Raw genomic sequence first — 49,907 nt, forward strand, 5'->3', positions numbered from 1 at the left:
TCAACGGCCGCCCACGCAAATGCCTGGGCTGGAAGACCGCACACGAGGCCTTCACGGACGAAGTGTTGCGCTTAATTTGACAAACCGTCCGTAAAAAATAAATCAGTAATTTCTTGGGCAGCAGAAAAAAAATATATCAAGGGAATCCTAATAAGGTAATAAAATACCATCATCCTTCTTCAGATTTTAAAGATGTTTTAAAATTATATGGAGAGTTTAAGTTGTTTGAGAACGATAAGAGATCAATCAGAGTTGATCAAAAATTGTATTATCTAAATAATCCAAGGTATTTATCTTTTTTATACTGTGCTGAAGATAATAGTATTGAATTAGATTCAAATAACTTATTGTTTCTTTCTGATGCCGGAATGAAAAAGATTGAAAAATCTTATAAACTTTTTAATCGTACTTTCCAAGATGATTTATTTGAAAGACATATAAAGGAGAACTATGAGAAGGACGAAGAGGTGAAAAAATATTTTATTTTAAGGTTGTTAGAAAAGATATACATTAAATATGTTTTTGACATACATAATTCTAATAAAATTAGTAAAGAAAATAAGTTTAAAGTTATTGAAAAAATCTTAAATTACAGTAAAATGTCACGAAAAACACTTAGTGTGACTAATGAAAACTTCTTAGATTTAGAAGAACGTATTGAGTTTGTATTAACAATAATTAAGATTATAGAAGGAATGAGTTTCACCAAAAATATCTTAAGAATAAGTAACATAGATCACTTGTATGGCACTTTAGAAACTCTTCCGGAAAGATACTTTAAAAACAAGAACCATATGATGATTCGTGGTGAAGATTTAGAATTCACGAGTGAAATCAGTGTGTTACAAGATGTGTATTCAAATTTATTTTCTTTAAAGTTTATGAATTTCAGTGATGGTGAACTTATTTATTTGAATGTTTTTTCTGCAATAGCAATAGCTATTTCCGACTCGAAAGAAAAAGATTGTATTTTATTATTAGACGAGCCGGACATTAATTTGCATCCTGAATGGTCAAGGCGTTTAATGTTTGACATGTTTAGATTAATTAAACAATACAAGCAATCTGGAAATGTACAAATAATTTTAACTAGTCATTCTCCGTTCATTGTTACAGATTTTCCGAAAGAAAATATTTATTCGTTTAGAAAGGATAAAAACAAATATGAAATAACTACCCCCGACTTTGGATTTGCTGCAAATATATACGATGTTATTGCTGACGCATTTTTTATGGAAGCGCCCATTGGGGAATTTGCAATTAATCAAATAAAAATTGCAAAAGATAATCCAAAAAATCTTAGATCTATACAAATAATTGATAGTATTGACGATTCTATTCTAAAGAAAATTTTAAAAAAGGGTTAAAAGACTATGATATTAATTAATTCCGAAAATTTAAATAGCCGCTCTTATTCAAAAATAAGAAGTGAAATTTACGTTAACATAGTTCGATCAATTTATAGTAAAACGAATTATGAAGAAGTAAAGCATGAATTAAATAAAATTCAAAACAAAGATTATCCTGTCACTATATTAATAAAAAAAATATTATTCCATAATTTTAAAGAAGATGAAACTTATGAAGACTTTAATTTTAGATCATATTTTCAAGCGATTTCATTTTACAATAATGCACAAAAACTTTATAAAAAAGGAAACAAAAAAGCTAGAAAAAGTTTTATAGGTGACTTAATTGGCTTCACCCAAATAGAAAGCAATAAACAGATAGAAAAATTTATATGTTGTATTGACAAGATAAGCGATTATGAATTTATTGATGGAAGAATTAAAACTCAATCATCTTTTGAAGATTTTGCAGAGAATGAAATGTTCATCAGTTTAAAAAAGTTTAATAGAGTATGCAAAGAGGTGTTCGATTATGAAACATTTATCACACCACTGCGTGCATCATTAATTGACTCAATAGGAATTAAATTTTGTCCCTATTGTAATGAACAATCTATGTACTCTGAAAAAGATGGAACTAGAGTACTCGCAGATTTAGATCATTATTTACCCAAGTCTGAATTTCCCTTATTCGAATCTAATTTTTTTAACTTAATTCCAAGTTGCCCGTCTTGTAATCGAACTTTGAAAGGGCAATCTAAGCGTCGAATCGTCAATCCTCTCATAGAAGGTTTTGAAGATTACGCGGTATTCAAAATGGTAGACTATCCATTGAAATTGGCTAATGAACACTTTGACATAACAATTTTGAAAAAAAATACTGAAAATCATATTATAATTGAGAAAATAGATAATACAATTTCCCTTTTTAAATTAAAGGGAAGATATAATCAAAATCATATAAAAGAAACTGCTCGAAGAATTTATTTAAACACAAGGCTGCTAACACCAAATGCGCTTTCCCATTACTCCGAGAGTTTAGAAATCCCGACTTTAACTACAAAGCAATTATATAAACATTTATTTGAGATAGATTTTGAAAAGATAAATCTTTCAAATGAGTACTTGGGGAAATTAAAATTAGACATTTTAATAGATTTAGATGTGGAGTTACCTTGATATTTATGTGATTTTAATGAATCGATTGCTCAAGACTGAGTATTGCGGATACAGAGAGCCACTAGTGCGGACTTGTGAGCCACCGAATGCGGACAACTGAGCCACCAAATGCGGATACTGAGCCAGTCAATATGAAGAAAAAGGCCATCGACTCATCGATGGCCAAGATCTTAGCATATCCCTAGCCCATGGCGTTCCCTCATTGAGGTTTCGCCATCGACCAGGATTTTATAGGAGTCGTGTACGATCCTGTCGAGAATTGCGTCCGCGATCTGGGCCTGTCCTAGCTTCGAATGCCACCCCTCGGGTGCGAATTGGGAACAGAAAATGGTCGAGGAACGCTTCAGCCGTGCCTCAACGATTTCCAACAGATGCATCACATGCTCCTGTGGGAGCTCGGTGAGGAGCCATTCGTCAAGGATCAGGAGGTCAATCGTCCGATACTTGTGGATTAGCTTCCTGAAGCTGCCGTCCGCCTCGTATTTCGCCACCGCGAGCTCGTCCAATAGTTCAGGCAGACGGATATACTTCACCTTGTGGAATTGGCGACAGGCCTGGACGGCCAAAGCGTTCACCAACCATGTTTTTCCGTTGCCTGATGCCCCCATCAGGATGACGTTATGATGATTCTTGATGTAGTTGCCCGAGGCGAGCTCTAGGATCAGTTTTTTGTCCAACCTCCGGTCCGGATGGTATTCAATATGTTCGATTGACGCGGACGGGTCGGACAAAGTCGCCTGCTTGATGAGCCGATCGAGCTTGTTTGACCGGCGTCTTGAGTATTCCTGGTCGACCAACAGGTTGAAACGATCATCAAAATCCAACTCGGCGTACTCTTTCATCTCATGCTGTAGTTCATATTGCTCTGCCATCCCGGTCATTTTCATCTCGGTCAACTTTCTTAACGTCTCCGGGTTGATCATGTTCTATCGCCTCCGAAATATTTTGCTCCACGCGTGAATCCGTGGTCTTCTTTTGATTGACTCGGTCGTTCGGTGACGACCGAAGCTCGTGCCGCCTTTTTCTTTTGTCGGTCCAAGATACCTTTATAGACGCTGATGGTAGGCTGCGACGCGACTTCAAGTAAGCTTTTGGCGGCCGCCTCCATCTGATCGTTCGAGTGTTTCTTGTTCAGGTTCCGAATGACCGCCAGGAAGCCAAGCGCCTTTTTCTCAACGTTGTTCTCAAGAATATACGTCACGAACTTCTCCATGCTGGTACCTACGGTACGCGCCCATTCCCGGTTGTTATCCGGGTTGTGGTCGAGATAGAGGCGATGGTTGTCGGGCATATGGTCGGTGTTCGTCGCATACTGTCCGATTGCGCCCTTCAGGCGCGTATGGGAGGCGATTCTGACGTCCTTGAAATAGACCTCGATTAAGTTCGCCGTCAGGCGCACATCGACGTCTTCGCGGGTATAATCATAAGGGACGGAATAAAACATGCGTTCAACTTGGATGTGGTAGTTCAGTTGTACTTTCGCGGTTCGCCATTCCGTCATCTTGAAGCGTGTTTTCGGTAGGAGGCGCAAGGTCGCGCTCTCCTCTTCCGTGAACACGCTTTTTCTTGAACCGCTTCTTTTTTGGAACTCCTGGGTGTTCATCTCCTCGAGCCTCGAATGGATTTCCTTGTTCAGATCCTCGATGTGGAAGCACTGGTAATTCCGTAACGCCGCGATGATCTGACGTGAAAGGAAGCCGACCGCACCCTCGACGCTCGGCTTGTCTTTCGGTTTGCGGATGCGACTAGGCACAACGACCGTCCGATAATGGTCAGCCAGCTCACGGTAAGCCTCATTCACCTGTGAGTCGCCTCGGCGATGCTTCGTGATTCCGGTCTTGAGGTTGTCCGGGACCAGCGTCTCGGTGCGCCGCCGAAGTATTCAAAGGCGTGCACGTGCGCAGTCAGCCACGATTGCGACTTCATGTCGAGGAAGGCCTCGGCGTAGAAATATTGGCTGTACGGAAGCGCGGCGACAAAGACATAGGCCTCAATCTCCTCGCCGGCGGCACTGTCCATGATTTTCAGCGTCGCTCCGGCCCAGTCGACCTCTAAGACTTCGCCCGGCTTACGACGGATGGGCATGGTCAGCTTGTACTTCTTTGCGTATGATCCATATTTCTCTGTGAAGGAGCGATAGGCATACGGGATTCTACCTGCGTCTCTCGCCGTGCTGCAGTATTCGTGGTGAAGCAGCTTCAATGTCACGTTCTTCTTCTGTAGCTCCTTGTGAATCATCTCGAAATCGACAGGGTGGTAACCCTTTTCCATCGGTTCACGCTCAGGGAACAAGAACTCATACAGCCATTTCTTTGTCATCCTGTCTTCTAAGCTGTCGATGCCACGTTCAGTGGCCCGTTGAATCACATCGCTCACCGTGTTTCTCGAATGTCCGGTGCTCGCACTTATCGTGCGTTGACTGATCCCATCAAAATGAAGTTCCAGTATCTTGCGACCATCAATCAAAAACAAAACCCCCATACTTCAATGTCATGCCGACGGCATGCATCTCAAGTATAGGGGAGAAAAGGCATCAAGCGTATAAGTGGTATAGTGTCCGCACTGAGTGGCTCAGTTGTCCACACTCGGTGGCTCAGAAGGATGCACAAGTGGCTCATTTTAAATGCAATAATCATCAAGACACCTCAATAGAATGGAATATCTATTGTCGAGGCATTATTTTTTATTATTTGTAAGTACTCGTTAGTTGTACTAATAGATTTATGACCTACCACTTGCATAACTTCAATCAGTGGATTTCCATTAGCCAGGAGTTTCGTAATATAAGCACGACGGAACCAGTGTGGGGGATTGGTGTTCTCTGCTGCAACGAACTCCACAGCTTTATGCGTCATTAAGCGAATTGCTTCATACGTCATTGGGTTTCCTGACTTCTTTGTGCTGAAAGCGATGTATGGAGAATCTACTTCTTCAATCATCAGGAGTGTCTGCAATCGATTAATCAGATGACTCGCTTTTTCGGTGAGTGGAATTCGACGCCATTTATCACGTTTCCCTTTCACCTCAATGTAAAATGTATGCTGATTTCGCTTCACGTCGGTGAACTTTATTGATAACAGTTCTGCCGCCCGCATGCCAGTCGTCAACAACAAATAACCAATCGTCTCGTTCCGGAGCTCAATGAGCTCCTTTTTTTGTGCCCGTTTGACGGTATGGCGGAACGACTCGGCAATCCGCTCAATCTCGTCGAAGTCGACCTCACGCCGGAGCATCTCCGGACGCTGTTGGTTCTTCACATGGAAGGCCAGATTATGTAAATGATACTGGTTGACGTGAAGGTAGGTCAGGAGACGCTTCAACATGTTGTTTTTCCGCTGCGCCGTGCGTGGGGCATACTGTTCGTTCACCTCGAATAGATAGCGATGGATGTCGAGCACGGTCAGGTGTTTTAATCCGCCTGTCTTCGTCATCACAAAACTTATGACGAACTCGAGATCCAGTTTGTACGCGCGTCGTGTGTGCGGGCTCTTGTCCGCATAGATCGGGAACAGTTCCGTCGCCCAGAACAATTCGATGACCTCGACATCATTCAAGGTCTCGAAATCGATATAGTCCTTCTTTAATGCTTCGGCCAATTTCGGATTCGCCCCGGTCAGTTCTCTCAACGCTACTTCAAACGCCTGCTGTTTTTTCTCAATCTCCATGCTTCTCCCTCTTTTCGCTCCTGATTTTTGAATTAAGTTTTCGTGAATTTCGAAATACATATTAAATCATTGTAATACATATGTATTTAATTTAAGAATACGTGTGTAATCGATAATATATACTAGATAAAATCGTATTACGTACTTAAAAATATATTGAATTAAATAATTAATACTTGTGATAATCTTATATTATCACAAGTTTTTAAACAAAGGATCGAACCTAAATTTCGACCCTTTTACTGACTTTTATTTCTTAATCATTAGTATGGAACGCTATATATTCATCTCGAAAAGTAAAGATTGCTGCTGCTGTTTTTTCATTATTCTCATTTGAATCTTTAATCATAATTAGTGCCTGTTCACTTAAGTTATTGGCTAAGTCATATAACCTAAATTGCGTTGGGGCTCCTTTCAATTTATTTTCTGATTTAAAAGAATTTTTAATTTCATCCAGAAGTGTTTTACTGAGTCTAAAATTAATTGGAGGATTGTGAATTCCCTTCATCAGTTCTAGCTTGACGTTATAGTGTTCATCACATTCGTCACAGTAAAAGTTTTCTAATTCATTTTCGTTTAGATAATGATAATGACCTTGGGGGCACGTGTATACATACTCTAAATAAATGATTTCTTTATCACTAAAGTTAGCAAGTAAAAATAATAATGATATAGATAAAGTATCACTGATATCTAATTTCTTAGCGAATGTATAAGGATTTATATAGTTACTCGATGAATTAACTAGTGTGACCAAATATTCTTCTGTTTTTTTGAAAACTATATTAAGTGGAGGATATTCTTTCGCTAATTCCGGATTGTTCATTAATAAATTCGTTAATTCGGTCTTTAAAGTGCTCACTGATGTCCCTCCTTGATTTTGAAATATATCTCGCTTTAGTATCTTCATCTGATATATGTTTCTTCTGTAAATAATCAAAAAATAGTATATTATTTTTTGCTGAAATAGTGAATTTTTGCATACTTCTTTGCTTTAGTATTCCGATTATTTCAAAATGAAAAGATAGTTCAGTAATTAATTTGACGCGTTTCACTATATTCAGTAAATACCAGTAAGGTTCGTTTACATAAATAGGTTCTTTCTTATCATTTTTAGTCCTTGAAGAAGTGTAATTGACAATGTCTCTTAAAGTGAAGCTATAAATGTAACTATTGGATGCCAAAAAGTCTATAGATGTTGCTTTCTTTGATAAATTTAGGTTTTCAATGAATTGAACCGATTCTTCTATTTCTGCTTCTTGGAAATCTTGTTGAGGTCCAAAAAAGTCAATAAGCTGTTTTTTTAATTCAGAAAAATTCAAATTAGAATCTGATTCAGCTTTAATTTTTGTTAACACATTGTTATGGTCCTCAATAAATAAGTGAAATAGTATAGCCTCAAGAGGAGATTTTTTAACTGCATCAACAATATTTTTCGCTCTAAAATTCGATAAATCATTTGTCTGAGAATTTGCTTCTTTAGAACTAAAAATAGTTTCATCTGAAAAACTTAATTTAAACCATTTTTCTAAATTATTCTGAAGATAATCAATTAGTTTAAAGTCATTAATTACCCCTTCAGGATTCATACTGCGATTGTGCTGAGTCAAGTTTTTTATGCTCGACTTGTTCCATTGAAATTCTAAAAACCCTCTTTTAAAATCTATGATATACTTCACAAAAATCGAATTTTCTTTTTTTGTTTTAGGATCTTTTAAAACGGTTATTCTTTCTAAAATTTCAATGCTGTTATCGAAAAATTCAAATGAAATGAATTTATCATCAAAGTTTTTGACTTCTGTAATCTGTCTATTGATATAGGGACTTAAATCAGTATTATTTTCAATAATTACCTTATACTTTTCAATAAGATCTTTTCTTTGAATATCGTCCTTGATTTGTTGATCTGTAGTAAATAGAGTGTTTTTGTTCAGGATTTTTATAACTCTTACTGAAAAGTAATGTTCGAGATAAAAGCTAAAAGAAGTATTGATCTCCGTTACAGCTTTATCCCGAATCTCTGGAAAACTAAAAAAGAATTTATGTACTAACCTTTTTTCTTTATCTAGAGTTCCCCCGTCTTTACCCACCGAAGCGTAGAAAAATTTTAAAAACTGACCCGCCAATTCTGTATTTGATATATCTTCTAATTCCTTAATAGGATATTTTGTTTGATAGAAATTAAGATTCGACTTAATGATTCTTTTAAAAATTTCACTTCGATCAGTAGCTGGAATGTGCCTAAAAATACTTTGACTGTAGTTGTTCATAAGTTTTCTTTTCTCCTTACAATAAATTCGCTGTTTAATACTGCAGAAATATGCGAGTTAGTATAATCTTTCTCACTTTGAATCATTTTTAAAAGTATCTTTAAATCCTTTTTGTGGAGATCATACTCATTTAAGAGATTTAAAGTTTCTTTATCAGACGTGTCTTTCATTTTCTGAAAATTTCTAATCATTTTTTTGGTTAGGTCAGTGATGTCTTTTAAATTTTGTAATGGAAGGCTCTCTTGCTCTAAGTAAACTTTTAATGACTGTAACTGACCTAAATAAAAAATACTGTCAACTAGATTTTCATCGTTTTTACTTATAGTCTGCACAGGATTATCAGAATCAGACTGTTGAAGTTGTTGAATATCGTTAATATGCTTTAAGAAAACCGTATGGAATTTAGCGATAGAATTATCTAGTTGGTCAAGACATAACAAATAGTCATTCAATTTGTTTAAAATAATCTCAACATAAATTCTTTTCTTTTCGAGCTCGTTTTGCGAATAAATTTCATCAAGCATTAATTTTTGTTGGTATCGAATTTGAAAATATGTAGCATACGATAAACCGATTAATCCAATAATATTTCCAAGATAACTTCCCCAAAAACCAATCCAACTTTCAACCTCTCCTCTTGCAAGGGAAAATAAGGGAAATTCTAATAGTAAGGTCACTATGAGAGGGAGACATAAGATTCCACTTATCAAGAGAATAATGTGCTTTTTGTTCATACAACACCTCCTCCATCCTCATAATATCAAATTTATGCTATATATTGTAATTTCAAATTACAGTAAGAAGAATAATGTTTAAAATCGCTCGTTGTTAAAAAACTGATTTAAGCTAATGTTTAAGCCATTGCAAAATTTTTGAATCGTACTTACCTTCGGATGTTTTGTACGTCCACTCATTAGTTCCGAAATTGTTGCCTGGTTCAAACCTCCCTTTTGAATCACTTGATGTATTGTCATATTATGTTCCGCTGCGAGCTCCTTCATCCGCTCGATGATTGCCTCGTTTAATTCCACTTGCTCACCCCACGATCTAAGTACTCTCTTATCTCCTTATTCTTTACGAAACCTTCTATTCCTCTACCCTACCACAATCTCTTGAAATCAAAATATTTGTAATTATTTTCTATAATTAAATCGTTATTTTTTTACAGTTGTGCTACAAAACCAAAAATATTGAGTTACTGTTGGTCTTAATCCCTTATATAGAGCGGATTCGACAAGAATCGTCAATTGTAAAATTTCTGACATATCAGAAAACTGATGATTTTTAAATCTAATCCTGTTATATTGGAACCAACAAAAGGAAACATCTGTTTGGTCGCCGCTCTGGTTTACAGAAAGGGGAAGGCTTATGTATCGATTCGGGGAGTGGTTGAAGGAGAACCGCCGGCTCTCGGGCTGGTCACAGGTCGAACTATCTGAGAAGACATTTGGAGAAATCTCACAGCCCGCCATCAGTCAATATGAACAGAACCGCTCGGTACCGTCGATCGCGGACATTGATCACCTGGCCCGCGCGTTCGGACATACGCTCGCAACGGTCCCATGGGATGCCATCGACTTCGGATACGGGGCGAAGCGGTCCGTCACCAAGCTCGAGCGTCGTCGGTTCGACCTGAAGGAACTGCCACAGGCCGACTCGGTCCGCACGTTCGACGGGAAAACGTACGAACTACACGGTTTCATCGGCATCGAGAAGGTGAGCGGTGAGGCCGTGCAACTGACTCAGCTCTACTATCGGATTCGGACGGTCGTCTGTGACGCCCACGTGCTCGCCAAACGCAAAAATCCGGATGACGAGCTTATCCACGTCAAGAAGCGAAGAAGAGTCCGACAGTAATCGACATCGATGCAGCAGCACATCCTTAAGGATGGTCTAAGCCAATCACATACCGGCGTGTCCCTCACCAGTGACCGGGTGGGCGGGATCTACGCACAGATGGTTCGGCGAGAGTCGCCTAAAACTCGCCACAAGGTCACCGCATCGTTCAGGGTCATCGAAAAACCCTGTACAGTTCCTTAGATTCACGAGGAGCGGAGTTCGTGGGGGAACGGCTAGAAACCCACCGCACCGAATCCGACTGTCCTTAATGATGTGCTGCTGCACATCACGAGATCAAGGGGAAGGAAGTGTGTACTGTGGCATCAAAAGAACAGAAACAAAACCGAAGCTTTGCCGAGAAACTCTTACGCATCCGTGGGAAGGACTACGAGGAATGGCTCGACGAACAGCATCAACAGGTCATCCAGGACAACCAGGAACTCATTTTGGAGGCGCTCGAGGCGAAGCTCAGCTTCAAGTCACCGGCGCACCAGGACTAAGGAGGGAACGACATGGGACTCAATGAGACAGGGCTCAGCTTGCTTCAGTTCTTCCAGGGGCTCGCCGTCATCGCAGCAGCCATCGCTTTCGCGATCGGGGGCTTCTACTTCATCTTCGGCGGGGATCGTGGCCGCTCGAAGGCCGTCGGTTGGCTTGTCGGGGGCGCCGTCGGCCTGATCATCGTCATGGGCGCGTTCACGCTCGCTGAGATGGTCGACCAGAACATCAAATTCTAATGCACACGTACTCAGCATTCCAATCGGAAGGCTTTTTTTGTTGCTTGAAACGAGAGGAGGAACGAGATGCTGTTTGTACGATTCACCGACGTGCCGGACACACGGATCCCGAACTATGAGCGGCTCACCTTCGCCGAGGCGGTCGTCGCGACACATGATCTACATCAGGCACGTAGCGAAGAAGGGACGAGCTGTTCCGGTGACTTCCGGCTCTTCGACCAAAAAGATGAGTTGCTCTATCGAGGGACGTTTACGTTTGGGACCGAAGGCACCTATCCGAACCTGTATCATCAAGTGAAAGACCGGGTACAACGGATCCGGACGAAGAAAGAGGATAACGCGAAGAAGATGTGGCTCCTCGACGAGATCGAGTCCGAGACACCGGAAGACTATAAGCACCATTCCGTCAGATCGAACCCGATTGTGTCGTCGACCTATCAGTCACGCCTGACCCAACTACAGCGTCGCCTCATCTACGGGGCGGCCGCGGCTGGAATTTTTTTCACATCGTTGTTCACTGCGACGCAATGGTTCATCGACAAGGAGGCGCACGCTGAACAGGTGACCGGTACTGAACAAAGGTGGTTAGACGCCTACGAACAGGCGCTCCAAGGTGAAGAGTCGTCACTCATCCAACTGTTGGAACCAAAAGACCGGTCCGAGGAAGAGAATGCTCTATTAGTCGACCTCTATCTTGCAGAAGGAGAAGACCAGAAGGCGCTCGAGCTCACGGATGACCCGATCCTGATCGAGACGAAGTTAGCCGGGCTCAATCTATCCGATAAGGAAAAATTGGAACGGCTCCAGGACTTCCAAGCGTCACATCCGACCAATGAGGGCGCGTTCGATATCGCCGTACTAAAACGGGATCATGAGACCGTGGCCAAGACGGATGACGTGGAGTGGACCGCTCCCCGTATCTCGGCGAAAGTGACCGCCTACCTCTTTCTCGTTGATATCGAGTCCGCAAATGAGTGGGCGTCCAAAACGAACGACCCTGCCGTACAAGTAAAGATCGATAACTATCAAGGCATCATGGCCGCGATCGACGGACTGAACGAGAAACTGAAGAAGACCTCTAGCAAGGACACTTCAGCCCGTGAGAAAATTCAAGCCGCTATCGCTGCTGAAGAAGTTGAGTTGCAAACGATTCTTTATTCAGATTAAGGTAGGTGAAATAATTGAGAACTCAGTCTCTATCACCACGATTCCCGATACATCTAATCTTCCCCGCCCTGTTCTGCCTGTTGGTAGTGCCGGCCGGGATTTTTTATCTACTGAACGGTGTCTACAACATCATTCGACAAATCATGACCCCAATCGTTCAAGACGGGCTGTTGGCCGGGGCGACGGTTCCGACGCTCTCACCCTCTTTGTTCTTGGAGGTGAGTCTTCCTTCTTCGACCGTCTTGTTCGGACTGATCGCGTTCAGTCTGTTCATCGGATTGGTCGTGTTCGGCAAGGTATGGCTGAACTTCCGGGATCTTCGGAAGAATCAAAAAGGGAGCGCCCGCTTCACCTCATTCGATGAACTGAAGCAACAGTACCGTCGCGTCCCGGATCGGAAGAAGCGCTATGACGGATTGGGTGGCGTCCCCGTCGGAAGGGTCAAGAACGAACTGTTCATCGATGACTCGCCTGTCAACAACCTCGTCATCGGGACGACCCGATCCGGGAAGGGCGAGACGTTCGTCTTCTCGACAATCGACCTGTACAGTCGGGCGAGTGACCAGGCGAGTCTGATCATCAACGACCCGAAAGGCGAGCTCTTCGCCGCCTCGAAGGAGACGCTCGAGCAACGCGGCTATCAGGTCGAGGTGTTGAACCTGATGAACCCGCTCCAATCGATGTCGTACAACCTGTTACAGCTGACAATCGACGCATTCCTCGCGGAGAACTACTCGCTCGCCCAACAGTATGCACGCTCGGTCGCCTTCATGTTGTACCATGACCCAAAGGCACGGGACCCGTTCTGGGCCAACTCGTCGATTGACCTGTGCACGGCGCTCATTCTCGGACTTTGCGAGGAGGCGAAGGACACGCCGGAGAAGATCAACATGTACAACGTCGCGCTCATGCTCTCGGACCTCGGCTCACGGACGGTGGTCACGCGGCAAGGACAGGAAATCTCCGCGCTCGACGAATTCTTTCAGCGATTCCCGGAGAACCATCCCGCCCGGCTCCAGTTCGCGACGCTCCACTTCTCGGGTGGCCAGACACGGGCGAGTATTTTAGCCAATACGAATGCGAAACTCGGGATCTTCACGTTGAACGGGACCGGGAAGCTGACGTCGATGAACTCGCTCGACATGCGACGCATCGGCTTCAACCGCTGGATCAGTGGACGGACTGAACCTTTGACACGACTCACATTCAGGTTCCCCGATGGGACGACCCATGCGCTCACGACAGACGACGATGGCAGCTTCATCGTGTACCACGCGTCGTCACTTAGAACCGGAGACGCCGTTCAAATCTCGACTGACTCAAGCACTGCGACGATCCAGCTGGAAGCGCATGATGAGGAGAGTGGACGTTTCCGTTACGCAATCGATGGGATGATACAGATCCGTGAAGTGATGTACCATATGCGTCCCGTGGCAGTGTTCCTCATCGTCCCGGACTATGACCCGACATTCAACGTCATCGCCTCACTCTACATCAAGCAGGTGTACACGGCACTCGCCCGGGTCGCCTCGCAGACGAAACAAGGCAAATGCGAGCGCCAAGTAGTCTTCTTACTCGATGAGTTCGGCAACATGCCGCCGATCGAAGGCATGGCCAACATCATAACAGTCTGTCTCGGCCGGAACATGCGCTTCAACCTCGTCATCCAGGCCTACTCCCAACTCGAGAACCTATACGGAGAGGATTGGAAGACGATTGACGGCAACTGTGGGAACACGCACTATCTGTTGACCGCGGACGAGTCGACCGCCGAACTGATATCGAAGAAGCTCGGTGAGGCGACCATCGTCACGAAATCGCGGTCTGGACAGACGTTCTCGCTCAAGAAATCGAAGACGGAGAACGTGGACGGCCGTCGGCTCATGACAGCGACCGAGGTCATGGGACTCAAAGAGGGCGAGATGCTCATCATCCGTGTCATCAAGCGTCAGGACACGAAGAAACGACGTATCCAGTCGTATCCGATCTTCCTGAGCGGCAAGACGGCGATGAAATATCGTTACGAATACCTGGCGGACGACTTCGACACGGACCGCTCCCTGCATGACATCGACATCCCATGCCGTCACGCCGGTCTCGACTTCGAACAGATCCGTATTCGTTTCGCGAAGCAAGAAGACGAAACGGATATCAATATTCCATCGAATCAGGAAGATAAGTCCTTGACGGTACGAGATGTGCTGCAGGACAGCATCCTCCGCTCCATGTTCGAAGGACATGACATCGGCGGGATGTCCCTCCCCGAGTTCGAGACGAACCTGAACCTAGGAGTTTACGACGTCACCGACAGCCAGAAGAGCTTTTTGAGCACGATGATCGCGAAGCGACTCGAGAAACTGAAGCAAGGTACACCGTAGAGAGGAGGCCGAACCCATGGCCGAGAGTGCGAGAGAAAAGCGAATCCAGAACGAATTGCGTGTCGTTGCGAGAATTATCGAGACGCAGCGCGTCCGCCTCGAACGGGGCGACGTGCTCAATATCCAGACGACGGATGGCTTTCTGACCGTCTATCAGGACGACACCTCAGACACCCCAAAAACTGTTACACTAATAGATAAGTTCGACTTCCGCGTCAACCTGAAAGTCGCGGATCTATTAAAGGGGAAAATCGTCTGACGGAGGGGTAAACGTTATGAGGAAAATCTTGATTGGTGTCCTACTCGGAAGTTCGTTACTTTTAGCATCGTGTGGTGCCGAAAGTTCGAATTATCTTTCTACGACTTCTGTCGAAGAAATTGCAGATATTAAAACTGAGCAAGAAAGTGCATACGTTCTTGTAGACAGCGATAGTCAAGGTAATGAAGGGGCTTACGTTGATACTGTGCGAGAAGTCGCCACAAAAAAAAAGAAAGACGTTCTCTTATTCAATCCGTTTCAGCCTAATGGGGAAGATCTTGAAGAGCGTTCTACCCAAGAACATCCCGAACTTAAAGGTGGCAGATTGTACGAGATGACTGATGGTGAAATCAGTCGTGAATTAAATGTATCTGCGCTTACAGAAGATGAATTAAAGGATCAAGTCACTAACTTCATTAAATAGCCTCTGAATGGAGGGATTCTATGGGTGATAACGAAGTCGTAAATAAGCTACAAGAGTTCACTGATATCCTTAGTCTCAGTACATTGGTACTGGATGCCCTCCGCTCAATGGGTTGGATTTTAATACGTGGCTTAGCAGTATTGATTGATGGACTTGAAAAGGTGACTGACAGCATATTACTAACTAAAACATTTTTTAATAACTCTCAGGTGGTTGAATTCGTTTCTACGATTCAACCTTTTTTGTACGTTCTTTTAGCTGCTAGCTTCCTATTCACGGGTTACCTCATCATTTTTCAAAAGAAATTTGATCGAGAAGGATTTTTAATCAATCTGTTTATCACGTTGCTCATTCTCGGACTATTATCTCCAACGATGACGCAAGTAAGTGAATTCAGTGATACTGCAATTGATTTCACAACTCAAAACTCTGGCGAAAACTCTTCCGGTGAATCGATATCAAATCAGATTTTAAGAGAAAACATTCATGATTTGATTGAGTATGACCGAAACGATTTTTCCGGTTTGGAAGGAGAGGCTTTGAACTCTCTGCCTCAAAGTCATTTACGAAATATCGACATCAACGAAGTATTCGATAGTAATGAATTTCGCTTGGGAAGTACTGGCGAACAAATCTCTCAGTCTAAACTAACCTGGAATGGTGAAACGATGGGAACCTCAAAACTCGACCAAGGTGGCGTCGAATGGAACAACCAGTATTACTACCGCTATCAGCCGAACTGGTTGACCATCTTCGTGACGCTCGGGATCATGGGCTTCACGCTGTTTTCCATTGCTTATAAACTGGCGCGTCTCTCGTTCGAGCTTGCCTTCAACTATGTCCTGGCGATTCTCGTCGCACCGGCTGACCTGCACAGTGGCCAAAAGACGAAGAAGGTCATCCAGAGCATTCTGAACACGTTCCTCGTGATCATCCTGATCTTCGTCTCCATCAAGCTGTACACGATCGGGACCGCCTATCTCGCAGAGACGTTGGACGGGTTCGCCTACCTGATCGCCCTCATCGCCTTCTCGGTCGCCTTGATCGATGGGCCGAACATGGTCGAGCGGCTGTTCGGGATCGATGCCGGGCTCAAACGGGGCTGGGGTGTCGCCCTCGGCGCCTATGCCGCCGGGAAAGGCGTGACCTCGGCCGGTGCCCACGCGGTCTCGAAGGTCGCGCGTTCCACACAAGGCGCACCGAAGATGCCATCGCTCCATGAGGCCGCGACGACGCGGATAGATTCAAACACCGTACCTCAGAATGGTTCACCGCTAAATGTGGCGACCCAAGCTTCACAGCGAGCGGACACCGAGAGACAAAACGCTCCAGACAGTATCGCTCAAGCAAATCAAACCGCCAATCGCACGCAGACCGACCGAGACAAACCGACAAGTCCGCAAGACGTTGCGCAACCAAACAACGGTCAAGAATCCGAGCTTGAAGTGCACGGTTCTCAACACGTGAACGAAGCGTCGGGCCGCACGTCTCCCGAATCGATCCATGCGACGAATCCTAATTCGAATATCGAACGTGGACTCGACCATCAAACAACGTCATCAGAGACACTAAGACCGGAATCGATTCACGATCAGGCGAGCTCTGGGCATTCTCCAAGTCATGCTTCATCGACTCTCGAACCGGTCACCGGGTCCATCGATGCCGCATCCGGACCAGACCACCGTCACAATGAATCGGTAGCCCGAAACGACGCGACGTCACCGACAACTCATGAGGCAACAAATTCAAACGGCTCATCCTCATCTGCGCCTGATTCGAGTGACACGTCATCAGAGAAACACCAAGCACGCGCCCGCCGTACCATTCATCAAGACACCGTGCTCGACATCGAGACCGAGGTCATTGAACAGGTGCGTGAGAATCAGACGCACCGCCATACTCAGAACCGTGATGAGTCGCGACGGATCTATCCGACTTCGCCACCGCGATCTGACAACATGAAGAAAAAGGAGTGATGACCCATGCGCAAATACCGGATCCCAAATGAGGTCACGACCGAGCTCAAAATCAACAAAATGCTCTATCTTCATGACTTCCTGTTCCTCGTCGGGCTCATCGTGCTCCGGCTCGTGACGCTCCCGTTCATCCCGTCCCTGCTCCACATCCCGTTCACGGTCTTCCTCGTCGTCTTCGGGCTGTTCATGGTACTCCGGCCGGCGACGAACCCGCAGAAGCGGATGGTCCACGCGCTCTATTACGCGCTCATCAAACGGAAAGACACCTATCTCGCGCTCGACGCGCACACGAAAGGACGTGACTGAGATGGCTTTCATCGAGGAGTCGCTACAAGAACCGAGACGCACGGGCACCTGGCTCGACGAACAGGACGTGGTCGAGAGACGGAAAATCAAAGATAAGGTCGTCGTCAAACCGACGGTAGCCGAACTGATGCCGGTCGTCGACATCACCGGGAATGATGCATTCGAGATGCGGGATGGGACTTATCTCGACATGGTCCAGCTCACCTCAAAGGACATCTATTCGTTGAACGAGGAGGAAAAAGACCATGACGTGTTCTCACTCGCCTATCTTCTGCAGGCGTACACGCACCCGCTCAAAGTCGTTCCACTGAACACGCCGCTCAGTCTCGAACGTCAGAAGATAAGCATCGAACGACAGATTCGACAAAATCAGACACCGGCCTACCTGCCCTTTCTATTGAAGAAGAAACAGGAACTTGAATACCTCGAGGAGCATCGCACCAATCGCGATTATCTCCTCTTTTTTTATGCCGACGACGAGCGGACGCTACGCGAGCGGAAGACACACCTCTATAAACTGCTCCGCCGCTCGAATCCGATGCGCGAGCTGACGCTCGACCAGAAGGTTCATGTGCTCTATCAACTGAACAACCCGAACACGAAACCGCAACTCGACGCCTGAAGAAAGGAGTGACGCGCATGTGGCAGCGCCTGCGTGACAAGTTATCCAAACAACAGGACCCGGAGACCGTCAAGATCGAAAAAGGCTATAATCCCGACGTCATCGCCAAGATCCAGCCGCAGGGCGGCATCCGGTTTGAGGCCAACTTCGTCCGGCTCGGGGACGGCTACCTGTCGTGCCTCCATGTCTATAAATATCAGTCGCTCGTCTATGACTACTGGCTCGAACCCATCCTGAACATGCCGGGCGTTTTGACGACGCTCGACATCGGGACGGCCGACAAGCGTGAGATCATCCAGACCATCAACAAGTCGATGGCCGAACAGAACACACGCTTCGAGAACGCGAAGGACAACATCGACCGCATCGACGCCCGGGAGACGTATAAGGAACTGAACGAGCTCTACGAACAGATCACCCAGGGCGAGACGATGAAGTATCTACATCTGCGTCTTTATGTGAAGGCGAAGACACTCGACGCGCTCGAGGTGAAAGTGCAGGAAGTGATGGAGGAACTCGAGGCCCGGAACTTCCGCTCGACGATCTTCCTGAACGAACAGGAATGGGAATGGCAGAGCCTGTTCACGAGCTATGACCAGCAACAGAAGCTCCCGAACAGGCGCCGTGGGAAAGAGATCCCGTCTCTCTCCATCGCCGGTGGTTATCCGTTCCACTTCACGTCGCTCCAGGACGCGACCGGCACGTATTACGGGACGACCGACACGAACGGTAGCGTCATCTTCGACCTGTTCCATAAGGACAAACAGCGCAAGTTCTATAACGCGCTCATGATCGGCAAGATGGGATCCGGAAAGTCGACACTATTGAAGAAGACGGTGCTCGACCAGGCGATCAAGGGCAACAAGATCCGCATCCTCGACGTCACGGGCGAGTTCTCCGACCTCGTGCGCCAGCTCGGCGGAAAAGAGATCGCGCTCGACGGGTCGGCCGGGCTCATCAACCCGCTCCATGTCTATAAGACGGTGACGAATAACGACGGCAGCGCCAACGAGGCACTCTCGTTCATGCAGCATCTCTCAAAGATGGCCGTGTTCTATCACTACATCAACCCGGCGGCGACGCAGGAGGAGACGAACGAGTTCGAGATCCTACTTCGTGACCTGTACGTCCGGCACGGACTCTGGGACGAACAGGGCGAACTGCCGATCACGACGCACCCGGCGAATCGATACCCGACGTTCTCCGACTTCTTGCATCTCGTGCGTCGTGAGCTCTACACGGACGACACGCGCACGTCGATCAAGGAAGCGATCAGTCCGAACCGGGTGCGGCGTCTCGAGAACATCGAGCTCGCCGTCACGAACCTCGTCCATAACTATTGCAACATCTTCGACGGCCACTCCTCGATCGACCGGTTCGACGAGGAGCTCATCGTCTCGTTCCCGCTCCGGAACCTGACGAGCCTACGCGACGAGGTGTTCCAGGCGCAGGTGTTCTCGCTCATGAACATGCTGTGGGACGGGATGATCGCCAACGGTTCAAGTCAACTGAAGGCCTACAACCAGGGCGTGCTCCGGACCGAGGAAGCATGCAAGTATCTCATCGTCATCGACGAGGCGCACCACTTGATCAATACGCGCGACATCGCGCAACCGGCCATCCTGTATCTGCAACGTTGTATGCGCGAGGCGCGCAAGTATTTCGGCGGCATCTTCTTCGTGTCGCATCTGATCACCGACTTCGTACCGGCCGGATCGAAGTCCGAGAACGCCGAGAACGTCAAGTCGCTCTTCCAATTGACGCAGTACAAGATCATCGGCGAACAGGACGCGGAGAGCATCCCGATCATCCAGACGGTGTTTGATGGCCAACTCTCGAATTCCGAGATGCGCATCATCCCCTCGCTCGAGACGGGACGCGTCGTCCTCAGCATCTCCGGCGTACAGAACCTCATCTTTGACGTCGATGTCGCACCCGAGGAGCTCGCCCTGTTCGGTGGAGGTGCCTGATGTGGGCGGCCGCGAAACGGACCGCTCGCTTCGCTGTCACGGCGAAATGGCAGCTCGCGACGCTCAAGTGGCGACTCATCCTGCTGGGGATCTCGGCACTCGTCTTGTTCCTGGTCATTCTCGTCGTCGGAATCCTCGACACGCTCACAGGTGTCCAGAACGAACAACCGACCGACGTCCCGTTCGACACGGCCGGCAGTCTCCAAGTGAGCGAACAGGTGCTCCAATATCGGGGCTTGGTCGAATCAGAACTGATGAAGCACGGGCTGGCCGAACAAACGAACCTCGTGCTCGCGCTCATGATGCAGGAGAGTGGTGGACGTGGGAACGACCCGATGCAGGCGAGCGAATCGAAGTGTGGACGTATCGGATGCATCACCTCCCCCGAGGAGAGCATCGTCTACGGCGTCGAACATTTCGCTTCCGTCTTCGAACGGGCGAACCGCGACGTGCAGCTCACATTGCAGAGTTACAACTTCGGTGGCGGCTTCATCGACTACGTCCAGGAGAACGGCGGACGATACTCGAAAGAGCTCGCCATCTCGTTCTCGCAGATGATGTACCAACGCGTGAAACACACCGGTATCTATCGTTGCCATCGACCGAGTGCGGTCCAGCACGGCGCCTGTTACGGTGACATCGAATACGTCGACGCGGTGCTGAAATATCTTACGCCGGTCGCCGTCGCCGACGGGGTCATCACGAAAGAGCTGTTGTCAGGGTTACGTTCCCCGCTCGCCATCCCGCTCAATGTGACATCGCGTTTCGGGTGGCGCGTCGTCTTCGGACAACGGGACAACCACACCGGTATCGACTTCAGTTGCACCCCGTCTGATACAATCCACGCGGTCAAGAGCGGCACCGTCATCTATAGCGGGAACCGCGGTCCGTACGGCAATCTCGTCCAGGTCCGCCATGACAACTACATCACGGCGTATGCGCACCTGAGTCGTCTCGGCGTTCAAAGCGGACAACAAATTGATGCCGGACAAGCGCTCGGGTACTGCGGTACGACCGGCCGATCGAGCGGGAACCATCTGCATTTCGAGATCAAGACGAGTGAATGGTCCGGTCACATCGACCCCGCTCCGGTCTTCGGATTTTGAGTCATGGATGTATGGAAAGGAGGAGAAAGAATGAACTTCACTGCACGTCACCTCGCCTATCTGTCCGGGGTGCTACTTCTCATTTCGCTCGCGGCGAACGCCTTTTTCTATCAACAAGTGACGGCTGTCACGAGTACTTCAAACGCGAGTGAGACACAAAACGAGAGCATCACTCCCTCTAAGTCAGTCACTTTCGAAGATACGCCGTCGGACACTGAACAAGTCGTCGCATCAACAGAGACCGAACGGATGAAAGAGCTGACAACACGCGCGACGCGCTTCGTCGAGTACGCCTTCACCATCACGAAGGACAGTTATACGACCCAGAAGCGACAGGCAAAAGACGTCATGTCGGAGGAACTCGCGGCCACGCTCTTCGCCGCGGACGGCAGCGATGTCGGCACGTTCGAGACGACCGTCCGCGACATCGAGGTGTTCCCTTCTCTCTCCGGAGAAGATTGTCTCGTCCGGTTCGAACAGGACCTGTTGATCACCGAGACGGGTTATGAAGAGACGACGCAAGAACTATTGGCCCTGACGTTCGAGCCCATCGATGGACGTTTGGTCGTCACCGAGATGGAAGACCTGACACCGGAAGGAGGGATTTAAATGCGACCGAAAATGCGACGACGTCTCACCCAGAACGTCTCCCGACTCTACCTAGGACTCGGCGTGTTCTTTGTCATCGGCTTCCTCTTCTTCGGCACCTCGTCGTTTTTCTTTGCTGAAGAGGCACCGGTCAATGAGACGCCGATCAACGAGGCAGTCCGGCTCTCGAACGGGGAGACCGTGACGCTCCATGCCTGGAGTTATGACACGGAAAAGCGGACGATGCGCGTCCGACTTACACTCGATGAGGCACCGGGTAACACAAACAATCATGTCTTCCGCTATGTCTACAAGGCACGTCCGGATTCCGAGAAGGAAGTTGATTTGCTCTACGACCGGAACGACCAGTACGTGCTCGAATTGGCTGATGTACCGAACGACTTCGAGCAACTCGCTGTCCGAATCTACGGATTGAATACGTCACAACCGCTTGACGAACTCACACCCGAGGAACGAGAAGACGGTCTCCTGACGTCCCTCTATGCCGACCGTCGGACCATCGAACAGGCGAACCACACCTCATCTGACGAGACAATCTTCACGAGACTATTCGTCGAGGACGAGCTCACGGAGACCGAACGACAGTTGGAAACGGCGCAACAATCGGTCGAGGCGCAGCGGCAACAGATCAAACGACTCGACCGCAACAAAGAGGAGCTTGAAGATGAACTCCCCTACCTCTCGCTCGACGAACAGGTCGAACAGGAGAACGAGATCTTCGACATCGGACGGAAGCGCGACGAGCTTACACTCGAACTCGAGAAACTTGAACAGTCGGTCGTAGCACTCGAAGAAAAGCACGACAAGTTGCGCGTCCGGCTCCGGGAACTATCGATTTAAGTGGCACATCTCGTGCCAAATCGCTGGTTTTACTGGCACATTTCGTGCCGTTTTCAGACTTTTGGTGATATCACGGAAACCCCAGGCTCTGCCTGGGCTATCACGACAAGTGATAGCAGTTTCCCCTTATGCTCTTTGAACGAACTTTTCGAACGTTGGCAATATGTATCCTCTAGAAAGGTGGTCAGGCAGATGAATCTGTTACTCCGCGACATCGATCCCGTCATCGTGAAGCAGATCGACGAATGGGCGAAGGAACACAACCGCTCCCGGCAACAATATTTGAAAGAGCTGCTCGCCTCCTGGTGCGCGAACGGTATCCAATCGACGCAGGTCGAGCGGCTCGAACGACAGCTCGAGGCGAATACGCTCCATTTGAAACGGAGCGCGGACGAGCTCGCCGAGGTGACCCGGTTGTTGAACGAGGTGATGCAGGATGCATGAGACGCCGGGTGTCGTCATCAAATCGAAGTTCAAGGTGCCAAGCACAAAAAAAAAGTCGCGTCGCTACACGACATACCTTGATTACATCAATCGACCGGATGCGAAAGACAGCCGCGAACAGTTCGAGACGTATCACGACTATATGGAAGACGAGACGAAGTCGAGCGGTCTGTTCACGCGTGAGGACGATCGATTGGACGACAAAAAACGCCGGGCTGTACGTGACATCTTCAAGCATGCGCAAGAGAACGGAAGCATCCTCTGGCAGGACGTCATCTCGTTCGACAACGCCTGGCTTCGGGAGACCGGTGTGCTTCACGACGACCTCGTCGATGAGAAACGCTTGATCCAGGCGACACGGAACGCGGTCGAGGCGATGCTCCAAAAAGAGAAGATGGTCCATGCCTACTGGACCGGTGCCGTGCATTACAACACCGACAACATCCACGTACATGTCGCCATCGTCGAGACGAGCCATATGCGTGAGCGCGGAAAACGCAAACCAAAATCGATCGAGCTGATGAAGTCGAAGGTCATCCATTCGCTCGCCGACAGGACGAAAGAACAGGAGAAACTGAACGCCTTCATCCGCGACGAGTTGGTCGCCCACAAACGGAACCGGAAGATTAAATCGCTCCCGAACCGTGTCCTGCATCCCGACCTCGTCCGTCAGTTCAAGGACATCTATGAGCGGTTGCCGGAAGACAAACGACAGTGGCGCTATAACATGAACGGGATACAGCCGCTCCGTGAGTCGCTCGACCGTCTGACCGACCGCTACATCGACATTCACTTCAAATCAGAGTTTCAAGCCTTCAACGAGCGACTCGAACAGGAGGTGTCTTTCCATCGTCGCAGCTACGGCGACACGGAGAATGCCGAGCGGTACCGGACGACAAAGCGACAGGATCTCTACACCCGGATGGGGAACGCCATCCTCTCCGAGATGCGCGACTTGTCAAAAGAACAGGTGACGTTTGAGAAAAATGGATCCCCTAAACATCCGGTCCGACGCGCATTCAACCAACAAAAGCTATTCAACGAATCACTCTACCGAATCGAGCGGCATATGAACGACGAGTTCGAACACCTGAAGAATCAACGTGCTTTCGAACAGCTGGAGCGGGACATCGAATATGGAAAGTGAGGGAGGACGATGGAAGAATTGAGACAAATCCGTCTTCGGTTGAAGCCGGAGACGGTCACGTATTTAGAGGAGTTCGCCGAAGACAAACGCTTCGGCCATCTCGGCCAGGTCATCGACCATCTAGTAGAGGAACATAAGCAACTGTCTGACGAGAAGTGGGACATGCAGTTCCTCACCCGCTCGATCAGCACGCAGGTCTCATGTCATATTGAGAAGTTAATCAATGAGCAGGTCTCGACGGAACTCGAGCGGATCCGGCTCGCCGCGAACCGCTCCGACCGCCACGGACAGATCCTGACGGAGCTCCTGCAGGCGCTGATGCAGACCGAAGGCATCGAGGACATCATGACGACGGACCAGTTCAAGCCGACGTTCCTCGCGACGGCGGAACGTGTCGTCCAGGAACGCATCGAGTACCAAAAACAGAAGAAAGACACGTTAACTTTTGAGAGAGGATGAACTCTATGCGACCACTGGAAAGCCCCTTCACGATGGGACAACTGTTGACGCTTCAACCCGATACCGTCACGGTCCTCATCTATGGAAAACGTTACGACATCTCGATATCCATATCTGAGTATCAGCTTTTAACCGCCATCTCGCAAGACGAGATCGCCTTACTTCCCGTCAATTTCGATCGGACGCGGCTGTTACTCGACATCTCGGAATCATCGCCACAAATCGAACGTGAACTGAACGAATTTACAGATACTGAAGAATCTGTCACCGACTTGTTGAAGGAAGGAGTCTGACACGATGGCCAAGATGAAGACGAACGAAGAACGAAAGGCCGAGCTCGAGGCCTTGACGGAACAAATGGGAAAACAGATTGACAGCTACTTCGAGAGTCCAGAGAAAATCCGGGAACATCTGCAGTTTCTCGGCAAGTTTCATCAATACTCGATGCGAAACGCGGTCTTGATCGAGTCCCAATTTCCCGGCGCGGTCGCGGTCGGCTCTTATCCGTTCTGGGAGAAACAAGGCGCACAGGTACAAAAAGGTGAGCGTGGCATCAAAGTATTTGTCCCGAACCCGGTGACGTATGCCCTACACGAAGATGAATGGGTATCGCTCAGCAAGGCACCGAAGCCGATCAAGGAAGGCGTGAAACAAGGACGCATCCCGTCACGTAAGATGATGTACTTCAAAATCGGTCACGTGTTCGAGTACACGCAGACCGACGCGCGCGAGAAAGGAATCGAGGTCTCGGACATCTTCAAACGATATCACCGGGACGGCGGGCTTGAGAACGAACAAGACATCCGTGACGCCTTGACGACGCTCGCGGATGCCCGGAATGTGACGCTCTTGGAGGACCCGCTCGACGAGATCGGGACGGCGAAGGGGTGTTACTACCCTGAATTGCATGCGATCGCCTTGAACCCGCGGAACACATCGATCGAGGACGTCAGTGTCCTGATCCACGAGCTCGCCCATGCGGAGTTGCACAATCAGGAACGGAATTTTGAACGAGACCAACCGCTCACGGCACCCGAGAAGGAGTTCCAGGCCGAGATGGTCGCCTATGTCGTCTCACATCAGCTCGGGTTCCCGACGGATGACTTCTCGCCCTCCTATCTGGCCGGTTGGACGAAAGACAAGGAACTCCTCGACAAGGAAAAATTGTTGCAGGAGGTCCATCAAACGTCCGCGACCTTCCTTGAACATATCGAGACACACTTAGAGAAGGTGAACACCTTGGAGCAAGAGAAGGAACAGACGCCACTCGAATATCTTGAGAAGCTGAACCGAGGCATGGGCACGGGATGGGAAAAAGCGAACCTCAACCTTTATGAGCGCGTTCATTCTATACAGAGTGTGTTTCCCGAGGAAATCGAGAACTACCTGAACGCAAAAGCGACCCTCGAGACGAACCTGAAGGTGGATCGTATCGATGAGCCGCTCATGTATATTCACGATAAAGGATTCGGGTTCCAGTCATTCGGTGTCGCAAACAATCACGATTTTAGTGAAGATACAATCGTCGCCTACACGGTCGCCTTACCGGGTAAATCATTGATCAGCGGTCACTTCGATCCGGAAAGGACCGTGCATCCATTACACGACTTTGAAAAAAACAAACGGTTAGAAAAACCGATTCTAAAGTCTCTTGAAGACCGTTGGCATGACATACTACTTGAGAAAGAGAAGAAGTCCCTCTCTAGAACAGCAATGTTTAACATCGAAAGACTAATATAAGTATTAAGAGATATGGGCTTTTAAATAGAGCTCATATCTTTTTTACATAATCAATCAATATCAGTTTACTGTTTATTTGGTGTTGGGCCTCTCGTTTGTATCCAAGCTTTTCATAGAAATGATGATTTCTAGTATTCAAATGAGGTGTATCTAATCTCCATTCCTTAGCGAGTGGGAATTCTGCTTCAATTAAATTTATTATTTCAGTCCCAAAGCCTTTGTTTTGATACCGTTCAGATAAAAAGATTCGATTTAAACGATATCTCCCTTCACTCATATCTCGAATGTCAGCTCCGCCAGCAATTTTTCCATCAATCCAAATGGTGTAATGAATGAACAGCTCAATCTTCTTGATTAGCCGTTCTACCGGCTCGTTAACAGGACTGGTATCATAATCTTCATACTTTATTAAATCCTTTTGAAAGGCTTCCTTTTGTATGTCCAATAATACAGATGCTTCATGTTTACTCGATCTTTGGATAAGTAACATATCGGTTCTCCAATTCTACAAATTATGCAATCCTTAAGCTTTATTCATTTCAACCCTAAAAGCGTCAAAAACGATCTGATATATGATTTTTCAGGTTATAATTTTGTCCCTATGTTTTCCCATCCATAGACAATCTCTCGATAATCAATTCCGTGAATTTTAACTGAAGTAACTTCTATTTCCTTACCTCCCAACGCTTCATAAAAAAGTCTGCTGGGGTTCTGATCTAAAACAAAAACCTTCAGAGAGGAAAATCCTTCATTCACCAATTCTGATGCAACTGCATCAAATAACAACTTACCTAGTCCTTGATATTGATAGTGTTGAAGTAGATAAATAGAATACAATTCTCCTGTAAATGTCGGACAAACTGCTTTTTCGGATGGTCCTCCATGTGCAAACCCAACAATCTCTTCATCTAAATTCTCGACCACATAGACTGTTTGATTTTGGAGAATATTGTACCATTTCAATTCTTTGGTTTTATAGTTTAAGTCCTTCAAGTAATCTTCTGATAAAATGCCTTTATATGTCGATTGCCAACTATCTATTTGTACTTTGGCAATATGATAGGCGTCAGATGGTTTTGCGATTCTGATCTTCATAAGACTTCTCCCTCGTCATATTTTTCGTGCTTTGCCTAACAAATTTGCGCTGATTTTTAAGAAGGTTAATCCTCCCAAAGCTCATCCATCAACTCATCGATTTCTTTTGATAATCGTTGCTTTTCCTCTACATCTATCTCAACTCGCCCATCTTCGTAAAACCAAAGCACATCACCTGGTTGTACCGCGTCAGGGATTTGTGACTTTGGAATGTCTTCCATCACTTCCCCGAATTCGACAACCGCCAAATTCCCTTCAAATCGGTCAATGATTCCTCTGCGTCGCTTCACTTGGATTTTTTCACGGCGTAGCTCGAGCCGTTCCCCGTGATGATGATTGTACCGTTCTTGTCTGTGCGAAGCGTGTTCACGTTTTGACGCTTCAAGTTCGTCACCACTTCGGACGTCGGGTGACCATAGCTGTTCTTCCCGACGCTGATGATGGCATGCTTCGGTTTGACCGTGTTCAGGAACGCGCTGCTCGTTGATGTCTTGGCACCATGATGACCCACTTTCAATACATCCGCCCGGAGCGTCTGCTTCTTCGCCATCATATCCTTCTCAGACACATGTTCCGCGTCCCCTGTGAACAAGAATGTGTTCTTCTTATACGTCACGTGCAGGACAGCACTCCAGTTGTTCAAGTCGCTGTTCGAGTAGGCTTTGACCGGCCCAACAAATTTTGCATTCACGCCTTTGAGCGGGAGTGAGACACCCACCTGAGCGGTTTTAATGGTCCTCCCTTCTCGTTTGACGGCTTGAAGGAAGTCTTTATAGGCCTGTGTCGTATGCTTCACTTTAGGTGCGTAAACGTTCTCGACACGATAGGCATCCAGGATCTCATCTAATCCACCGATATGATCTGCATCCGGATGCGTTGAGATTAATATTTCGATATCGTCAACTTTTTGTTTCTTGAGATAAGCGACGATAGCGTCACCTTTTCCTTTGTTCCCACCGTCGATGATGACGTCCTCACCGCTCGGCATTTTGATGTAGATGGCGTCTCCCTGCCCGACATCGATATAATGGACTTTGATGCTCGCAGCGGCCGATGCCTCTCCGTATGGCGATACCAATAGCGCTCCACTAAATAGAACGGCACTCCCAATCTTGATCAATTTATTCATCTTCTATCACTCCACTTAAAGTTTATTGTAAAATTATCCAACACACCTTTATTATAATCCGGTATTTGTTAAATGGCTTCAAATTATTTTTCCATCGAATCAATTAATAACCAAGGTGTTCCTGAAGAAAAAAGAGTCGCGTAAAGAGAATTTGCACAGGAATACAAAGAGAACATATACACCGGTTTTGACTTTTCTATTTTCTACTTTTTGAGATTTTATAATGGTTCGTGCACCTTAAATTAGTACATGGTTCTCTTACGCTTATAGTTAGTTTGATCTTTTCATGAAATGACTTAAAGTAAAAGGGAATGTAATGTGTACTTCACAACAATAAAGCCATGGAGTGATATTGCTTTATGTCCGAACTCTGTGATAATCTATTGTCAAATTAATTAGACCGGTCAAATAAAGGAGAATATTATGAAATCCATGCTTGTTCTGACGGAATTAAACCAGTTAAAAGCTCTAAGTGTTCCAATCCGTGCCGAAATCATGATGCGTTTAATTGAGAGACCACTTACCGGTCAGATGTTATCCGAACTACTCAATTTATCACGACCAAAGGTCCATTATCATCTCAAAGAGTTGGAAAAAAACAATTTGATTGAACTTGTAAGAACCGAGGAGAAGGGCGGGATTTTACAGAAGTTTTATCAATCTGTCGCTAGGGGATTCACTCCTTCTTCTGAACTGCTTCCCCACGTAGAATTTGTGAGCGAAACTTCTAGACAACTGTTGCTACAAATGACAGAGGCAACCAAGTCTGCCCTTTTATCTGCACCGAGTAGAGCCTTTTCAAAACAGCATGATGGCCATTCTCCTCATGACTTAGATCATGTCGGGTCAATGTGGCAAATCGAGGTTTCCAAAGATGAATTCAAAGAATGGATTAAAAAATATCATATATTGATGAACGAATTAAATGCATTGGGTAAGTCTGAAAGGGATAAGGGAGATCAACATCTATACTACATCTCAACAATGGCGTTTGAGATAGATGAACCCGTGTTTGGAGAGGTAGAAAAGCAAACAGAATAAGGCGAACGCCTTTTTCTTTGAAATGTTAGTCAATTTTTTTTGACTGGTAAATTTTAATTGAATTAAGGAGGATACATATGCTTTATTTGCTTAAGAACAGAAACTTCTGCCTGCTCTTCATCGGGAGGATTGTTACGAATGTAGGAGACAGTTTGTATTACGTAGCGACCATGTGGCTCGTTCATGAGCTGGGAAAAGACCCCTTCTTAACAGGTCTTGCCGGATTTTTAATTCTTCTACCGAAGGCATTGCAGTTTTTAGTCGGCCCCCTCGTCGACAAGTGGAAAATCAAGAAAACTCTTGTTTTCACTCAGTCTCTACAAGCCATTCTTCTTTTATTCATCCCTTTTGCTCATGCTACTGGCATATTGAGTGTATGGATGCTGTTGACCTTTATGCCTCTCGTTGCCTGTATCGAAGAATTCGCTTATCCGACTCAGACTAAAGCGTTACCTTTGGTTCTACAGAAGAGTGAGCTCGTCAAAGGAAATGCGCTCTTCTCGTTCGCTTATCAAGGGATTGATTTGGTCTCCAACTCAGTGGCCGGTCTATTGATTGCCTTTTTTGGAGCGATCACAATCTTTTGGATCGACTCAATCACCTTCACTCTAGCTGCACTCTGTTTTACTTTCTTAAAGCTACCTGAACAAATTGTCGAGATAAATACATTTAATAACACTAGTGACAAACCTGTTGGGCGCTATAGACGTGATTTGATTGAAGGCTTCCGGGTCGTATTCCGTTCCTATCTGTGGGTGTTCACGGTAGGAGCAATCGTCGCAAATTTTACGATTGGTATGGTGGTGGCCATCCTTCCTACATTCTCCGAAAAAATTGGAGGGGTGCAGACGTACGGGATTCTTCTATCAGCGATTTCTGCCGGCTCTTTGATTGGCGCACTGTTGGCCCCTATCTTGGGACGATATCACATCGGGACACTTTCAATCACCTGCTTCTTTCTTGGCGGTATCAGTTGGATCTCAGCAGCCATATTTCCGTCACTCCTGTTCACTGCTTGTTTATTTGGTTTGGCCTGGGTTCCAATAGGAGCGGTGAACGTGTTGTTTGCTGGTTTAATCCAATCGATTGTACCGAACGATATTCTGGGACGGGTCAACTCCGTATCGTATAGCCTCAGCATCTCAGCAATGCCGATTGGGTCATTGGTCGGAGGATACTTAGGTAAATACATCGACAGCACACTCCTGTTTTCCATCTGTGGCTTAGGCATCATATTCATTGCGCTCGTCTGGAGTATACACCCTGCCCTTCGAACCTTGCCGCCTGCAAGTCAAATTAATGCACAAACTTTAAACATCGTAGCAACAAAATTGAAATCTGATTCGGGGCGTGAGCACATTTAGAATTCGAGTCCATCCCCAGCAATCTACAGAAAGTCTCATGTGATCTACCTCATTTGCCCTTTCCTCGAATTCTTCACTGTCAGCTTGTGAACATGTACGATACATTTTAAATAAAAAGGAGTTACCCCATGCATCTTCATGAATGGCTCAACCACCACTACAAAACAGATATTCTTCGTTTTGAACATTTGGAAGAATACGTACATGCGACATCGGAAGAACTCGAAGCCTGCATCGAGCTGATTAATCCCTGGTACAACATCCTGTTGAAGTCCTCTGACGGGGTGGAGAGCGTCATGAACAGCTTGGAGCGTAATCTGCTTCGTCAATTTGGCAGGGAAAAGAGGATGGCTAAAGTCATCCTCGAGATTGACGTTGAATTGCTGGAAGATGCTTTGACTTTTTCTCAGAAAGAGAAGGCCCGTGTAATCGAAACAGTCACCTATCATATGCAGGGGCAGGGCATAAAAGATTGGCGCGCTGTCAGGATGCAAAGGATGTAACTTCTCCTTTATACGATTAAAACAATGTCGAATGTTTTCAAGACATTTTTATTTATGATTACCTTGTACTTTATCGAGCCGAATCTTCTAGATTAATGCTTGGATAATCTGTTCATTTCTCCCCGTGAAATCGATTAGGTACATGAGGATACCGCTGTGGGGTTTTTGTGTTCGCGTTCAGGTGTTGCACTAAATTTTATAATTCATCGTTTCTAAAAAATCGTCATTTAAAACATTTTTACACTAGTTACTATTTGTATTTTTAACCTTTTAATGTATTATACATACAAACATAATTGACAGGAGTGGTCCGATGCACATAGAAAATCGAAAAATTTTAATTACAGGTGTTACAGGGACACTCGGAGGACGCGTTGCATCTAAAATGAAAAATGAAGGCGCCGAGGTTATCGTTCTAATTCGAAACCAATCTTTAGCACAAAAATTTCGTGATGAGGGGTTTGTACCTCTCATTGGTGATTTAACAGACTCAACTTATTTATGTAAAATCATGAAAGGGGTTGATTATGTTATCAACTGTGCGGCATATCTTGGGGAAGATACTGAACTTGCGATAGCTTCAAACATTATGGGAGTAAAGTTTCTGGCTCACGCAGCACTAGATAATAGTGTTAAAAAATTCATCCATATTTCTACGACATCGGTTTATGGGGAGCCTCAAAGCGGACACCTCGATGAAGATTCACCCCTCGCATATGACCACCCAGAAACATATATCTCCACTAAAATTCGTTCTGAACAAATCCTGTCCACTTATAATGACAAAGGTCTCCCTGTTATTGTTTTGAGATCTGGTGCTATCTGTGCAGAAACGAACTCCTATTGGGGTGACAATCAAGTTAAACGCATGCTATCCTGCGACAATGTAACATGGGTTCATCCTGATGACTCCGTTCCGTGGGTCCATGCCGATAATCTAGCTGAAATGATTTACATAGCTTTATTACATGGCATAGACGGAGAAGTGTACCACGCCATAGATTTGAATGTAGACGATCGCAATTTTCGTGTACAGTTAGCCATTGCTGCCAAAAAGAAAATCATTACTCCTAATCGCCAAGTAGAGAATGCGACCTACACATTCGATAAGATTCGAGAAATCGGATATAGACCGCTTAAAACATTTGAGCAGACTATGAATAACCTTATAAAACTTGTACCACGCTAACCTAAAGTTCATCGTTAAGAAACACAAATGTCTAATCTCATTTCTTAACACAAAAACACCATTCGGTCGAATGGTGTTCCTCTTTGCTTATATGACTCGTTGAACGCATTTGAGAGTTAAGCATTTTTAATAAGTGCCCGCTGATTATAGATTGCAAGACATCAGCCCCTTTGTTAAATAAGTTGTGCTTTCACAAATACCATTCAGTCGTCTATCGTGCTACAACTATCATCTGCTATCCGCTTCCTTTTTATACATGCCTGTTCTCTTTTTAACCCTGACATGCTCAATCAACGCATGCATAATTTGTTCTTCTTTGAGGCCAAAATCTTGATCAAACGGTACCCGCTCCCCTTCGAATAGAAACGCATCGACCAAGTAAAGAACCCGTGGTTTTTTACGCGGAGCGCTGTCTTTGAGACATCGTTCCCAGACGAACTGCCCGAACTCTTTTGAATGACCCCTGTGCTCGATCGCATTTCGTACCATCGTCCGTGTGATTTCAAGATGATCTTCCCATAGCCAACGACCGGCCACTTGATGCCACATCTCGATACGCCCCTGCTCTTTAATCGCTTCTACATCGACTTCGACATGATACACGGCCTCTTCTTCATTCTTGACGACATCCCGAGCTTCCCCTTTCACCGACTCCGGATACATCTCCCACCCTTCGGGCATCCGTTCTTTGATGAACTGCTCGAGCGAATCCTCACTGATCCGATAGCCTTTTTTACGCGACTCGAGCGGTTCTGCCTGGATCACGCCTTTTCGCACCCAGTTGCGGACCGTCTCCTTATGGCTTGTGAGCTTGTTCTTCGATAAGATTTCAAATGCTTCGTCAATTGTATACATGGTAAACCTCCTTTTAACACAACTATGATTTTATTAAATAATACCATAAACATTGTATTAAAGTAAGCTGTTACTTTAATCGATTGCGAATTGATTAGAAATTATTAAATGGATATCAACCAAAAACACCATTCGGCCGAATGGTGTTTTACTTGAAAAGTCTTGAACCCTCTAGTTGTGTTCAAATCTAATGAGTTAAACTGCACAAATTATATTTGTAGTCTATAAAGAATCCTATCAAGAATGGACCATCTCAACTTTCAGCTGACATTCTGAAAAGATCTAGAAGTACAGTTGGACTAATTTCTGAACCAATTAAGTTTTGATTCCAGTCTACTCCACAAAGAAGTTCATCCTCCTCCATATTTGGTAGCCACACATCGATAAAAAGTCTTAAAGGTAATTTTATTAAATGATAGTTTGACCATTCCTCTTTTTTACAAGCGAGTGCATAGCTTTCTGTAGAGAAAAATAACAATACGTCTGTATCTTCTTCATTAGATGGTGCGTAAGCCCACCCTTCATCTCTATCCTTAGACAATCCATACACAGTTCGAGAAGATTTAACTCTATCGATAAAATGCGTAACTTTCTTATTACTGTCTTTTGAAAAACTTAAATTATTTGAGATTGTGTTACTTTCCGAGTCAATAAAACTTTCAAGGGAATCAGACACTTTGATAATTTGATTTGATTCGTGATTCCAAACGAATAACTCCTCATTCGCCGACATTTTATAACCTAAATGATTTCCGGTTCCGTTATCTCCTATCACAATAAAATCACCTGAGATTTCATTTTTTAGTTCTTCATTTGCTCTAATAATATCGTCCCAAGTCTTATTAATGTATCTTCCATCTTTTATAGGGTAAAGTTCCCATTCATTAATAGAGTATTTATTTCCTTTTAAATATAATTTTTTAAAAGATAATGGGAAAACAAAATTAAGTTTTTCTTGAACTTCAATTATTGATTTTTCTGATACACCAGGTAAACTAGACAACCTCATACAAAGTGCACTCCTTTTTTATTAAATTAAAAACGTAGATACTTTAGCGTGGATACCTTTTTTTATTCTTTCTACCATTTTTATCGATTCTATGTTGCATTCTATGTTGTTTAATAATTTGTGCAGATGAGTATTCATAACCATACCCATGTCGTGCTTCGAATCCTCGATGATGCGCTAAATGATACCCAGGAGGGTTTCTTAAATTTTTTCCTCGACGTCCAGATGAAGAAGATTTTTTAGATTGTCTTATTTGATTCTTCATATACCCCCTAACATGTTTTGGTAATTTGGGATCAGTCGCCAGTCCTCGAAGTTTTGCTTGTCTATTTTGTCTTCCCACAGCGTATAAAGCTTTCCCGGCTTTATACACTCGACCAAATCCAGTAGCGCTATTGGCTGCACTATAAGCAGTATAACCCCATTTTTTCCAGCCTGTATATCCGCGAGACTTAGCTGTTTGATAACCGGTATAAGCCCCATAGCCAGCCTTAACCGCAATCCAAGCCCATGTTCCGTCTGGATCGACTTTCAGAACCGGATTATTGTCCGCATACGAGTAGCCATTCGCCATCGAGACGGTCTCATCGGCATCAAGTTCTGGATCGATGGATAAGAAGACGGCCTGTTCTGGATGGTAGTAGCGTGCCATCAAGTAGTAAAGCGCCAAGTCTTCATCATAATAGTACGACGCATATCGGATTGGTTGACCTGTCAGCTTCGAATCGGTGATATTCGTCGTAAGCGGTTTGCCCCACGTGTCATAGGTATATTTGGCAGCAACGTTACCTGAAGTGTCCGTAATCGCTACGATATCTCCACGATAGTTCCGTTGATAATTGTACCATGTCCCGTTTGTTTTTAGCCCGACAAGGATATGGTCCGCATTATAGACGTACTCTCGGATTGGTTTGCCGGCCGTATCTGTCTCGGCCATCAGTCGGTTCGAATCTCCGTCGTAATGGAAGCGAATCGTACCACTCGGCCCCGTCTTCTGGATACGGCGCCCTTGTTCGTCATAAACAAATTGCCATTTCTTTGTCCCGTTGACTTCTTCAATCGCAGTCAGTTTTCCTAGACCGTCCCATAAATATTTCAGACGTCCGTCATTGATCCGGTTCCCGTCTGCATCATACGTAATGGCTTGACTCTTGAATTCTGTCATCCGGTTTGAGTTATCGAACTCAGCTACGACTTGGTTGTTGATATGTGTGCGATTTCCTCGTTTGTCATATGTGTAATTGATCGTCTGTCCGTCAAGTGTCTTCTCTTCGACCAATTGATCCATCGCGTCATAGGAATAACTCGCAGTTTGTCCATCTTTCTTTAAACCTGACAGGTTTCCATATTGATCGTAACTATAACGCTCAAATGCAATCTGTTTGTCACCAGCAGAGGCGGACCATGCTGATACGGCACCAGTCTCATCGAACTCGACGAGCGACTCACCGGCTTGTCCTGGCATGGTGATCTGCGTCGTCTTACCATCCTCATTATGGCGGAAAGCCCAATGTTGACTATCGACAGTTACCCCATGGTTCCGTTTGGCGATGTCATAGGTGAAGTCACGCTTCGTTCCCGCTAACGTCATTGAGAGTGGAAGCTCTGTCCCGACACCATTCACATCTTCGTAATCCCATGTCTGGAGCACTCCATGGTAATCCGTCAGGTTCAACAGACGTCCTTTACCAATTTCGTCATTTTCTTCGTCACCTGGGTCATATTCGTACTTCTTCTGTTTCGAGCTATCATTTCCCATTTGAACCGAGAGGATGTCACCAGAAGATGAATCATATGCATACTTGAATCGGCTCGTCGTTTTAATACTTTCTTCCGTTCCCGTCTCACTTGTCGGATCAGTACTCTCTACCTTTGTTGTCTCTTGCAGTTCAATGATATTCCCTTCGTCGTCGTAAAGTTTAGATAGGCTGTTCCCTGAAGGGAGAAGCGTTTTTGTTAAGTTACCAGTGTGAGGCGCATATTCATACGCATACTTCTGCCCCCCTGGACGAATGACCGAAGTGATACGACCTTTCAAATATCCATATTTAGTGAGTGTCCCATCAAATACCTTTTGTGTGACCTCACCTTTTTTATTGTAATCATAGGAAATGACAGTCCCGTTCTCTGCGGTTGTCGTCTTCAAACGCCCTAATAGATCATAGGTGTTCGTCCGTGTGCGATTCCCTTGACCGACGGTTAAGACATTCCCGAACGCGTCGACCGTATTGGTCACTGGAAGTTTCGTCAGCCCGGCGTCTTTTAAGACGTGGTTTCCTTGCTTGTCATATGTCGAGTCAGACACGACTCGTCCGATTGACGCTCTGACCGCATCGATAAGAATGGTGCTAGTCGAGTTATTCTTAATAGTGAGTTCGATTTTCACGAGCTTCTTGTTCTCATCTGAGGTCAATTGGATGGTTTGACGTTGCCATGTCGCGTCGTTGTCTTTTCCAGTATAGTCTAAGGCATGGAATGCGGCTGTCTTCTGTACCGTCGTTCCGTCCTCATATGTCGCCACCACGTTCAGTGAATCTGTTTTCGAAGCCTTTTGTGCCAAGGCACTCACATAGAACGGTTTTGCTATCGATTGGTTAACAATAATGGTTTGTTTCGCCGTTCCATCAGGTTGAAGGCTCAAGCCACTCTCACTCATATAACCTGTCGAGCTTGCTGTAGCCTTCACCAGCTGCCATTTGTTGAGGCCATCGAATCCGCCCTGTTCGACATGGTTGAACGCCGAGGCCGAGATGGCATGCCCTTGTGTCGCAGTGTCGAGTTGCACCTCGTCAAACAAGGTCGATCCATTCTCAGAGATAATGTTGATTCGAGCTTTGACGGCCCCATTTTTTGCTGTGAACTCGACGAATCGTCTCGTCCATTCCCCTAAATTGCCCATTGGACGAATCGTATAAGTTTCAACTACGACATTCGAGCTATTCAAGAGCGTAAGCGTGACACTTCCTTTTGACATGCCTGACGTCTTCATGTCGATACCCAAGTTATAAGGGTGACCAGTTTTAATGTTGACTTCTCTTGTGAACGTCGCGTTGTTCAACTGAAGTGCTTTACCATTGCGACCGCCATCCACAAGAATTCCTGGAGTCACCGTCTCCGTTACTTCAAATCCACCATTTGGATACAGATTGACGCCTGGTGTTAATCCTACACCTGTTCGCGTGACGTTTCCACGACTGTCATACTCTGTGAACCCGATTCGTTCTTCTGGTTCCTCATGATCGACGATTTCTTCACGATCCTCGTTCAAGGCCACTTCTTCGGCCAAATCGAACTCATCTTCGGTTCGGAGGAGGTCATCCCCATTCTCAGCGTATTCATAGGTCGTGAGCGATGTGGCGTCTTTCTCTACGAGCACATTTCCGTCTAACTCCATCGTCTTGTCGACATCAGCCGTATCACGATTGTCATATGTGGTCGATTCGACAGAACCGTCCGGATTATTAACGCTTATGATTCGATGGTCTTTCCACTCATAAATTGTTTTCTCATCGCCTTCTGCCTCTTCAATCAAATGGCCCACATCATTAAATGTGTAGACAATCGGTGTCATGACTTGATCATCTTTTGAATCGACGGTCGCAACTTTATAGACCATGCGCTCTTTTGAATCACCCGACGTCTTCTCATAGGCATTGCGTGTACCATCTACCTCTTGGACAATCGATGGGATCGCATTATCGAATTCACCGACAATTTCATTTGGTTCGGCTGAGGTATGGCCTGGCAAAATCAAGCGATTGATTGAAGATGGGAAGTCTGGACGCTCCGCGACCTCGCCCGTCTCTTCAATCGTGTTGACACTCTCCGTATAGGCGTAACCGTATGTCTCAATCGGGGTTGACCCTCTAAAGCTATCAACAGATGTCAAACGATCCCAAGCATCGTATGTGTATCGATACGTGCGCGAGTCAACTTTCTCATCCGAAGACGCGGTCGCTGTCATCGCCTCGACCCAGCCTTTGTCATTATAGGTAAAGGTAAGGCGGTTCGGTGAGGTCGTGCCCGTGTCACTCGCCGCATAGATGGTTGTTAAACGTTTAACACCTTGGACATCTGAATAGTCGAAATGGACGTTATTCTTTTTCCCGTTCTCTTTCGCGTCATATTCCATCCCGACTAGTTGGCCAGTTTGATTGTAGATTTCACGATGACCATCACTCGTTTGAATGACGTATTGTGAACCGTTGTTCTCAATGCTGAACTCATAATCGATTCCGGTCGGCGGCAGAAGTTTCTCGACCGTCTTTCCATTCTCTTGAACGGACGTACGGAGGAACAAGTGACCGCTGCCGTCAGCATCGATATAGCGAATGACTTTCGGTTTGTCTTCTGTCGGAATCTCGAGTCGTCGTTCCAACCCGCTGCTCCATCCAAGCCCGAACATGCCGAATCGGATCGACTTCGAGTTAAAGTAGCGACTCGCTTCAACAGCCGGCCCTCGTCCCGGAAGCACTTCGTCCGTCTCCGCTAGGAACTGATTTTCTTTCATGACGTTGAACGAGCCAATCGAGGTATCAAGCATTGGATAAAACTCTTCTGTACCAAGATCCGGCTCGTCTACCTTTAAGATACGTGGTGTCGTCGGGAGGCTCCGATTCAAGTTCCCTTCGGCGACAAAGTTCGATGCCAATAATACAGCTGGTTGGACCGCGCGACGATGAGCGGTCACACGGATCCAATAGTTGGTATGCTTCCCATACTTCCCGCCTGACAAAACATAGTTCGAGCTCGGATCGACAGGGAGTTCTCCTCCTTGTCCGACAACTCCGTTATTGTTCAATTTGTAAGACTGTCCAGCAAGTGGCCATAATTTCTTGTTTCGAGAATGCCACGTGGTCACGTCACTCGGGACGGTCTCGACCAAGTCATACTCTTTTCCGTTATACAAATACACGTTATATCCTGCAGCACCAGGAACGGTTTGCCAGCTAGTGAACAAGAAACCGGTGTTGGTCTTCCGGTTATCCGAATAGCCGACGCCTTCCGTCGTCACCCGGGTTGCCGGTACGTTGAACGTACGGACGTCAGATCCGGCACTCTGGCCTTTCGACGATTTCGCGTAGACGCGGAAGTAATAGTGGAGGATATTATGATAGGTTGTTCGGTCCGGGTTGTTCTTTCTGTACAATGGGCGAGGGTCGCCAGGGAAATCTTGTCCATCACCTTTACGGAATGCTGTCCGTGTATTGACTGGCATGGCATTGATTTGCGCCGTCGTAGGGAAGAGACGTTTTCCGTTCGGGCTCCAGCTCGTTGTGGTGACATTATCGATCAACTCGTAGGCGAAACCGTTAAATACGTAGACATCATAGCTTGTCGCATGCTCTGACTCATCCCAGCTCAATGCAAATTGTCCACGATCGTCAGCTGTCGTATCCCCGGCAGTAACTGCTAGATTCGTCGGCACGTCTGGAATCAGTTCTTGCAACGAACGTTTAGCCGTCGATGAAGCTGATCCACTACCCAGCTTGTAGTCTGCGATGACACGGAATTGGTATGATAACGTGTTCGTTGTCGTTCCGCTGCTACTGTTAAAGAAGGTAGATGGATCGACTGGAAGTTCTTGACCGTCCCCATTTCGGAACTTGATCCCACCAGTTGATGATTCTTTCGTTCCGTACTGAGTAGTCTTTGGGAACATCCCTTTATCTTTTGTTGTATAAGATCGGGCTGTCCCGTTGTAAACTGTCTGCCAACCTTTCCCATCAAACATCTGTAGGCGGTATCCTGTCGCTCCCGTCATCGCTGGCCACGATACGTTGATATGACCCGTAGATGAAGTCGGGGTCGTCAAGAAGCCTTCTGTGGAGATCGAGGCCATCTTCGGATAACTGTACGTGACGTTCAATCGAGTACGGTTTGTCCCCGTTTCAGAGGCTGTGATTTGTTTCCAATGTGTCGTCCCGTTACCGTTCGTATGGAACTTGAACCCATAATCCGTTCGGCTTCCAGCAGCCACCTGAGAAACGAAAGATGTCACATCAAAGTTTGCCCATTGATTGCGTGCGACATTCGTTGAACCAAGATTAGTAGACGATGGGCGTGTGTTCCAGGTGACGCCTGTCTCAGACCAGTTCGCATTAACACGATCGAGCCACAGTCCATTTTGTTGAGTTCCATAATAACTCCAGGTGACGTGTGAATTCACTTCTGCCGAACTAACAGTGGCACCTCTTAAATCCGTAAGGGCAGGGAATTTGATGAGCCCATAGTTTGTACCCGTAGTAGTGTCATAATAGCCAACCCATAACACGTACTCGCCACGAGACGAGCTCCAAAACTTGTTCATGTTCGTGGTTGGGTTCTTGCTTGATACAAACGTATCGAGGGTCGCATCACGAGCTAGTGTCGGATCGACGTAAATCGGATAGACTCGCGCTGGATCGTTCAACCACTCTTGATCAGGCACGATTTTAAGTTCGTATGAAGTGCCATTCACTTCCGTGAGTTCATATGCGATATCAAAAGAGCGAGCGGGAAGTCCTGATTTCTCATCGATTGCACTGTCCTGCATTTCAGGGACAGGCATCGTGATGACAAGGGCATCCTCTTCGTAAAAAAGAATCTGGTTATCCTTTAGTACAGGTTTCAATGATGTATTGAATTCATAAATGATTTCTTTCGGTAATTGAGCAGACTGATTAAAGATCAAGTCTTCCTTCACTTCATCGTTCAATGCGATGTGACGCAAGTCCACATTCGGAAACACATTTCGATGCCAAACCTGATTTTCACGGACGAGGGTCTGAGTCTCCTTGGGCGCTACTAGACCCTCCTCGTACTGGAGTCCTTTTAACGTGAAAGCAATACTTGTAGAGTCTTCCCCAACTTCTAAAAATGGTGTTTCCGACCGTAATGCTCGGTCAAAACTTACCGGGAGATTTGTAGACTTCGGTGAAAAACCTCCCTGAGTCGATTCCAACGTTGCATCCACAGGTACGATGTCCCCATCGGCATTTTTAATTTTCACCGTGTCATCATAGGCGGTGAGCTCATATGTACCAGGCTCATTCCCTTCCGTCACGACCACATGATCTCCTGTAATGTCTTCTACAGGCAGATAATCCGGCTCGGAATCAGGTGCAGCCAGTTCAGCATTCTGTTCCTCATTAGTTGATGAAGTAGACGCTTTTTTTTCGTTTTCTTCAGCCTTTACTCCTTCTCCCATCGGGAAAGAAGATAAAACCAATGTCACGACTAAAAACCATGACAACATTTTATGACTTAACTTATACATACATAACCTCCATATTTTTCATTAAATGTTATGAACAAGACAACATGACATCATGAATCTTACACAAAATTAGAAAAATAGGGAATAGGAAATTACATATTAGACGATTAAAATATAATGAAAATGTAATCTTGAAATATTTTTGTATTATTGTTTCAATATAACCGTGTTTATTAATGAAATAGAGAAACCATCTGCTACGCTTAAGAAATTTTAAAACCATAAAAAGTACTCAATATACTATTGAGTACTTTAAACAATAACTTGGAGATCACATCTAGTAGAAACGATGAAAAGATCGTCCTTTTTTAAGAAAAGAGATGTGCATTGATTTTTCATTTAGATGTGCATTGATTTTTCATTTAATAGAATAAGTTCAAAAAAGGACAACCGAATGACAATAAACAAGATACATCAACTAGTCCGGTCTATAAAGATGGGGAGAGTCGGTCGGAGGCGACACACCATCTAGAAACACATACGTCGTGCTCCTCCATCCCATATCGCACTATCATGAACGGGATGATTTTTAGTGAGACGTTGATATATGCGGGAAGCAGCTATCGATTTACCACTGACCTCGGTCTAACAAAAGAAGCAATAGATGAAATGAAATTCTAAAACAAAGAACGTTTTTGACAGATTTGGTCGACGAACTTTCATGTGCAACACCTTCTAAGGTTTTCAAGAACCGCATTCGATTTGTACATAAACTCGTCACTGTTTGCCATCCACAACACGAGATACACTTGAATCAAAAAGGAGTGATCTCATGAATCTTCAAGAGTGGATTAAACTGTTTCACAAGACGGAAACACTGCGATTTGATCACCTTTGGACATACTTAAATACGACACCTCAAGAACTTGAAGCGTACATCGATCGACTCAATCCTTGGTTGAACATCGCTTTGAAATCCTCTGATGGCATCGATGACGCGGAAGTCATCGATGAACTTGAGCATTATCTGCTTCGTCGATTCAACAAACGAAAAAAGAAAGTCAAAGTCACGCTCGAGGTCGAGTTTGAACTCCCGGAAGATGCCTTCAATTTTTCTCAGACCGAAAAAATGAGAATGATTGAACGAGTCACAAACCATATGGAATCCCAACACTTGAAGGATTGGCGCATCGTGAGGATGCAGAGGATATAATTGGCTGATGTGTATGTAGATCTGTCTACGTATATACACCTATACATACAATGTACGAAAGAATAGAAAATGAAATTCACTTATTTAGTCCTACCTCTAGCCATTCTTTTGCTCGCCGGTTGTTCTAATGACAGCACGTCCTCTACAGTCGAGAACGCAGAAGAAATACATACGACAGAGGAAACTATTGAGACAAAGGAAGTGATGACTGATTCGAATGCCGACTCGTTCTCCGGTTATAAACTGATTGACGTTGATGGTGGAGACTTATCCGGATACCGTGAGGCGAACGTCGTCGTCGATATCGGATATTGGGATCGCGAGTATTGGGTGTTCACGAACGAGCATGGTCAATTGATCCGCGTCATCGCCGACCAAATTATCCTCCAAGATGATGACACAGAGGACGTGACGTCGGACGGTCGGTACTACCATGACGAGGCGAAGGTCCCGGGCGTCGAGCACAGCGAGCTCGACGAAGGTCACGTCATCGCTGACTCACTCGGAGGCGTCTCGAACGCCTACAACATCACACCACAGAACAGCACGCTCAATCGCTACGGGGACCAGGCCTATATGGAGGATGTCATCCGAAAAGCCGGTGGTGCGACCGATTTCGAGGCAATCATCACCTATCCGGATACAAGCACTCATATCCCTTCTCACTACCAATATACGTATACCGTGAAAGGGAATGTCGTCACCGACTCGTTCGACAACGTGAACCCGGACGAGGTGAATGAGGCGCTCGGCCTCACGGAAAGCGAACTGGAACCCTCAGCCAAAACTGATCCCGTCGAACCTGCTGACGATGTTTCGAGTGTGGATACGAACGGAGACGGTCAGGTGGCGATTCAAGAGGCAAAAGACGCCGGCTTCACAATGCCCATCATGAGAGACCATTGGCTTTATCCTTATATGCGTGATAACGACAATGATGGGATGGTCGGGGAATGATCTAAGCCCGGAAATTAAAACAATGATGATTGTATAAAGAGACATCCTCTATCTTTAAGAGAATGTCTCTTTTATATTCATTTACGTTTTCGATTCACTTTATTGAGCTGCATATTCCCGTTCAACGCTTGGATAATCTGTCCATTTTTCTCCACTCATCTTGCACATTTGACGTATAAATTGCTTAGATTAGCGCCTTTATTCGGTTTATTTCATGTAGTCGCTTTCGATAATTGACATGATAATCTCATCTGAATAAACATCATCGTAGAACAATGCCTCTCTTAAAACACCTTCTCTGATAAAACCAGCCTTCTCATAGGCTCTGATTGCTCGTAAATTATGACTAAATACTTCTAACTGTAACCGATTCAGTCTAAGTTCCTTAAAAACAAATTTTAAAACCAGTCGAGTTGCTTCTGAACCGAATCCTTTTCCTGTTAGACCAGTAGCAGCCATCGAGATTCTAAAGCCTGCTTTTCGATTTTCCTCGTCTATATCAAAAATCGATAACTCCCCAATCATCTGATTGGTTCCATTGAGACAAACAGCAAAATCATAACGTGATGTATCTTTTTTTATGTTACTGATGTGCTTATGAATTTGCTCGAGAGTAAATGAACACTTTGTCCCAGTCATATATCTAATTTCTTGATCTTGAGTGGCATTTAAAAAAATCTGTGCATCTGATTCTTTTAACAAACGTAGATAAATTCTGTCACTGATTAAATTCATAGCCATTCCCCCCTAAAAGTCAGTGCTTCCTTAAATATTACTTGTTTTATTTCTATCTTTTTACGCTACCGAAGAGTCGTTTAAAGAAACCAGTCGATGATGGTTTGCGTTCTAACTCTTTAGATGACGTGCTAGTCACACTAAGTTCAATTTGATTGTGGTCTACTGATTTTTGCTGCAGTAGCATCGACGTCAGTTTTCCAATGTAATCCGTCAATTCAAATTCGAACCCACGATCTACATCGGGTCTCCCACTGTTCGCGTGGGCCCTTTCGTGAAGTAATGTACCTGCAAAAGCCTCTAACGAGCTTAACTGAGACCGCGCAATCAAGATCGTCCCACTATCGCCTTGCCACAGTCCAAGCGTCTCATTTCGATCAAAGGCAAAATTAATGCTGTCCACTAATTTCACGTCAGTCACATAAGTCGGCATGTTACCGATGAGTCCTAATATATGTTCTTTCATGTTCCAAATCGACCGCTCTTCCTCACTTAACATTTCTAACGGGACGACTTCATATGTTAAATTCTCACGCATTTCTTCCACAAAAGTACGTATATCTCGAATCGGATTCCCTGTAACATCTTTTGTATTGGCCAAGGCACTGCTCAAGTTATCAGGAATGGTCACGATGCGATATTCATATCCACTCACGTCATCTACAATCGAAGAATGGTGCATGGCTTCCGAAGAAGTCATGAAAATGACGTCTTCACGCGCATTCAGAATCTTACACGAATGGATGGCTACATCTTTCCAGGATAGCTCGACTGGCATCTCACCTGCAGTAAATCGATTTAATGACTCAACAAGCATTTTGGTCGTATGCGGTTCTTGGTTCTCTAAGAGAATTTGTTTCACCCTCGTCGAATAGGCAGTTCTACCGACATTGGTACGTTCCCGGTTCAGTTCTTTTTTCATCGCCTTCGTTAACGACGTAATGTTATATGAGAACAAAAAGTTCTCTTCTTCGGCTACTTTCACCCCATTGATGTAAATATTTGACGTCTCGCCTCTTCTTTTTAAAATCTCACCGTATTGAACGGCCGAGAGTGTTTCTTCATTACTAAATACTAGAAACAGTTGTTTAGCCTTCTGCACCTCATCTTTCGGTACATTTGTCAGAATAAACTCCGTCCCTTCAAAGCGGGGGTTAAGCGGTTCCTCGATGTAAGCATGGAGTGTCATCACATCCTCAAAAGCATGCTTGGTGCTTTTCCCTAATGTAAATCTTCCGTGTTTCGATAAAATTTCGACACCGATACCGTGGCGGTCGAACGTCGCCATGGCGTCTTTGAGACCTACACCGAATCGGCCGATTAGATTGGGGTGGCTTAACTTCTCCTGATTTTCATTCTGTGTGAAGTGTATGTATTGTAGACCTCGTCCGAAATCTCGAATTCGCCATTTCCCGTCACTACCCAACTTGATTTGAATCTCCTCAGTCTGGGTGATCGTCTGTTCATCTAGAGCGTTTGCGATGATTTCTCGAAGCGCATGATAGACTTCCCAGTTCTCCAGAACTTGTTCAATATTTAAATCAAACTTTTTCATCCTCACTTCTCCTTTTTTTGTGTATATACAATTCAAGATACTCATAATTGAAAAATTATCCAACATATCGTAATTATAATCCTCTATTTGTTAAATAGCTCTTGAATTATACGTGACTATGTATATAACGAATCGGGGTTTTCCGCATCGAAAAAATGAAAGCAGACTTGGTTTTAATTTCTTCAACAGTTTATACATAAGATCTATAGCAGCGTCTTCCACTCATAATTCCCGTCGAATAATGTCGAACTTCTACCTGAAATTTTTAAATGGACAAATTTTAAAAAACACTATTTTCTATTGTCTTAATTTGTAAAATTATGCTTTAAAGAGTATCCGATTATTATATACTCGCTAGTGGAGGAGGAATGGATATGAAATTTTATAAATCAACCTGGTTTATTGTCCTAATGCTAATCTTTTTATTCCCTGTCGGACTTTTCTTGATGTGGTGGCATCAAAAATTTACGATAGCAAGACGCGTGTTAATAACAGTTTTCTTTTTACTGTTCTGGGGATGGGCATTCAGCCTAGAAGAACCCGCGATCAATGCGGAACAATGTGAGCAAGGAGTCGCTGAAGTGAAGGAGCAACTTGCGAGTCTTCAAACGGAATATGACGATTTGAAGCTGGTCGTCAAAGACTACAAGACCGAGATCGCGTCCTTAACCAAGAAATTAGAGGACGCCGATAAAGTCACGGCCCAAGAAGTAAAAGAAGCAGAAGCAAAGATGCAGAAGAAACACGAGGCGGAGCTTAAGAAAGCCATTGCGAACGCTGAGAAACAGGCAGAGAAAGAAGTCGCTGCCGCACAAGCGGAAGCGAAAAAACAGATTTCCACTGCAGCCGCAAGTGTAGAGACTGAACAGAACACTGTTGTCGCGACAGAAAGTGAGCCCGTAGTGGCCGCAGAACCGAGCGGAGACGTCTCTAACGTCGACCTGAACGGAAACGGACAAGTGACGATTCAAGAAGCCAAAGATGCTGGATTCAGTATGCCGATCAGAAGCAGTCATTGGTTATACCCTTATATGCAGGACAATGACGGAGATGGCATGGTCGGAGAGTAATGTTACTCATGCGGCGAATCAAATAGAGTCATATTGATCAAACGCATCCTCGTAAAATCGAAGGATGCGTTTTTTGTCCTGCTACGTCCTGCAATCTTTATACGTGGTAGAACCTGAATTTAAAATGTCTTTCACTATTAAGACTCCCGACTCTCTTTATGAAAAATCTCGGTTGGATTTTAAACGAATTAGTCTTCAAAAGTTAAGGTGTTGAAATATAGGTCATCAATCATTAAACATAGTCATCTGTTATAGAAATGAACATGTTTAATTCATTTGAATACAGTTTAAATAGGTTATACTAAGATTAAACATAGTCATATCCGAACGGAGTGACTATGTTTAATCAATTATAATCATTAATGAGGGGATTTCCTATGCGCAATTATAACTATCAGTACCTGGCTAATCTGGCCTTACCGATGGAGACCGTGCGATTGATTGGTCGCATCAACGAATATAAAGGCAAACAAGACCTCTATAAACAACAGGCGCCTCAAATCCTGAACACCTTGCGTGACGTGGCGGTCATCCAATCGACAAAGGCTTCCAATGCGATTGAGGGGATCGTCGTGACCGAGAGTCGCCTACACACCATCATGTCGAAGACCTCGGACCCGGCCGACCGCTCGGAAGCGGAAATTGCCGGGTACCGGGATGTCTTGAACTTAATCCATGCTTCAGCTCAGGATATCCCGATCAACCCGAACATCTTGCTCCAGCTTCATAAGGAGCTTTATAAGTTTGTGCCGGTCGAGGGCGGGCGATGGAAAAATGTCGACAACGAAATTAGCGAGACCTTCCCCGACGGCACACGTCGTACACGCTTCGTACCTGTTCCAGCGTTTGAGACACCCGCTGCTATCCAAGCCTTGTGCGATAGTCTGAAAGAGCGTCGTCAAAACGAGGACGTCGACCCGCTCATCCTGACAGGCATGTTCGTGCTCGACTTTTTATCCATCCATCCATTCAATGATGGGAACGGCCGCATGGCCCGTCTCGTAACATTATTGATGCTCTATCAATATGGCTTCGAGGTCGGCCGCTATATCAGTCTCGAGAAGATTGTCGAAGAACGAAAAGAGGACTACTATGAGTCCCTGCGGTTGTCATCGATTCATTGGCATGAGAACCGCCAAGACCCGTTCCCATGGATCAACTATCTGTTGAGCGTGATTCTTGCGGCCTATAAAGAGCTTGAGGAGCGCGTTGGCCTCGTCACATCAGGCAATCAGAACAAGACCGTTCGAATCAGGCGCTTTGTCGAAGGCAGAATTGTCCCGTTTACCAAATCAGATATTCGACAAGCCTGCCCCGACATCAGTGAGGCGACCATCAACCGTGTCCTTCGTAAATTACGTGATGAAGGGATCATCGCCCCATCAGGACTTGGGCGAAGTGCAAAATGGATTAAGCAATAATCGTTTTTGATTATTATTTTCTAAACATCTGAGAAGGAGTGACGCTTTATATTGATAAAAATAATTTTTAGCAAAATAATTGGTCTCGTATTTTTGTTAATGGGATGGGTTTGGATAAGAGACTTCACCTTTTCGGCTCAGCATCAGCTGATTAGCGTCTTTCAGATTTGGTTTAGTTATTTTATTTTTTACAGTGCTGGAGCGATATTGCTATCTGAGGCGATAGAAAGAAATAAAACATTTTCGTTTATTTATACCAAAATATTAATCATTCCTTTTATTGGGTTTATTTATTTTCAATATTTAGTTGCGCCCCTATTAACTATTATTGCATTTTTAGGTTTTTATTTATTGCCTTCTATGTTAGTCATCACACTCGGAGAAACGTATACAATCATTCAACGATATGAACAAGGGATCATATATTTGTTGAGTCTAGGATCAGTTCTGTTATTTGCATATAAAAGTAATATAGTCATGAATAGGATTATTGAATCATTTAAAACGAAACTTTTAAAAGCCTCATTTGAAAGATATGCAAATCCGCTCTTCACTAGAGTAGGAACATATTTATTTATGGTGTTCATTTACGTCACATATAATTTTCTTACCTTCTCAAACATTTCATTAGATTTTATACCTAACGAAATACTAAATGTAGTCAAGGAAGTCTTTGTTACTTTCGTTGCAATTGATACTCTAATTCAAATGAATTCCAGTAATAGAAATAAGCCATGTGATGTCTCACAAAATGATGAACGTGCTATATGAATACACATTCTGTATTCGAAAAAAATATTATTTCATGATGCACCTGCAGTATTTGGTGATTCTCACTTGAGCTGTTGATGTCGAATGGAATTTCCCTCCAAAATAAATCGATGACTAGAGAAGATTAATTTTTTCATTCATAAAAATTCTTTGACCTCACTGTGAAAAGAGCACAGTTTAATTTTGGTGTTGAAATGGTAAAATTAAGTCACTTAATCATGGAAGGAGACGGTTTGTCAAATTAAGCGCAACACTTCGTCCGTGAAGGCCTCGTGTGCGGTCTTCCAGCCCAGGCATTTGCGTGGGCGGCCGTTGA

At 45.3% G+C, this 49,907-nt stretch carries 45 protein-coding genes and 1 pseudogene; 29 read left to right on the top strand and 17 right to left on the bottom strand.

Translation table 11 applies throughout. The features are described from left to right. Positions 1-113 precede the first annotated feature (113 nt). The gene (locus KNP77_RS13010) at positions 114-1,367 is read left to right on the top strand and encodes an AAA family ATPase (protein WP_214891143.1); all 1,254 of its coding nucleotides are present in this window, start codon (positions 114-116) and stop codon (positions 1,365-1,367) included. Between the two features lie 6 nt (positions 1,368-1,373). Further along, the gene (locus KNP77_RS13015) at positions 1,374-2,528 is read left to right on the top strand and encodes an HNH endonuclease (protein ID WP_214891145.1); all 1,155 of its coding nucleotides are present in this window, start codon (positions 1,374-1,376) and stop codon (positions 2,526-2,528) included. 170 nt (positions 2,529-2,698) lie between these two features. On the opposite strand, the gene istB is transcribed toward KNP77_RS13015, so the two are convergent. The 8 genes from istB to KNP77_RS16170 form a co-directional block, all read right to left on the bottom strand. Continuing rightward, positions 2,699-3,451: an IS21-like element helper ATPase IstB gene (istB, locus tag KNP77_RS13020; RefSeq protein WP_214891147.1), complete on the bottom strand. Its 753-nt coding sequence runs from the start codon at positions 3,449-3,451 to the stop codon at positions 2,699-2,701. Next, positions 3,448-4,329, bottom strand: a complete 882-nt coding sequence (locus tag KNP77_RS16015) for a Mu transposase domain-containing protein (protein ID WP_251139081.1) — start codon at positions 4,327-4,329, stop codon at positions 3,448-3,450. The genes istB and KNP77_RS16015 overlap by 4 nt, the downstream gene beginning before the upstream one ends. Next, positions 4,326-4,994: a hypothetical protein gene (locus tag KNP77_RS16020; RefSeq protein ID WP_251139082.1), complete on the bottom strand. Its 669-nt coding sequence runs from the start codon at positions 4,992-4,994 to the stop codon at positions 4,326-4,328. Before KNP77_RS16020 ends, KNP77_RS16015 begins: the two co-directional genes overlap by 4 nt. A gap of 179 nt (positions 4,995-5,173) precedes the next feature. Further along, positions 5,174-6,193: a tyrosine-type recombinase/integrase gene (locus tag KNP77_RS13030; protein ID WP_214891149.1), complete on the bottom strand. Its 1,020-nt coding sequence runs from the start codon at positions 6,191-6,193 to the stop codon at positions 5,174-5,176. A gap of 256 nt (positions 6,194-6,449) precedes the next feature. Then, complete coding sequence (locus KNP77_RS13035) at positions 6,450-7,019, bottom strand: hypothetical protein (RefSeq protein ID WP_214891151.1); 570 nt, start codon at positions 7,017-7,019, stop codon at positions 6,450-6,452. Then, on the bottom strand, positions 6,979-8,463 hold the full coding sequence (locus tag KNP77_RS13040; RefSeq protein ID WP_214891153.1) for a hypothetical protein: 1,485 nt from the start codon (positions 8,461-8,463) through the stop codon (positions 6,979-6,981). The genes KNP77_RS13035 and KNP77_RS13040 overlap by 41 nt, the downstream gene beginning before the upstream one ends. Continuing rightward, entirely contained in the window at positions 8,460-9,197 is a 738-nt protein-coding gene (locus tag KNP77_RS13045) for a hypothetical protein (protein ID WP_214891155.1), read from the bottom strand. The genes KNP77_RS13040 and KNP77_RS13045 overlap by 4 nt, the downstream gene beginning before the upstream one ends. A 78-nt stretch (positions 9,198-9,275) precedes the next feature. Beyond that, positions 9,276-9,464, bottom strand: a complete 189-nt coding sequence (locus KNP77_RS16170) for a helix-turn-helix domain-containing protein (RefSeq protein ID WP_214891157.1) — start codon at positions 9,462-9,464, stop codon at positions 9,276-9,278. Positions 9,465-9,831: 367 nt separating this feature from the next. Between KNP77_RS16170 and KNP77_RS13055 the strand changes: the two genes are divergently transcribed. The 19 genes from KNP77_RS13055 (at position 9,832) to KNP77_RS13145 (ending at position 26,486) form a co-directional block, all read left to right on the top strand. Beyond that, entirely contained in the window at positions 9,832-10,320 is a 489-nt protein-coding gene (locus KNP77_RS13055) for a helix-turn-helix domain-containing protein (protein ID WP_214891159.1), read from the top strand. Between the two features lie 299 nt (positions 10,321-10,619). Beyond that, entirely contained in the window at positions 10,620-10,802 is a 183-nt protein-coding gene (locus KNP77_RS13060; protein WP_021065836.1) for a hypothetical protein, read from the top strand. A gap of 12 nt (positions 10,803-10,814) precedes the next feature. Then, positions 10,815-11,039, top strand: coding sequence for a hypothetical protein (locus tag KNP77_RS13065; RefSeq protein WP_012390467.1), 225 nt, complete (start codon positions 10,815-10,817; stop codon positions 11,037-11,039). Positions 11,040-11,105: 66 nt separating this feature from the next. Next, a complete protein-coding gene (locus KNP77_RS13070) occupies positions 11,106-12,206 on the top strand; it encodes a hypothetical protein (protein ID WP_214891161.1) in 1,101 nt (366 codons plus the stop codon). 143 nt (positions 12,207-12,349) lie between these two features. Further along, positions 12,350-14,584 (top strand): VirD4-like conjugal transfer protein, CD1115 family, encoded by a 2,235-nt coding sequence (locus KNP77_RS13075; protein WP_214891163.1) that lies wholly within the window; start codon positions 12,350-12,352, stop codon positions 14,582-14,584. Positions 14,585-14,600: 16 nt separating this feature from the next. After that, on the top strand, positions 14,601-14,843 hold the full coding sequence (locus KNP77_RS13080) for a hypothetical protein (RefSeq protein ID WP_012390470.1): 243 nt from the start codon (positions 14,601-14,603) through the stop codon (positions 14,841-14,843). Positions 14,844-14,859: 16 nt separating this feature from the next. Further along, positions 14,860-15,267: a hypothetical protein gene (locus tag KNP77_RS13085; protein ID WP_214891165.1), complete on the top strand. Its 408-nt coding sequence runs from the start codon at positions 14,860-14,862 to the stop codon at positions 15,265-15,267. Between the two features lie 20 nt (positions 15,268-15,287). Beyond that, a complete protein-coding gene (locus tag KNP77_RS13090) occupies positions 15,288-17,243 on the top strand; it encodes a pLS20_p028 family conjugation system transmembrane protein (RefSeq protein ID WP_353048831.1) in 1,956 nt (651 codons plus the stop codon). A 6-nt stretch (positions 17,244-17,249) separates the two neighbouring features. Further along, positions 17,250-17,549 carry a DUF5592 family protein gene (locus KNP77_RS13095; RefSeq protein ID WP_214891169.1) on the top strand — a complete coding sequence of 100 codons (300 nt, stop codon included), beginning with the start codon at positions 17,250-17,252 and terminating at the stop codon, positions 17,547-17,549. A gap of 1 nt (position 17,550) precedes the next feature. After that, positions 17,551-18,171, top strand: coding sequence for a hypothetical protein (locus tag KNP77_RS13100; protein WP_214891171.1), 621 nt, complete (start codon positions 17,551-17,553; stop codon positions 18,169-18,171). Positions 18,172-18,188: 17 nt separating this feature from the next. Next, positions 18,189-20,141: a VirB4 family type IV secretion system protein gene (locus KNP77_RS13105; protein WP_214891173.1), complete on the top strand. Its 1,953-nt coding sequence runs from the start codon at positions 18,189-18,191 to the stop codon at positions 20,139-20,141. Next, positions 20,141-21,247: a lysozyme family protein gene (locus KNP77_RS13110; RefSeq protein ID WP_214891175.1), complete on the top strand. Its 1,107-nt coding sequence runs from the start codon at positions 20,141-20,143 to the stop codon at positions 21,245-21,247. The genes KNP77_RS13105 and KNP77_RS13110 overlap by 1 nt, the downstream gene beginning before the upstream one ends. A gap of 30 nt (positions 21,248-21,277) precedes the next feature. Then, positions 21,278-21,856 (top strand): hypothetical protein, encoded by a 579-nt coding sequence (locus KNP77_RS13115; protein WP_214891177.1) that lies wholly within the window; start codon positions 21,278-21,280, stop codon positions 21,854-21,856. Next, complete coding sequence (locus KNP77_RS13120; RefSeq protein ID WP_214891179.1) at positions 21,857-22,696, top strand: hypothetical protein; 840 nt, start codon at positions 21,857-21,859, stop codon at positions 22,694-22,696. A gap of 192 nt (positions 22,697-22,888) precedes the next feature. Then, the gene (locus tag KNP77_RS13125; RefSeq protein WP_034808440.1) at positions 22,889-23,140 is read left to right on the top strand and encodes a hypothetical protein; all 252 of its coding nucleotides are present in this window, start codon (positions 22,889-22,891) and stop codon (positions 23,138-23,140) included. Then, on the top strand, positions 23,133-24,287 hold the full coding sequence (gene mobP2 / locus KNP77_RS13130) for a MobP2 family relaxase (RefSeq protein WP_214891181.1): 1,155 nt from the start codon (positions 23,133-23,135) through the stop codon (positions 24,285-24,287). Before KNP77_RS13125 ends, mobP2 begins: the two co-directional genes overlap by 8 nt. A gap of 9 nt (positions 24,288-24,296) precedes the next feature. Then, positions 24,297-24,746: a hypothetical protein gene (locus tag KNP77_RS13135; RefSeq protein ID WP_214891183.1), complete on the top strand. Its 450-nt coding sequence runs from the start codon at positions 24,297-24,299 to the stop codon at positions 24,744-24,746. 5 nt (positions 24,747-24,751) lie between these two features. Beyond that, positions 24,752-25,039, top strand: a complete 288-nt coding sequence (locus KNP77_RS13140; RefSeq protein ID WP_214891185.1) for a hypothetical protein — start codon at positions 24,752-24,754, stop codon at positions 25,037-25,039. A gap of 4 nt (positions 25,040-25,043) precedes the next feature. Continuing rightward, positions 25,044-26,486 carry an ArdC-like ssDNA-binding domain-containing protein gene (locus KNP77_RS13145; protein WP_214891187.1) on the top strand — a complete coding sequence of 481 codons (1,443 nt, stop codon included), beginning with the start codon at positions 25,044-25,046 and terminating at the stop codon, positions 26,484-26,486. A 31-nt stretch (positions 26,487-26,517) separates the two neighbouring features. Here the strand turns inward: KNP77_RS13145 and KNP77_RS13150 are convergent, their stop codons facing one another. The 4 genes from KNP77_RS13150 to KNP77_RS13165 form a co-directional block, all read right to left on the bottom strand. Next, positions 26,518-26,976, bottom strand: a complete 459-nt coding sequence (locus KNP77_RS13150; RefSeq protein WP_214891189.1) for a GNAT family N-acetyltransferase — start codon at positions 26,974-26,976, stop codon at positions 26,518-26,520. A gap of 95 nt (positions 26,977-27,071) precedes the next feature. Then, complete coding sequence (locus KNP77_RS13155; RefSeq protein ID WP_214891191.1) at positions 27,072-27,581, bottom strand: GNAT family N-acetyltransferase; 510 nt, start codon at positions 27,579-27,581, stop codon at positions 27,072-27,074. A 65-nt stretch (positions 27,582-27,646) separates the two neighbouring features. Continuing rightward, positions 27,647-27,871, bottom strand: coding sequence for a DUF3006 domain-containing protein (locus KNP77_RS13160; RefSeq protein ID WP_214891193.1), 225 nt, complete (start codon positions 27,869-27,871; stop codon positions 27,647-27,649). Beyond that, entirely contained in the window at positions 27,868-28,710 is an 843-nt protein-coding gene (locus KNP77_RS13165) for a ComEC/Rec2 family competence protein (protein ID WP_214891195.1), read from the bottom strand. The genes KNP77_RS13160 and KNP77_RS13165 overlap by 4 nt, the downstream gene beginning before the upstream one ends. A gap of 423 nt (positions 28,711-29,133) precedes the next feature. Between KNP77_RS13165 and KNP77_RS13170 the strand changes: the two genes are divergently transcribed. The 4 genes from KNP77_RS13170 (at position 29,134) to KNP77_RS13185 (ending at position 32,807) form a co-directional block, all read left to right on the top strand. Then, positions 29,134-29,751 carry an ArsR/SmtB family transcription factor gene (locus KNP77_RS13170; protein WP_214891196.1) on the top strand — a complete coding sequence of 206 codons (618 nt, stop codon included), beginning with the start codon at positions 29,134-29,136 and terminating at the stop codon, positions 29,749-29,751. Between the two features lie 77 nt (positions 29,752-29,828). Next, entirely contained in the window at positions 29,829-31,115 is a 1,287-nt protein-coding gene (locus KNP77_RS13175) for an MFS transporter (RefSeq protein ID WP_214891198.1), read from the top strand. Positions 31,116-31,243: 128 nt separating this feature from the next. Continuing rightward, a complete protein-coding gene (locus tag KNP77_RS13180) occupies positions 31,244-31,618 on the top strand; it encodes a hypothetical protein (RefSeq protein ID WP_214891200.1) in 375 nt (124 codons plus the stop codon). A gap of 313 nt (positions 31,619-31,931) precedes the next feature. Further along, on the top strand, positions 31,932-32,807 hold the full coding sequence (locus KNP77_RS13185) for an NAD-dependent epimerase/dehydratase family protein (protein ID WP_214891202.1): 876 nt from the start codon (positions 31,932-31,934) through the stop codon (positions 32,805-32,807). A gap of 228 nt (positions 32,808-33,035) precedes the next feature. Here the strand turns inward: KNP77_RS13185 and KNP77_RS13190 are convergent, their stop codons facing one another. The 3 genes from KNP77_RS13190 to KNP77_RS13200 all read right to left on the bottom strand — a co-directional run bounded on the left by KNP77_RS13190 (position 33,036) and on the right by KNP77_RS13200 (position 41,383). Further along, on the bottom strand, positions 33,036-33,662 hold the full coding sequence (locus KNP77_RS13190; RefSeq protein ID WP_214891204.1) for a helix-turn-helix domain-containing protein: 627 nt from the start codon (positions 33,660-33,662) through the stop codon (positions 33,036-33,038). 253 nt (positions 33,663-33,915) lie between these two features. After that, positions 33,916-34,671: a DUF2750 domain-containing protein gene (locus KNP77_RS13195; protein ID WP_214891206.1), complete on the bottom strand. Its 756-nt coding sequence runs from the start codon at positions 34,669-34,671 to the stop codon at positions 33,916-33,918. Positions 34,672-34,714: 43 nt separating this feature from the next. Continuing rightward, a complete protein-coding gene (locus tag KNP77_RS13200) occupies positions 34,715-41,383 on the bottom strand; it encodes a DNRLRE domain-containing protein (RefSeq protein WP_214891208.1) in 6,669 nt (2,222 codons plus the stop codon). 1,318 nt (positions 41,384-42,701) lie between these two features. Between KNP77_RS13200 and KNP77_RS13205 the strand changes: the two genes are divergently transcribed. Next, positions 42,702-43,082 carry a hypothetical protein gene (locus tag KNP77_RS13205; protein ID WP_214891210.1) on the top strand — a complete coding sequence of 127 codons (381 nt, stop codon included), beginning with the start codon at positions 42,702-42,704 and terminating at the stop codon, positions 43,080-43,082. Positions 43,083-43,151: 69 nt separating this feature from the next. Beyond that, complete coding sequence (locus tag KNP77_RS13210; protein ID WP_214891212.1) at positions 43,152-44,039, top strand: DNA/RNA non-specific endonuclease; 888 nt, start codon at positions 43,152-43,154, stop codon at positions 44,037-44,039. Between the two features lie 207 nt (positions 44,040-44,246). Here the strand turns inward: KNP77_RS13210 and KNP77_RS13215 are convergent, their stop codons facing one another. Further along, positions 44,247-44,774: a GNAT family N-acetyltransferase gene (locus KNP77_RS13215; RefSeq protein WP_214891214.1), complete on the bottom strand. Its 528-nt coding sequence runs from the start codon at positions 44,772-44,774 to the stop codon at positions 44,247-44,249. A gap of 52 nt (positions 44,775-44,826) precedes the next feature. Beyond that, a complete protein-coding gene (locus KNP77_RS13220) occupies positions 44,827-46,329 on the bottom strand; it encodes an ATP-binding protein (protein WP_214891216.1) in 1,503 nt (500 codons plus the stop codon). A 920-nt stretch (positions 46,330-47,249) separates the two neighbouring features. On the opposite strand from KNP77_RS13220, the pseudogene KNP77_RS16205 reads away from it, so the two are divergent. Both KNP77_RS16205 and KNP77_RS13230 read left to right on the top strand, forming a co-directional pair. Next, positions 47,250-47,399, top strand: a pseudogene (locus tag KNP77_RS16205) (DNA/RNA non-specific endonuclease); the annotation flags it as partial. A 377-nt stretch (positions 47,400-47,776) separates the two neighbouring features. Further along, positions 47,777-48,820, top strand: coding sequence for a Fic family protein (locus KNP77_RS13230; RefSeq protein WP_251139083.1), 1,044 nt, complete (start codon positions 47,777-47,779; stop codon positions 48,818-48,820). The last annotated feature ends 1,087 nt before the right edge of the window (positions 48,821-49,907 follow it).

This window comes from Exiguobacterium sp. s142 (assembly GCF_018618455.1).
Taxonomy (GTDB): domain Bacteria; phylum Bacillota; class Bacilli; order Exiguobacteriales; family Exiguobacteriaceae; genus Exiguobacterium; species Exiguobacterium aurantiacum_A.

Coding starts and splice junctions, on each gene's coding strand:
- KNP77_RS13135 (WP_214891183.1), top strand. CDS start 24,297: ATGGAAGAATTGAGACAAATCCGTCTTCGGTTGAAGCCGGAGACGGTC.
- KNP77_RS13080 (WP_012390470.1), top strand. CDS start 14,601: ATGGCCGAGAGTGCGAGAGAAAAGCGAATCCAGAACGAATTGCGTGTC.
- istB (WP_214891147.1), bottom strand. CDS start 3,451: ATGATCAACCCGGAGACGTTAAGAAAGTTGACCGAGATGAAAATGACC.
- KNP77_RS13100 (WP_214891171.1), top strand. CDS start 17,551: ATGGCTTTCATCGAGGAGTCGCTACAAGAACCGAGACGCACGGGCACC.
- KNP77_RS13220 (WP_214891216.1), bottom strand. CDS start 46,329: ATGAAAAAGTTTGATTTAAATATTGAACAAGTTCTGGAGAACTGGGAA.
- KNP77_RS13105 (WP_214891173.1), top strand. CDS start 18,189: ATGTGGCAGCGCCTGCGTGACAAGTTATCCAAACAACAGGACCCGGAG.
- KNP77_RS13210 (WP_214891212.1), top strand. CDS start 43,152: ATGAAATTCACTTATTTAGTCCTACCTCTAGCCATTCTTTTGCTCGCC.
- KNP77_RS13185 (WP_214891202.1), top strand. CDS start 31,932: ATGCACATAGAAAATCGAAAAATTTTAATTACAGGTGTTACAGGGACA.
- KNP77_RS13045 (WP_214891155.1), bottom strand. CDS start 9,197: ATGAACAAAAAGCACATTATTCTCTTGATAAGTGGAATCTTATGTCTC.
- KNP77_RS13065 (WP_012390467.1), top strand. CDS start 10,815: ATGGGACTCAATGAGACAGGGCTCAGCTTGCTTCAGTTCTTCCAGGGG.
- KNP77_RS13090 (WP_353048831.1), top strand. CDS start 15,288: ATGGGTGATAACGAAGTCGTAAATAAGCTACAAGAGTTCACTGATATC.
- KNP77_RS13170 (WP_214891196.1), top strand. CDS start 29,134: ATGAAATCCATGCTTGTTCTGACGGAATTAAACCAGTTAAAAGCTCTA.
- KNP77_RS13035 (WP_214891151.1), bottom strand. CDS start 7,019: ATGAACAATCCGGAATTAGCGAAAGAATATCCTCCACTTAATATAGTT.
- KNP77_RS13150 (WP_214891189.1), bottom strand. CDS start 26,976: ATGTTACTTATCCAAAGATCGAGTAAACATGAAGCATCTGTATTATTG.
- KNP77_RS13145 (WP_214891187.1), top strand. CDS start 25,044: ATGGCCAAGATGAAGACGAACGAAGAACGAAAGGCCGAGCTCGAGGCC.
- KNP77_RS13095 (WP_214891169.1), top strand. CDS start 17,250: ATGCGCAAATACCGGATCCCAAATGAGGTCACGACCGAGCTCAAAATC.
- KNP77_RS13205 (WP_214891210.1), top strand. CDS start 42,702: ATGAATCTTCAAGAGTGGATTAAACTGTTTCACAAGACGGAAACACTG.
- KNP77_RS13165 (WP_214891195.1), bottom strand. CDS start 28,710: ATGAATAAATTGATCAAGATTGGGAGTGCCGTTCTATTTAGTGGAGCG.
- KNP77_RS13125 (WP_034808440.1), top strand. CDS start 22,889: ATGAATCTGTTACTCCGCGACATCGATCCCGTCATCGTGAAGCAGATC.
- KNP77_RS13085 (WP_214891165.1), top strand. CDS start 14,860: ATGAGGAAAATCTTGATTGGTGTCCTACTCGGAAGTTCGTTACTTTTA.
- KNP77_RS13040 (WP_214891153.1), bottom strand. CDS start 8,463: ATGAACAACTACAGTCAAAGTATTTTTAGGCACATTCCAGCTACTGAT.
- KNP77_RS13140 (WP_214891185.1), top strand. CDS start 24,752: ATGCGACCACTGGAAAGCCCCTTCACGATGGGACAACTGTTGACGCTT.
- KNP77_RS16170 (WP_214891157.1), bottom strand. CDS start 9,464: ATGAAGGAGCTCGCAGCGGAACATAATATGACAATACATCAAGTGATT.
- KNP77_RS13175 (WP_214891198.1), top strand. CDS start 29,829: ATGCTTTATTTGCTTAAGAACAGAAACTTCTGCCTGCTCTTCATCGGG.
- KNP77_RS13015 (WP_214891145.1), top strand. CDS start 1,374: ATGATATTAATTAATTCCGAAAATTTAAATAGCCGCTCTTATTCAAAA.
- KNP77_RS13070 (WP_214891161.1), top strand. CDS start 11,106: ATGCTGTTTGTACGATTCACCGACGTGCCGGACACACGGATCCCGAAC.
- KNP77_RS13230 (WP_251139083.1), top strand. CDS start 47,777: ATGCGCAATTATAACTATCAGTACCTGGCTAATCTGGCCTTACCGATG.
- KNP77_RS13195 (WP_214891206.1), bottom strand. CDS start 34,671: ATGAGGTTGTCTAGTTTACCTGGTGTATCAGAAAAATCAATAATTGAA.
- KNP77_RS13055 (WP_214891159.1), top strand. CDS start 9,832: ATGTATCGATTCGGGGAGTGGTTGAAGGAGAACCGCCGGCTCTCGGGC.
- KNP77_RS13030 (WP_214891149.1), bottom strand. CDS start 6,193: ATGGAGATTGAGAAAAAACAGCAGGCGTTTGAAGTAGCGTTGAGAGAA.
- KNP77_RS13120 (WP_214891179.1), top strand. CDS start 21,857: ATGCGACCGAAAATGCGACGACGTCTCACCCAGAACGTCTCCCGACTC.
- KNP77_RS13215 (WP_214891214.1), bottom strand. CDS start 44,774: ATGAATTTAATCAGTGACAGAATTTATCTACGTTTGTTAAAAGAATCA.
- KNP77_RS13110 (WP_214891175.1), top strand. CDS start 20,141: ATGTGGGCGGCCGCGAAACGGACCGCTCGCTTCGCTGTCACGGCGAAA.
- KNP77_RS13190 (WP_214891204.1), bottom strand. CDS start 33,662: ATGTATACAATTGACGAAGCATTTGAAATCTTATCGAAGAACAAGCTC.
- KNP77_RS13155 (WP_214891191.1), bottom strand. CDS start 27,581: ATGAAGATCAGAATCGCAAAACCATCTGACGCCTATCATATTGCCAAA.
- KNP77_RS13180 (WP_214891200.1), top strand. CDS start 31,244: ATGCATCTTCATGAATGGCTCAACCACCACTACAAAACAGATATTCTT.
- mobP2 (WP_214891181.1), top strand. CDS start 23,133: ATGCATGAGACGCCGGGTGTCGTCATCAAATCGAAGTTCAAGGTGCCA.
- KNP77_RS13075 (WP_214891163.1), top strand. CDS start 12,350: ATGACCCCAATCGTTCAAGACGGGCTGTTGGCCGGGGCGACGGTTCCG.
- KNP77_RS13115 (WP_214891177.1), top strand. CDS start 21,278: ATGAACTTCACTGCACGTCACCTCGCCTATCTGTCCGGGGTGCTACTT.